The sequence below is a fragment of the Ruegeria sp. YTSC002 genome (assembly GCF_059609845.1).
Window position 1 is genome coordinate 57,296 of sequence record NZ_JBXWML010000006.1, and the last position, 57,671, is coordinate 114,966.

Sequence of the window (57,671 nt, forward strand, 5' to 3'; positions counted from 1 at the left end):
TACAACCCCGGCTATCAGAATATCCTGAAAACCCTCAAACCCTCGACCCGGCAGCGGTTCATCTCGTTGGAGTTCGACTTTCCCTCGCCTCAGATGGAAGCCGAGGTGGTCGCGCAGGAAAGCGGCCTGCCGCTGGAACGCTGCAAGCCGCTGGTGCGGCTGGCGGGCAAGCTGCGCGGGCTCAAGGGTCAGGACCTCGAGGAAGGCGTGTCCACCCGGCTGGTCGTCTATGCTGCGACGCTGATCGCGCAGGGCATGTCCACCGACCGCGCCATCCTTGCCGCCATGATCGAACCTCTGACCGATGACGAGGATATCAAACGCGGGCTCCTCGATCTTGTCACCGCCGTCTTTGGGTGAGGCCGGTGATGGTCAGGATCGACTTTGAGCCATGGGAACCCGAAGAAACGATCGGGAAACTGTGGCACACCCTTGCCAGCCGCCTCGATGCACCCCAGGTGCATGTTGGAGCCGCGGTCGACCTTTCCGAGGTCGCGGGGCGGCTGGCAGTCCTCTTTCGGGGGCTTGGGGGTAGTCCGGGCGTTGAATTGCGCCCGGTCTCACCCGAGGTTTCGCGTCACCGCCTGAGTTGGCGCCGCAAACTTGCAACCGAAGTGGAATTGATGCCGCGCGCCTCGTTCGATGGCGAGGTTTTGCGCCTGCCCGACCGTCTGGCTGTATTCCCGGCGCGCGAAGCTAATGGCGCGCTCTATGTCTGGTTGGCCGCCGCCGCTGCCCATGCCGGAACCCGAATTGACGAAGACGATCCACTGCGTGCCGACCTGCGTGCCTTGATCGCTGCCCGGCGCATGGTCGAGGCGACTCTGGACGACGCGCCTGGCTTGCGTCCGCTTTACACCGAACTTTGCAAGGGCGTGCTGTATCAGCGCGATATCCCCAGTCTGCCGCCTGCCGAGGCTGCGGTCGAAGAACTGATCCGTCATATGCTGGGCGATCCCAAACCCTTGTCGGATCAGGCCGAGCAACTTCTGGCACTTGACGACGACCTGATCGCTCCGCGCGGCTATCAGCCGATGCGCCCGGTTCCCCTGTGGCCGGAATTGCGGGCCGTCGGGTTCTCGGAACACAACGAGGTTGAAAACCCCGATACTGAAGGCCCGCCAGAGGAATCCGGCGAAAAGACACACCGCGCCCGACGCCGCAAATCGGATCAGGCCGAGCGCAGCGACAGTTTCATTCTGCACAAATTCGAAGCCATCCTCAGCTGGGCCGAATTCCTGAATATCAACCGTCGCATCGATGACGACGATCCCGACAACGCCAAGAAGGCGGCTGACGATCAGGAAGAGATCGGTCTTGGCCAGATCTCAAAAGCGCCGCCTACCAAGTTGAAGCTTCACCTTGACCTGGCGCCCGAAGACGTTAACCGCGAACGCCTGTCAGGCCGTATTCTATATCCCGAATGGGATGTGCGGACGGGTCAGTACCTGCCGGATCATGTGAACGTTCTGCTTTCGGATGCCGATATCCGCGACGATGCCGCCGAGTTCGGCAAAGATCCGGCCACTGCGCGGCGCATTCGCGCCGTCAAGCGCCAATTCGAGGCGTTGCGCCCGGGGCGTGTGATGACCCGGGGCCATCTGGACGGAGACCAGCTGGATGTGGAAGCCGCCGTTCGGGCGCAGGTTGACCGCTGCGCAAATGGTGAAGGGACGGAACGCGTCTGGATGCAATCCCGCCCCGAGGCCCGCGATCTGGCGGTCTCGATCCTGCTGGATGTCAGCCGCTCGACTGAAAGCGCCGTTACTGGTCGCGCCGTGATCGATATCGAACGCGAGGCGCTGGCGGCCTTGGCCTGGGGCCTGAACGCTTGTGGCGACGATTTCGCCATTCATGCATTCAGCTCCCTCAAGCGTCAGCGCGTCTATGTGCAACGTTGCAAACGGTTTGACGAACCGATGGGAACCAAAGTTGAACAGCGCATCGCGTCGCTGCGCCCCGGACATTACACAAGGTTGGGCGCGGCAATCCGGCACTGTTCCGCAGATCTGGCAAGCCAGTCCCGCAAGCGCCGATTACTGCTGGTCATAACGGACGGCAAACCAAACGATCTGGATCACTACGAGGGGCGCCACGGCATCGAAGATACCTGCATGGCCATACGCGAGGCGCGTCGGGCCGGACAGTCAGTGTTCGGCGTCACCATCGATAAAACCGGCAAAAGCTGGTTTCCGCGCATGTTCGGGCAGGGCGGTTTCGCCGTCATTCCAGATCCGCATCGCCTGACCCTGGCCCTGCCGCAGATCTATCGCCAGTTGGTCGGCGCATGAGTGATACCTCTCTGATAGACGAACTGCCGGGCGAGTTCCTGATGTGGGTTCTGATCATTTCGGAACTGCTGGTTTTTGGCGCGGGGATGATCGCTTTCATGGGGGTGCGCCTGACGGATCCGGCAGGTTTTGCCGAGGCGCAGTCGCATCTGCATCGCACGGGTGCGGCCTTGAACACGGCGGTTTTGGTGACATCCGGCTATCTGGCCGCACAGGCGCTGCAATGGCGGCGGAACATGCAACGTTTGCGGGCCCGTTTGGCGTTGATCCTTGCCGCGCTTCTGGGTGTCGTGTTCCTGATCATCAAGGGTGCGGAATATGCCGACAAGGCGTCTCAGGGGATAGGATATGAAACGCATCCATTCTTCCTGTTCTACTATATGCTGACCGGCTTTCATGCTGCGCATGTCCTGGCCGGGGTTGGTATTCTGTTGCTGGTGGCCTGGCGCGACGACCCCAGTAGCGTCGAAGCGGGCGCGCAGTTCTGGCACATGGTGGACCTGGTCTGGATCATGCTGTTTCCAGTGATCTATCTGCTGGGATAGTCAGATGGCCCAACCTTCATCTTTGACCAACATTTCACGTCAGAGGTCGTCGAACCCTTTGATCCAGGCGTGGCTTGCGCTCTTGGGCCTCAGCGTGGGATCCGCGCTGCTGACCCTGATTGGGGCGCCAAGCGCGATCATTGCTGGCGGTATCCTGTTGCTGGCGCTGATCAAGGCCCGCGTGATCCTGAAACACTACCTGGATTTGGAAAACAGCCAAAGCTGGCTGCGTGGGTTCACCATGGTGTTGACCGGATTTTCCGTTGTGGTTTTTGCGCTCTATCTGGTCTGAAGCAAAAAAATGCCGCCCCGAGAGGCGGCAGTATTCAAGCAAAGGGGGGTCCTGATTACTGAGCGGCCTGTGGGATCCGCGCGATCTGACAACGCTGCCAGAGCGCCGACAAGGCACCGACCAGATGATCGATATCCTCATCCGTGTGGACCGGGGACGGCGTGATCCGCAAACGCTCGGTGCCCTTGGGAACAGTGGGATAGTTGATCGGCTGGATGTAGATGCCGAATTCTTCAAGAAGCGTATCCGAGATAAACTTGCACTTCACCGGGTCGCCCACCATCACCGGAATGATATGGCTGGGGTTCGGCAGATGCGGTATCCCTTCCGCATCCAGCCGGGTGCGCACCTGTTCCACACGGGCCTTTTGCAGATCACGCTCGGCGCTTGACTGCTTCAGATGTTGGATGGATGCGGCAGCACCTGCGGCGATCGAAGGTGGCAGGGCAGTGGTGAAGATGAAGCCGCTGGCAAAGCTGCGAACGAAATCGCACAGCGCTGCCGAGGCTGCGATGTAGCCACCAACCACGCCGAAGGCCTTGCCCAACGTGCCCTCGATCACGGTCAGGCGATCCATCAGGCCCTCGCGCTCGGCAATGCCACCGCCGCGCGGGCCATAGAGGCCGACGGCGTGAACTTCGTCCAGATAGGTCATCGCGCCGTATTTGTCGGCCAGGTCGCAGATTTCCCTGATCGGCGCGATATCACCATCCATGGAATACACGGATTCAAAGGCGATCATCTTGGGCGCGTCGGGGTCGGCGGCAGCCAGCTTGGCCTCCAGATCCGCAAGGTCGTTGTGTTTCCATATCACCTTCTGCGCCCGTGAGTGGCGGATGCCTTCGATCATCGAGGCATGGTTCAGCGCATCAGAGAAAACGATCAGACCGGGGATCTTCGCAGCCAGCGTTCCCAGAGCGGCCCAGTTGGACACATAGCCCGAGGTGAACAGCAGAGCGGCCTCCTTGCCATGGAGATCTGCTAACTCTGCCTCAAGCAGAACGTGGTCATGCGTCGTGCCCGAGATGTTGCGCGTTCCGCCTGCACCGGCGCCACAACGTTCCAGCGCATCGTGCATGGCGTTGATGACCGCAGGGTGTTGCCCCATTCCCAGGTAGTCATTCGAGCACCAGATGCGAACATCCCGCTGGATTGACCCATCGGTCTGGCGTGCGTTCGGGAAAGCTCCGCAACGTCGCTGCAAGTCGATGAAAACCCGATAGTTCCCTTCCTCTTTCAAAGCGTCGAGGCTCTGGCTGAAATATCGCTCGAAATCCATCTGACATGCTCCCCGGATAACTGGCTGTGAACCGACCCTAGGGCAGCGACGGGCGCTACGACATGACAATTGTCAAGTTGATCTTCAAGAAAAAGGCTGGCCCTGACACGCCGACTTTGGCATAGCAGGGCATTGGGGATGATTACCCGGGCCATCGCCCGGACTGGATGAAGAAGGGAGTGCCTTCATGCCACACGAGGCACAAAAGGCGATTGCGCGGCAGTCTCTGCTTCTGCGCAGCCTGCCGGATCAACATGTGGATACTTTGCTGCGGCAAGCGATTTGGCGGCAATATGACCGTGGCGAGACGATCTTTCTGCAAGAGGAAGAAGCCAAGGCTGTACACGTTGTCCTGGCCGGATGGGTCAAGCTGTTCCGCATCTCTCCGACCGGGGCGGAAGCGGTGGTGAGCGTTTTCACCCGCGGAGAAAGCTTTGGTGAGGCCGTTGCGCTGCGCAACGTACCGTATCCCGTGTCCGCCGAAGCCGTTTCAGCCTGTGAAGTGATGCATATTCCCAGCCCTGTGCTGTTGTCCCTTATGAAGGAAGACCCGGAAATCGGCGTTTCAATTCTGGCTGCGACTTTCACGCATCTGCATGCTCTGGTGGCGCAGCTGGAGCAATTGAAAGCGCAAACCGGGGCGCAACGCGTTGCAGAGTTTCTGTTGAACCTGTGCGATTGTGATTCCGGTCGGTGCGAGGTGGAACTGCCCTACGACAAGATGCTGATCGCCGGACGTCTGGGGATGAAGCCCGAAAGCCTGAGCCGCGCGTTTTCGCGATTGAAACCCGTTGGCGTCAAGATCGACAGGAACCACGCGGATATCGCCGACATGGACGATTTGCGCAACTACGCCGAAAGCGACACCAGCGAGAGGTGATTGATCACCGGCGGCCGGCCCCTTCGGCGCCGGCCCGCTTCAGCAAGGGGTTCAGTCGGGCGCTTTTGCGCATGACCGGCTGTCTTCCACGCTTTCCAAAACCTCATTATCCTGATCAGCAGTGCCATCCATCGGCACGAGTCGTTTGCATGAAAATGAAGGGCACCTGGTCCATGATAGACGCAGCGCTTTCAAACTATCCCCGCGCAAGGTTGATGACATCGGTCACACCGGTCGAACGGCTAGAGCGACTTTCTGACCAATTGGGGCTGGATTTGTGGATCAAGCGCGACGACCTGACCGGTCTCAGCTTCGGCGGAAACAAGACCCGTCAGCTGGAATTTTACATGGGGGAGGCGCTGAGGCAGGGGGCGGACACCATCCTGATCACGGGTGCCGTGCAATCCAATTTCGTGCGCACTGCGGCGGCAGCGGCGGCAAAACTGGGAATGTCATCCGTTCTTCAATTGGAAGACCGCGTGGCGCATATGGGAGAATTCTACCATCGATCCGGGAATGTTCTTCTGGCCCAGCTTTTGGGGGCTGAACACATGAGCTACCCCAAGGGTGAGGACGAGGCGGGCGCCGACAACGCTCTTCACGAACGCGCCGACCAACTGGTGGCTGAGGGCCGAAAACCATACGTGATCCATCTGGGCATCGATCACCCTCCACTGGGGGCGTTGGGCTATGTGGCGGGGGCGGCCGAGTTGCATACTCAGATCAGCGATTTCGACGCGGCGGTGGTGCCGTCTGGCAGCGGGTCTACCCATGCGGGGTTTCTGGCCGGATTGCGTTTGGTCGGGCAGTCTGCGCCTGTCTACGGCATATGCGTGCGCCGCGATCAGAACCAGCAGAAAGCGCGTCTGCAAAAGGTCCTGGGGCGATTGGCAACCATGATGGGCTTCGACCCTGCCTTGGTCATGGAAGACATCTGTACCTGGGGCGGCGCCTTGGCTCCCGGATATGGGCGGATCGGTCGGGCAACCCGCGAGGCGTTGACCCTGATGGCGCGCTCCGAGGGCATCTTTCTTGACCCTGTTTATTCTGCCAAAACCTTTGCAGGTCTTCTTGGGCTGCTTGAACAAGGCGTCATCGAAAAAGGCCAGAAAGTTGTTCTGCTGCACACAGGTGGCCAACCGGCGTTGTTCGGATATCAGGACGAGTTGCAACCGAGTTGACGCAGCGAAGCATAGCGCCTGTGGTCCTACGGGGCGACGGGATGGGTGGAAGGCTGTTGCCCGCCGAACTGGCCGGGAAAGTACTCTACGACGCTTTCGAGTGATTGAGCAAAGACATGGCTTGCACGACATCGCGGGATTGCGCGCCATCAACGATCGTGGCCAGAATCTTTCCAAGATCAGGCGGCGAGGCCGGTGTGCAGCCAAGTTGGCCGCAGGTTTGCACGTAATCCACCGCTGTGCGCAGTTCGAACATTCTTGCCCGCTGTTTGCGCGCGGTTTCCAGAGCCTCCGCGAACAGATCATCTGCGGCAGTTTCCATGGACCGCGCCAACGCCTGTATCCGATCTGTTTCCGCTTGAGCCCACCCTTCATGGGTCAGTGCCTGCTGTTCACGTGCTTCATCCAGCAGGCGCTGCGCGGCCTTCGGTTCGCCCGCTTTCAGTGACGCTTCGGCAAGGGCCGTCAGGAACACCGGCTTGTAGTTTCCAGCCCCGCTGGCCCACCAGGCTTCGGACGCCTCGCGCATTGCTCGGATCGTTTCCGGGCCAGGCGTGATCTGCGCGTCTGCCCAGCATCGCCAGACATTCGCCGTCAGTATCATGAAGGGGAAAGTGTGTTTCGTCGCCACTTCTTCAAGGCGGGCGACAACGTCGTAAACCTGTTCCGGTTCACGCCGCAAAAGGTGCAGCATACACAGATACGTCAGGGTCTGGGCCAGACTATGTGCATGATTGAGTTTCCGCGCCGCCGAGATCGCCTGCTGCTGGATTTCGAGCGCGCGGTCCGGTTCTCCGCGCAACCAGGCCGTTATGCTCAGGAAACAGGATGTAATGGCGGCATGATCCGTTCCATAGACATAGGCGAGGCGGCTGTGCTGCTGTGGATCATACAAGTGCAGCGCTTGCAGCAGATGATCGTGGGCCGCGTCCAGATGTCCGATATGCAACAAGACGGCACCCATGGCCCGGAGCGCAATCATAGTGTGATGCGTTTCCCCGGTCAGATTGGCCAGCTCCAACAACTGGGCCGCGACGTCCTTGGCAAGGTCGTATTCACCGCGGACAAGATGATACGCGTAGAGCCCATTGAGCACAGGAAACAATTGTTCCGTTTCACCCAGCCGATTGCACAAGTCGCGGATCCGGGCATATACGGCCCCCGTTTCGTCGGCCGCGATGCCAGCGGTCGAACGAAGAACGCCAGCCCGCAACGTTTGAATTCTGGTTTCCTTGCGATCGCGGTCAACCGAGTCTTCCTGCCGTTCCAACAGCGCGATGGCACGCCCCAGTTGAGTGGCCGCTTCGATCCCGGCCGAGCGTTCTACGGCACGTTGTCCGGCCAGATACCATTGTTCAATCGCTTCATCCGGTAAATCCGCCATCGTGTAGTGATGAGCCAGAATTTCCGGTTCGGCGAAATTGTCATGCAATGACGAAGAGTTCAGTGCTTCGACCACACGCGCATGAAGCGTTCGCCTCTCGCGTTTCAGCAGGCTGTTGTAAGCGGTGTCACGAATGAGTGCGTGACGGTAACTGAACGTTTCCTCGGGCTCTGAAGCTGAGACAATCACGATCCCGGCATCCACCAGTGAATCCAGACCGGAACGTAACGCCCCCTCATCAAAACGGGAAACGCTTGCAATCATCGGATAAGAGAATTGCGGGCCAATGACAGCACCAATCTGTGCGACTTCCTTGGCCGAGCTCAGTCGGTCAAGACGAGCCATCAACGCGTCATGCAGTGTTTTCGGCACAGTTGGTGATGGCGTGGACCGGTCAATCGTATAGGCGTCGGCGCGTTCAGTCAGAAGATCGGATTCCAGCAGATCTTTCGTCACCTCTTCTACGAAAAGCGGGACACCGTTGGATCTGGCAGCAATCAGATGGTGAACTTCGTCCGGGACGGTTTTGCCTTTGGCAACGTCGTTCACGATCTCTTTGACCTGCGCAAAGTCCAGTTGTTGGAGTGCGACGTGCACCAGGTTGTGTGATTGTGGCCAGCCCGGATCAAAGCCTGTCCGAAAACTCGTGACCATCAGCAGGCGCGCGTCCTCTATCCGGGTCACAAGCTGATCAAGCAGAGTCTTCGTCGTTGGATCGATCCAATGTGCATCTTCAAACAGCAAGAGGGTCGGGGTTTCCTGCGCCAAGCCGATCACATGATTGACCAGCATTTCCAGCGTCTGCTTCATGATCTGCTCAGGGGTCAGATCCAGCGGGCCAAGCCTGTCTTCAAACGGGATCGACAACAGTGCCGCAGCCAGTTTCAGTGACCCTTCAGAAGGATCGCCCAGGACGCTGTGGATCTTGTCCAGTTTTTCGTTCGCACTGTCACCGGCCCGCAGGTCGGCCGCGCTTTCAAGCTGGCGAATGATCGGGTAGAGCGCACTTGCGTCATGGAAGGGTGAACACTGAAATCGAAGCTGTCGGTGTTTTGCGCCCGGCATCGTACGGCAAAGCTCTTCGATCAGCCTGGACTTTCCTATGCCCGCCTCGCCCGAGACCAGCACCACCTGACCTTGACCCTGGCGGGCCAGCCTCCACTTGTTTTGAAGGGTTTCGTGCTCCTGCGCGCGCCCGACCAATGAACTCATCCGGGCGTCGTCTGCCGCGAGGAAGCGGCTGAGAGTCTGGCGCGTGCCAGTGACCTGCCAGGCTTCGACCTCTTTGGCAAAGCCTTTCAATTGAAAAGTGCCACGGCGCACATATTCGAACGCATCACCCGCCAGTTCCCGTGTCGTCGGCGCGACGATCATAGTCCCCGGATCAGCCATCGACTGGAGCCGTGCGGCCAGGTTCGGGGTCTCGCCCATGGCGGTGCCGTCTTCGAACATCTTCTCTCCCCGCAGGTCACCGACGACAACCAAGCCGGTCGCGACCCCGATGCGGACTTCAAGATGTGCATGCGTGCGGATTTCCGGAATTTCACGAACGATCCGAAGACCTGCATGAATGGCGCGTTCCGGATCGTCCTCGTGCGCGTGCGGAAAGCCAAAAAACACCATGATGCCATCGCCATAGTAACTGGCGACATGCCCGTCAAAAGCGGCGACCGCGGCGGCGCAGGTTTCCTTGAACAGTCTCAGAACCTCGGCCAGATCTTCAGGGTCCAGCTTCTGCGATATCGCTGTCGACCCAACAAGATCGATGAACATGACCGTCAGCTGTCTGCGCTCGGCAACGATGTTGGGTTCCTGACTTGCGCGTTGTGTTGCTGCGGGCCCTTGGTTTTCTTCCCGCATGGCTTTCAGAAAGCGGCGTCTGGGTCCCAGGGGCAGGCCGATCGTGACGAGGTCATCGTCACTCAGTTCCGGAAGATCGCCCAGCTCGATCTCGTGCCGAGAAAAGGCATCGACATATTTGGACAAGCCGTGCCTGGCCAGCCAGTCCTTAATATCAGTCATTCGACTGCCATGCATGTCGGCGGTGGCGCGATGCCATGCAGCCCCCATTTCTTTTTGGCCAGTACAATTTACCCGGGAGTAGTCGGGAGAAATCAAACCCTATCAAGGACGACCCAGCAATTCGGGTCAAGTCTTCAAATTGAGAGAGAAACTGTTTACTGGCCAGAAATACCGGCGGCTATCGCCCTTATTCGTCAGCCGGAAAATCGATGTGGACATGATTGCCGTCCGGATCCCAGACATTCAACTGCACTATATCGACTGCCGTCAGATCCGCACGATGATAGCGAACATCGTTTGTTTTGAGGTGAGCTTCGAAACTGTCCAAACCGTTCGCCGAAAAGGCGAAATGCTCGAGCTTCAACTCGGTCTCCGATCCCGTGGCCTCGGCCTCGACACCGACCAGATGCACGTACGCGTGTTCACCGACATAGAGCCAGGCTCCGGGAAAGGGGAAGGGCGGGCGTGGGCCGACCTGCATCCCCAGCATGTTGCAGTACCATTCGATCATCTCATCCAAACGCGTGGTGCGCAGGTTGACATGATCCAGTGAAGCGATCCCCATGACCTAACCTCGGGTCCACTTGATCGAACATCCCATTGATGGAATCTGGTCCTGGGGGCCTTGCCCGGTCTTGGCAATTTGCAGCATCGCATTGACCAGCTCCGGTTCGCGCTCGCCTGTCTGGCCGCGGCCGAGATTGTCCAGACGGCCCCGGTACTGCAACTTTCCATCCGCATTCAACCCAAAGAAATCGGGTGTGCAAACAGCACCATAAGCCTTGCCTACGGATTGATCTTCGTCCACGAGATAGGGAAAGTTGAAGCCATTCTGCCTTGCGAATTCCAGCATGTTCTGCGGTGAATCTTCGGCGTAATCGCGATAGTCGTTCGACATGACCGCCACCACGCCGATCCCTTTGGACATCAGCAGATCCGTGTCCTGCGCAAGCCGATCCGTGATCGTTTTGACATAGGGGCAATGATTGCAGATGAAGGCGATCAGCAACCCGTTTTGCAGGTGATCGGACATCGTGAACGCCTGACCGTTCGGGTCTTTGAGCGTGAAGTCCGGGGCTTTCCAACCGAAATCGCAGACTGGAGTGTCGAGCAGCATGATTATCCTTTTTTGTGACCAATTTGCGTGTTCAGACCAGCTTAGCTGACGGGCACCGATAAGTAGAGCGTGATTTCCGGCGCCATGTCTGCGACGGAATGCGCCTGCAAACGCATCTGACTCAGATCAGCAGCGTTGACAGGCTTGGGTAATAGCTGAGCAGAAGCAACACCAAAGTTACCGCGATCAGGAAAGGCCAAAGCGATTTCAGGATTGAACCGGGCGATGTGCCGCTCATGGATGAGGCGATGTACAATCCGATCCCGACCGGGGGCGTCAGCAGCCCAAGCACAAGGTTCAGGCAGGCAACAATGCCGAACTGATAGGGGCTGATATCGTATGAACCGGTTGCAATCGGCAGCAGGATCGGCGTGATCAGGATGATCGCGGCGATGCCATCGATCACCATTCCAACCAGCAAAAGCGCAAGGTTCACGATCAGCAGGAAAACGAACGGGTCCGAAGTGACCGAGGTGATCAGCCCTGCCAGTTGCTGTGGTATTTCCTCATAGATGATGACCCAGCCGAACACGCTGGCGGCCGCGATCATGAACAGGATCATCGAGGCATTGGCCGCCGTGCGTTTGAACATCTGTGCCAGGTTGCTCGGCTTCAGATCCCCGTAGACCAACCAGCCCACCAGAAACGCGATCAGGGACGCGATTGCGGCGGATTCGGTCGGTGTGGCGATCCCGAACAGAATACCGCCTATGATCGACATCGGGATCAGCAGGGCAGGGGCGGCGCTGATCACGGCCTTGATGGTTTCGCTGCGTGTCATCCAGTTCCCCTTTGGGAACTGCTGCCGCCACCCAATCAAGGTAATGACCAAAGCAAATGAAGCAGCCAAGATAAAACCGGGCAGGATTCCTGCAATGAACATGTCACCAATCGGGATCTGAGCCAGAACACCGAAGATGACAAACATCATCGACGGCGGGATGACCGGAGCCAGCAGTCCGCCCGCGGCCGTCGTGGCAGCGGCGAAACCCTTGTCATAGCCTTCTTCCTCCATCGCGGGGACCATGGCGCGCGACATCACCGCGATCTGCGCCGTCGCAGACCCGATGATTGCCGCCATGAACATGTTTGCCAGCAAGTTGATAAAGGCCAGCCCGCCGCGAAACCCGCCGACAAACACCCGCGCCAGCGCGACAAGGCGCCGGGTCATGCCGCCTTCGTTCATCAATTCCCCGGTCAACATGAACAGAGGAATTGCCAGCAGGCCGTAATTCTCAAGACCGCCGAACATCTTCTGCGCGAAGCTGTCATAAAGAACCGTGTTGCCGCTTTCCCAGATGTACCAGATGGCCGTGATTGCCAGCACGATCGCCACGGGCACGGACAGAAGTAAAGTGGCCAGAAAGACGATGGGGCTCATGGCTGTGCCTCTTGCTCTGGGGTGCTCAGCAGATGCATGGTGGAATGCAGCGTTGCACCCAGTGCGAAAAGCCACATCACCAACCAGAACAGGTACTTCGGCAGGCCCAGGGTCAATGTCGGCTCGGCATAGATGAAATTGAATGTCTGACCTTGAAACGCCGCCACATCAAATCCGCTACTGGCGATGTCCAGCGGAAGGAACCAGCGCCAGCAGAACCACAGCATCGCAAGGGAAAAAGCAAACACGATCACGTCCACACTCTTGCGGATCAATCGTTTCGCGCGCTCCGGCACGTTGTCGGAAACGATGGAGATCGACACCGAACTGCGATGATGCAATGCGGAAGACGCGCCCAGAAAAGTCATCCAGACCATCGCGTAGATCGCCAGCTCATCGACCCAGAACAGGGCGTTTCCCGCCGTGCGCGTCACGACATTCAGCAAAATCAGAACCGTTATGCAAACCGCCAGAAAGGCAGCGCCCCACAACTCGACCCGCGCCAAGCCTGCCGACAGCCGATACAACATCGCTGTTCTCCCGCGAAAAAGGGCGCAGGATCGAGCTGCGCCCCTTTCGTCATGCCGTTTTCGTTATTTTGTTTCTGCCGCAGTCTGCCGCAAAGCGTCAAGGGAAGAGGTCTTCTGGGACCAGATCCCGTTCCATTCTTCGATTGCGTCGCCGAAGAACGAGGCGTCGACCTTTTTGTAGGCTTTGCCAGTGCCCTCGATCTGCTCCAGCCATTTGGCATCGTTTTCAACGTAGGCATCAATGGTGCTGTCGACATGCTTGGCCATAAGGTCCGCAATCATCGCGCGGTCTTCTTCGGACAAACCAGCCCAGACCTTGGCCGAAACCAGACCGACCATCGGGAACATCATGTGATCCGACTGCACGATCGTGTCGGCGTGTTCATAATATTTCAGCACCCAGATCAGTTCGGCGTCCATGTCGATGGCGTCGACCTGACCATTGGCCAGCGCATCATAGACGGCAGGCAAGGGCATGGGCGTGGGAGCTGCGCCCACCGCGTTGTAGAAATCCAGGATCGGCGTGAAGGGTGTGATCCGCAGTTTCAGGCCCGCCAAGTCTTCGGCGGATGATACCTCGCCCCGGCTGACGATCTGGCGCAATCCGGCCATCCCGTATCCCAGCCCAACGACGCCTACCTGCCCCGGCAAGGGTTCCAGCATGGATTTGGCGGTGTCAGACCGCAGAATGCGCCCTGCGTGCCCTATGTCATCTGCCAGATAGGGCGCATAAAACGCCCCCAACTCGGGCGCGCGGTTGGAGACCTCGGCCACAGTCATGAAGGCCATGTCCAACGCGCCGGTCTGCAATTGTTGCAGCATTTCGGCCTCGTTCCCCAACTGGCGGGCCGGGAAAACCGATACCGAATGCGCGCCACCACTGGCCTCATTCAACTCTGCCCCGAACGCTTTGGCGGCCTTGGTCCAGATATGCGGTGGCGGCGTGATCAGACCCAACCGAAACTCTTCGGCGTGAACGGCCACAGCCGACAGTGCCAACGCAGCCGCAGCGGCGGCGGTTTTTGTGAAATGTTTCATTACTTCCCCTGTTTGATCTTGTTTTACAACGTGACCCAACCCTCGGGCGGTTCCTTTCCCGGGTGCACAGCCTGACAATTGGGGCAGGTGCGGTCTTGTTCCGAGGCATAGAACTTCTGATAAACCGGAGGCAGGTCATCAACGATGGACTTTAGCTGCATTTCTGCACGATGCACCAGTGATCCGCATTCGAAACAATACCATTCGATGGCGTCCAGCTCTCCGGTCTGGCGCTTGGGTTCAATTACAAGCCCGATCGAGCCTTCCTGAGGGCGCTGTGGTGAATGGCGCACATGCGGAGGCAGCAGGAAAACCTCGCCTTCACGGATCGGAACATCATAGAACTCCTCTCCGTCATAGATTTTCAGCACCATGTCGCCTTCAAGCTGGTAGAAGAATTCTTCCACCGGATCATCGTGATAGTCGGTTCTCTTGTTCGGACCACCCACAACAGTGACCATCAGATCGGCGTCTTCCCAAACCTGACGATTCCCTACGGGCGGCTTGAGCAGATGGCGATGCTCGTCGATCCAGGCCTTAAAGTTGAACGCTTTCAGTTTTGACATGTCCCACTCCCTATCCCGGAAAGTTTGGCGCGTTTTTCCACAACCGCAAAGAAATTATCAGCATCTCGCTATCCGATTTCCTTATACTGCCGGGCCTCACCCGGCTCAGACGCGCAGCCCGCTTTCATCAAATGCTTTGCGAATGATCGCTTTTTCCGCGTCGGTCAGTTCCAGCATCGGCGGGCGCACACGGCCACCGACCTGACCCAGCAACTCTTGCCAGTATTTTCCGAATGCAGTGGGTTTGCCCGCGGGACGCGCGCGTTTCATCGCATCGCGGACAGGGTTCAGGCTGTCAAAGACACGCCGCGCTTCATCGGCCTGTCCCGCAAAGGCCAGGCGCGTGTATTCGTTCATCCGCTGATCGACCTTGCTTTGCAACTGATAGGGCGGGGACGAACAGAGATACAGCTTCCAGTCCAGTTCCAGTATGTTGTCCAGCCATTCATGTTCGGCCGAGGTCGAGACGTGTATCCTGTCGCCCACCATATGGGTCAGCTTCACGTACATCTCACGCGGAACCGAGTACTTAATGGCGACGATATTCGGCAAATCCGCAATGCGGGCGCATTCTTCGGGTTGCATCAAATAGCCGCTGTCAGGATGGCTCCACATGGCGATGCCGATATCCAACTCATCGCAGAAGCGCTTGTAATACTGGTACAAAACCTCTCCGCGATCCTGCACAAAGCTCAGAACCGGCGCGTGAAGTACGATGTAATCCGCACCGCAGTTCTGGGCGTGATGCGCCAGGTCCAAGGCCGTATTCATGTTCTGATCCGAAACCGAGACAATTACTCCGGCTTTGCCCGCGCATTCGTCAACGGCAATTTCGAAGTTGCGTTTGCGCTCTTCGATGCTCATTGAAAAAAACTCGCCCTGTTTGCCGGCGACGAAGAGGCCCTGAATATCCAGATCGTCGATCCAATGGCGGATGTTGGCGCGCAGTCCCGATTCATCCAGAGTCAGATCATCTTTGAACGGGTTCAGTGCCGCTGCCCATATCCCCGTCATATGTTCGCGGGCATAGGCCTTCGCGTCGTGTTTTGAGTATTTCATTTCCAACGTGGTCCCCGTGGCTTTTACGGGAACAAAACACACCAGGCGGGTCGGTCCAGTGCCATTTCAGGGAAATGGCTATCGGAAAAAAATATACCACCAAGTTACCAATTCAGATTTCTTCAATGCTGGTCTAGGGTCCAGACATGAAGATCGCAGTCATCGGAACCGGCGCAATCGCGCAATATGTGCAGCGCATGTTGCCAGAACATGGGCATGAGTTGGCAGCCATTCTGGTCAGGCCAAAGCGCGTTGATCCTAAATCGCCCAAGTCAGTTGGTTCGGTTGGTGACCTGCCGGCCGGAATCGAATTGGTTCTGGATTGCGCGGGGCACGAGGCATTGGCCGGGTTGGGTCCGGACATTCTGGCGCGAGGGCTGGATATCATCAGTGTCTCTGCCGGTGCGCTTGCGGATCAGCAGGTCAGTGACCGGCTGGACAGGGCCGCGCGAAAGGGTGGGGGGCGGCTGCATCTGGCAAGCGGCGCCATAGGCGGGCTGGACTGCCTCAGCGCTGCAGCGGTCGGTCCGCTCAAATCCGTCACATATGTGGGGCGCAAGCCGCCGGCGGGGTGGAAGGGGTCACTTGCCGAACACAGTCTTGACCTCTGCAGTATCACTGCGGCTGAAACTCATTTTCAGGGTTCCGCGCGAGAGGCGGCGCTTGCCTACCCCAAGAACGCAAATGTCGCTGCCGCCGTCGCCTTGGCGGGTGTGGGGTTCGATAACACACAGGTTCGTCTGATCGCTGATCCGACGATCCACAAGAACATTCACGAGGTCGAGGCCGAAGGCGATTTCGGCACGTTTCAGTTCCGGATCAGCGGCACCGCGCTGCCCGACAACCCAAGAAGTTCGGCGCTTGCGGCCATGAGCGTGCTGTCCAAGCTGGATCAGCTTTGCAAGCCGATTGTGCTGTAGCCATGGTGGGGCGTCATTCTCGCATCGTGGACCGCGCCTTGACCCGCCTGAAACTGCGACAGCTGCGTCTGCTGGTTGCCGTGGGTGCGCATGGAAACATTCAGAATGCCGCGCGTGAACTGGGAATATCTCAGCCAGCGGCAACCAAGATGATTCAGGATCTTGAACTGGACTTCGAAGTCAAGCTGTTCACGCGCACCAACCGAGGCGTCGTGCCAACGGTTTTTGGCGAAACTCTCATACGTCACGGGAAGCTGATATTTGCGCAGGTGTCGAATGCCGCGCAGGAACTGGACGATCTGAACGAAGGAAATTCCGGCCGCGTCGTGGTGGGAACACTGCTTGCGGCGTCAACCAGCCTGTTGCCTGCCGCCATCGAACTGCTGCTGGAAGACCGCCCGAACGTTGCAGTCAAGATCAGCGAAGGGACCAACGAGGTGCTCATGCCCCGGCTGCTGTCGGGTGAGATCGACATGGTTGTGGGACGCCTGCCGTCGCACCGGCATCGCGACAAGATACGGCAGGAAAAACTGTTCGAGGATCGGATATTGGCCATTGTCGGCCCTCGGCACCCCTTGGCGGGGCGGGACACAGTGACCTTTGCGCAAACCAAGCCGTTTGGCTGGATCCTACCCCCGCAAGAGACCACGTTGCGACGTCAGGCGGATCATTTTTTTGTCGGCCAGCAGCAATATGTGCCACCGGTCGCGATTGAATCCGTGTCCTACCTGACGAACCGGGCGCTGCTGCAATCCCGCGACCTGATCGGCCTTATGCCTGCCGAGGTCGTCGCCCAGGATATCGAAAACAACCATCTTGCCCAGCTGGCCTGGGAGGTTCCGTTCGGGCAGGGGCCAATTGGAGTGTCCTTCCGCGCCGACGACGATCTGTCGCCTGCGGGGCGCGCTTTCAAAACGGCTCTGCATCGGGCGGCACAGAGCAGACAAACCAGATATTCACCGATTTGATATCCGTATTCGCGCAATGCGCTTGAACTCATACGAGGCATCGCGCGATCAAAAAAGCAAGGCAAACGGAGGCGCCGGTTTCATGTATCCAGAACTCAAGCTGTTCATTGGTGGCACGTGGCGAAAAACCGGGCGCGATATCCCGGTTGTCAACCCGGCGACCGAGGAAGAACTCGGCCGATTGCCTTACGCATCGGTAAAAGACCTGGATGACGCTCTGCAATCGGCTGTCGAAGGCTTTCGGCTGTGGCGCCGCACATCGCCGCGGGAACGCGCGGATACGATTATGCGGGCGGCAGCCCTCATGCGCCAGCGACAGGAAGAGATCGCGCAGTCTATAACTCTCGAACATGGCAAGCCCCTGAAACAGGCCCGGCTGGAGGTCATTCGCGGCGCCGAGTTTTTTGAATGGGATGCGGGCGAGGCGATGCGGACCTATGGACGGATCATTCCGGCCGCTCAGGGTCACAAGTTTGCAGTTCATCACCAGCCCGTCGGCGTTGTTGCGGCATTTTCGCCGTGGAACTTCCCCATGAGCCAACCTGCCCGGAAAATCGCCGGTGCTTTGGCCTCTGGCTGTTCGGTGATCCTGAAAGCGGCAGAAGAAACGCCTGCCGGAGCTTTGCACATAGCAAAAGCGTTCGAAGATGCCGGTCTGCCAGCAGGGGTTCTGAATTTGGTGTTCGGTGAACCGTCCGAGATATCCGGCCACCTGATCCCGCAGGACCCCGTTCGCTTGGTGGCCTTCACGGGCTCGACAACCGTCGGGCGCCATTTGACCACTTTGGCGGCCCGGCACGACACCCGTGTGCTCATGGAGTTGGGCGGCCACGCGCCGGTCATTGTTTGCGAAGATACGGATGTGCAATCGGCGGCTGTTTCAGGCGCGGTCCGCAAAATGCGCAATGCCGGTCAGGTCTGCACGTCGCCAACCCGTTTCTTCGCGCATGAGAGTATTTTTGACGCCTATGCGGCCGGGTTTGTTGCAAGGGCCAAAGCCACGGTCGTCGGCAATGGGCTTGACGCAACCGTTGAAATGGGCCCAACGGCCAACGACCGGCGCGTGCCGGCCTTGTCAGATCTGGTTGAAGACGCGGTGGCACAGGGGGCAACGCTTGCCACAGGCGGATCGCGGCTTGGTGAACGGGGATATTTCTTTGAACCCACGGTTCTATTGAACGTTCCCGAAACGGCGCGGATCATGCGCGAAGAGCCGTTTGGACCGGTTGCGGTGATCAATTCGGTGGCTTCGCTGGATGAGGCGATCGATCTGGCGAATTCAGTTCCCTACGGGCTGGCGGGTTACGCTTTCACCAACCGGGCGGATTACATCGACCGTCTGATCGACGAGGTCGAGGTCGGCAATCTGTCGATCAACACACTTGAAGCATCCATGCCTGAAACGCCTTTTGGGGGCGTGAAATCCAGTGGTTACGGCCGGGAAGGCGGAACCGAAGGCCTTGAGAATTACATGACGGTCAAGAACGTCTGGCATTCGGCCGGGATCTGCTGAAAAAGATCCCGACATCTGCACTTGTCGACTTTTTTGCGACCAAGCCAGCCTATTTCCTTTCGAAACCGACCAAAGGGCCAGCGCAACGCTGCGGGTGTGATTTCAATTCCTGCGGAACCAACAGAGGCGGCAATGTACCCTTCCCGATGGAGCGCCCGAACAGCGGATCATGACCTATGTCAATGACAGTTAACCCGCCGTGCTGTCCATTGGCCGGGAATTTCCGGCCGGACTGTGCGACAAAAGCCATCGCTTCCTTTTGCCGGTGATGATCAGCGTTTCGGCTGACCTGCTGGGGGGGGTCCCGCCGGGCGGCCTGAACTCCGGAGGGACGGATGAACACTTGGCTGACGCTATCTGCACCAATCCCTGCCTGGGATACCGTGGGCTTCAAGAGGTCGTCGAGAGGGCCCACCGTAACGTCCACCCTTGGCATGGGCTCTGACTGCGCGCGCGTATTTGAGCTTTGCGGCCAACCCGAGCCGGATTTGTCGTCCGGAAAAGAAGGCGGTGACGGCATAGGTCGCGCCGCGCATGGTCGGCATGGCGTGGGCACGCTGCCGGCCGTTGGTGATCCCAACTCGGATTTGGAAGCGGTCAAGGCCGGCCTGCCCAATCTCGATCCGGCCGAACAGCCGGGATTCGCAGGACCCTTTATGTTTTCGGAGACTCAAAATGGCTGATGGATGCGCCTGTGACCGCCGCGCCCACATGTATCTGACTGTAGATGACGCCCTTCAGCGCGGTCTTTCCGTCGCCGATCCTGTTGCAGAAACCGAGATTTTGCCGCTGGAACAGGCGATAGGCCGGGTTCTGGCCGAGGATTGCGCCAGCAAGGTCGACATGCCTGCCTTCGACAACTCTGCCATGGATGGCTATGCCATCCGCACCGGTGATCTGGGCGATGGGCCGGTGTTCGAACTGCCCATCGCCGGGCGCGTGGCTGCGGGCGACTGCGGTGACCATGATGCCCCTGAATGCAGCGCTTTGCGCATTTTCACGGGCGCTCCGGTGCCGCCTGAATTCGATGCCGTGTTGATGCAGGAAGACTGCGATCTTCTGAACGACAGGATTCGCTTCAGCCGACGCCCGAAACCCGGCCAGCATATCCGGCGCGCGGGAGAAGATCTTTGTGCCGGGGGGCTGGTCCTGCAAGGCGGCTGTGAAATTGGACCGCGTGAGGTGGCAGCCCTGGCATCCGCCGGGTACGGCGAGGTCCTGGTGTTCCGAAAACTGAAGGTCACGATCTTTTCGACAGGCAGCGAACTGCGCCAACCGGGTGAGCCCCTTGGCCCCGGCCAAATCTACAACTCGAACCGATTTATGCTGCTGGCGCTGTTGCAAAAACCCTGGATCGAACTGACCGACCGGGGGCCGGTCGTGGATGACCCGACCCGTCTGGAACAGGTTCTGCGCGAGGCGTGCGATGCCTCGGATCTGATCGTTACAACCGGGGGGGTGTCTGTTGGGGATGAAGACCACATGCCCAGACTGTTCAGTGAGATCGGCGGCGAAACCGATGTCATGAAAGTGGCGATGAAACCGGGTAAACCGGTCATATTCGGGAGGCGCGGGCATGCTCTCTATGTTGGTCTGCCGGGCAACCCTGTTTCGGCGTATGTGACATGGCAGATAATCGGATCGCAGATGATGGCGCGCCGTGCGGGTCTGCGCCACAGGCCTCAGATACCTGTTCAGGCCGTGCTGGCTGAACCCGCGCAGCGTCACGCGGGCCGGCAGGAGTATCGTCCGGTCCAGATTGACGGCACCTCGCCCGATGGCCTTCCCAAAGTGCGTCTGATGGCACCCTCCTATAGCGGCCGTGTTGCCTTGCTGGCGCAGGCAGACGGGTTGGCGATCATACCGGCTGAGATCGAAGACCTGCCCGCCGGGCATACGCTTGAATTGTTGCGGTTCTGATCCCCGCTAGACAGGTGCGTTGCGATTTATCTTGCAACTGCAACGCCGAGGTCTTGGTGGGCAACCGGAGATCGGCCGGATGGTTGGCATCGCGTTCTTCGCGCGATGACTGTGCCGGCCCGTGATGCGTGCACCGGAAAACCGTCAGGTGGCGCGACAATCAAACCGAATACCGGCCTGAAAATTGTCGCAACCGATAAACTCCGTGACGGATTACGTCGTGACTGGGGCTTTCCCGGCGGCACATGATGCTTCGGCGCACTGAGGGTTAAGGACACAAATTCATGCGGTATTCGGCACTCGCGATCATGCGGCAGGTTTTGAACGGGCACCGGGGCTGGAAACCGGCATGGCGCGATCCCGAGCCTCAATCAAGCTATGATTTCGTCGTGATCGGCGGCGGCGGTCATGGCCTTGCGACGGCATATTATCTGGCCAAGGAACACAACGCCGCCAGGGTGGCGGTTCTGGAAAAAGGCTGGATCGGTGGCGGCAACGTCGGGCGGAACACAACGATCATTCGCGCCAATTACCTGTTGGATGGGAACCAGCCATTCTATGAGCTGTCGCTGAAGCTGTGGGAAAACCTTGAACAGGACCTGAACTACAATGCGATGGTCAGTCAGCGCGGTATTCTGAACCTCTGTCATACGGACGCGCAGCGTGACGCGTATCGTCGCCGCGGCAACGCGATGATGTTCACCGGCTCTGGGGCGGAACTGCTGGATGCAGAGGGCGTTCGCGCGATGTATCCGTTCCTGAATTTTGACGATGCGCGGTTTCCGATCAAGGGCGGTCTGTTGCATCGCCGCGGTGGTACGGCGCGTCATGACGGTGTGGCCTGGGGCTATGCCCGTGCCGCGGATCAACGGGGGGTCGACATCATCCAGAATTGCGAAGTCACCGGGTTCCGCATCGAAAACGGAAAACTGCTGGGCGTCGAAACCACACGAGGTTACATCGGCGCCAAGAAGGTGGGCGTGGCGGTTGCCGGGTCTTCCGGGCGCGTAATGGCAAAGGCAGGGATGCGCCTGCCGATCGAAAGCCATGTGCTCCAGGCCTTTGTGACCGAAGGGCTGAAACCGGTGCTTGACGGGGTGATCACTTATGGTGCCGGACATTTCTATGTCAGCCAATCGGACAAGGGCGGTCTGGTCTTTGGCGGCGATATCGATGGCTATAACACCTATGCGCAACGCGGCAACCTGCCTGTGGTCGAGGACGTGGCCGAAGGCGGTATGTCCCTTATGCCGATGATCGGTCGCGCGCGCCTGTTGCGAATGTGGGGCGGCGTGATGGATATGTCGATGGATGGCTCGCCATTCATAGATCACACCGGAATTGACGGGCTCTACTTCAATGGTGGCTGGTGCTATGGCGGGTTCAAGGCAACGCCGGCATCTGGTTTTTGTTTCGCGCATCTTATGGCCACCGACCGACCGCATGACGTTGCAACTGCCTATCGGCTGGACCGGTTCAGAACCGGCCGGATGATTGACGAAAAAGGTGTGGGCGCACAGCCCAACCTGCACTGAGGAGGCCCGCACATGATCATCAATCATCCACTGCTTGGCCCGCGAGACGCGTCCGAATTCACCTATCTGGGCGACGCGAGCCTGATCAATCGGCCCGACTGGCAATCCGACACGGCCGCCGCTGAGTTTCACGACTATCTCTACCTGCGCGACAACCCGGCAGGAACCCACCGCGAGTTGTGGTTTCACGAGCAGGGCGACCGCTCGTGGCTTGTTGTGACACGCGACACGCTGACCCATGAAATTCTGGCAACAGAACTGGCGCGGGATGTAGCCCGCAAGACGGGGCGGGGAAAATGACCCAGAACAATCGTTTGCAGGGCGGTCTGATCGACCGGTCCAAAAAGCTGCGCTTTACCTTCGATGGCAAATCCTACGAAGGCTATCAGGGTGATACGCTGGCCTCGGCTCTGCTGGCCAATGACGTGCGGTTGGTTGGCCGCTCGTTCAAGTACCACCGTCCACGCGGTGTGCTGGCCTCGGGCTCGGAAGAGCCCAACGCGCTGGTCGAGCTGCGCACGGGCAACCGTCAGGAGCCCAACACACGCGCGACCACGGTCGACTTGTTCGACGGGCTCGAGGCGACATCGCAGAACCGCTGGCCCTCGCTCGCCTTCGATGCGCTGTCGAGCAATGATCGGCTCTCACCGTTTTTGACGGCGGGTTTCTATTACAAGACCTTCATGTGGCCCAAGGCGTTCTGGGAAAAGCTCTATGAACCGATGATCCGCAAGGCGGCCGGTCTGGGCAGCCTGACGCAGGAGGCTGACCCGGATATCTACGACAGAGGCTATTTGCATTGCGATGTCCTGGTTATCGGTGCCGGTCCTTCCGGCCTGATCGCAGCATTGACGGCGGCGCGGTCTGGCGCGCGGGTCATTCTGGCCGACGAAGACAGCCGGATGGGTGGGCGTCTTTTGTCTGACTGTGACCGGTTCGAGGGCATTTCGAATGCGGATTGGGTCGCGCAGACACTGGGAGAGCTGGCGTCGATGGACAATGTGCGCCTTCTGACGCGCACCACCGTGTTCGGCGCCTATGATCACGGCATTCACGGCGCGCTTGAGCGGGTCTCGGATCACCTTGCGGTGCCCGAGGCGGGGAAACCACGCCAGATTCTGTGGCGCATTTACGCGAAACACTCGGTGCTTTGTGCCGGCTCTACCGAACGTCCGATTGCTTTCGAAAACAACGACCGACCGGGCATAATGCTGGCGGGCGCGATGCGGGCCTATGCAAACCGCTGGGCTGTGACGCCGGGCCAGCGCGTGGCAATCTTCACCAACAACGATGAAGGACACCGCGCCGCTCAGGATCTGATCAAAGCCGGGATCAAGGTTGTTGCCGTGATCGACCCGCGCCGCGATGCTCCGCGCATCGCCGAGTGTGAGTTGCTGGCCGGGGCGCATGTGACCAACGCGCAGGGTCGTCTGGGGCTGAAATCGATCACCGTGCAGATGGCCGACGGTCAGACCCGCCCCATCGAAGTCAGCGGTCTGGGCGTTTCGGGTGGGTGGAATCCGAATGTGCAACTGACATGCCACCAACGCGGTCGCCCGCAATGGTTCGAACCGCTTGCAACCTTCATCCCGCCGGCCGAACCGCCGAAGGGTATGGTTGTCGCCGGTGCCGCCGCTGGCAACCTGACCAGCCACGGGGCGGTCGCCTCGGGCACCAATGCGGCACTTGCGGCGCTTGACGGGCTGGGGATCAGGGCCTGCCCGGTCGACCTGCCGAAAGCTGAGGATGATGAGATCCGTATCACCCCGCTGTGGCACGTGCCCGGCAAAGGCCGCGCCTGGCTGGACTTCCAGAATGACGTGACCGTCAAGGACGTCAAACTGGCCGAACAGGAAGGCTTCCGCAGTGTCGAGCATCTGAAACGCTATACCACCCTTGGCATGGCGACCGATCAGGGCAAAACCGCGAATGTCGGCGCGCTGGCCGCGATGGCCGAGATCACCGGCAAGAGCATTCCCGAAACCGGCACAACCATCTTCCGGCCACCTTACACGCCGGTGGCGATGGGGGCCTGGGCCGGGCGCTCGGTCGGGAAAGAATTCAAACCGACGCGACTGACGCCCAGCCACCAATGGGCCGAAGAACAGGGCGCGGTATTCGTCGAGGTGGGCCCCTGGTTGCGTGCGCAGTGGTTCCCCAAGGCTGGTGAGACCCATTGGCGCGAATCCGTGGATCGCGAAGTTCTGGCCGTACGCAGCGGTGTCGGCGTCTGCGACGTGACCACGCTGGGCAAAATCGACGTGCAGGGCGCGGATGCGGCAGAGTTCCTCAACAAGATCTATTGCAACGGCTTTGCCAAACTGCCGGTGGGCAAGACCCGTTATGGTCTGATGCTGCGCGAAGACGGTATAGCCATGGATGACGGCACCGCCGCCCGCCTGGCCGAGGATCACTTTGTGGTAACCACGACAACCGCAAACGCGGTTGGTGTCTATCGCCACATGGAGTTCGTGCGCCAATGCCTGTTTCCGGACATGGATGTGCAAATGATCTCGACCACCGACGCCTGGGCACAATATGCCATAGCGGGCCCGAAATCCCGTGAGTTGCTGCAAAAGGTCGTTGATGACGGCTATGACATCAGCAACGAAGGTTTCCCCTTCATGGCGTGTGGCGAGGTGACCATTGCCGGGGGGATCCCGGCGCGGCTGTTCCGTATCTCGTTCTCGGGTGAACTGGCCTATGAGCTGGCCGTGCCAACCCGTTACGGTGACGCGCTGATCCGACATTTGATGGCGCTTGGGGAACCCTTTGGCGTAACGCCGTATGGCACCGAAGCGCTTGGTGTTCTGCGTATCGAAAAGGGGCACGCCACCGGAAACGAACTGAACGGAACCACCAGCGCCCACAACCTGGGCATGGGGCGCATGGTCTCGGCCAAGAAAGACAGTATCGGTGCGACGCTCAGCGCACGCGAAGCTCTGACGGATCCGGATGGCTTGGCTTTGGTCGGCATTCAGCCGGTCAACACTGCCGATACCGTGCTGGCCGGCGGCCATGTGTTCGACGAAGATGCGCCGCACGTGCCGGAAAACGATCTGGGCTATGTCACATCGGCTGCCTATTCGCCGCACCTGTCCAGCAGCATCGGCCTGGCCTTTGTAAAACGCGGGGCGCAGCGATTGGGCGACACCGTACAGATTGTCAGCCCGGTGGATGACACCAACATCAAAGCGACGCTTGTCAGCGCGCATTTCCTTGACCCCGAAGGAGAACGGCTCCGTGCGTGATTTTGTTGCCAAGACCGCCATTGGCGGCACCGAACCAAAACGGAACGTGGTCGGACCTCTGACCTTTCAGGAACGAGGGGATGTGGCACTGGCATCCGTCTCGGCCCGGCTGGGACAGGAGGAAGCCGTCAAAGCCAAACTTCAAACCGTTTGCGGAACCCCTGCGCCTGAGGCGGGGCAATGGGAAAAGGGCGAAACCAGAAACCTGCACTGGCTGGGCCCGGATCAGTATCTTTGCGAGGAAGCTTTTGCAGGCCCGTTGGAGTTGGCCAGGCGTATGGAAGCCGAGCTGGCCGGCATGGCGTCGGTGACCGATCAGTCTGACGCGTTCACACGCATCGACATGACCGGGCAGGGTGCCACAGGCTTGTTGCAACGCCTGACCGTTCTGGATGTCGAGCAGATGCAGGCCGGAGCTTTCAACCGCACTGCAATCCACCATGTGGGGTGCCTGCTGCGCTGCAATGAGGCGGGAACGGATTTCTCGGTCTACACACCACGCAGCTATGCGATTTCAGTTCACCACATGCTGATCGAGGTGGCCAGGGCCCTGTGAAGGACGGTGCCCAAAGGACAAAGCCGCGTGTCTGGCGCCGCGGCTTCGTTCCTTGCGTTCCTGAGTCGGCGGCAGACCGAATTCGCGCCGATAGTTGCTTGAAAACGAACTGGCGCTGTCATACCCGACCGAAAGCGCGATTTCCTGCAAAGACTGGTCGGTGTAAAGCAGCTTCTGCCGCGCCGCATCCAGTCGCAGCCTGCGATAGTACCCTCCGGGACTGATCCCGGTTTCCTTCTTGAAATGCCGCTCCAATTGCCGGATGGACATGCCAACGCGTTTCGAAACCTGCTCGATCGAGATCTTGTTTTCGATGTTGTTTGCAAACAACTCGATGGCCCGTCGAACCGGGCGCGGCAGGGCATTGCGGGTCTGATTTTTGCTGTAGCCCGGCAAAACCTGCAACGTATCCGCATCACGCAAAGTCGCGTATTGGAACCAGCAGGCGGTTTCGACGGCAACTGCATCGGACACCTCGTCCGATATCACGCCCAGCATGAATTCGAACACCGCTGAAGTCCCGGCAAAGGACATTCGGTTGCGATCTATCGTATAGAGCGTGTCACACAGGTTCACCCTGTCGAATTGTTCCTTCAAAGCAGCGGTATAGCAGAAATGTGCGCTACAGCTGTAACCATCGAAGAACTTTTCTTCCGCCAGCGCAAAAAGTGAGCCGCTGACCGAACCGATCCGCGCGCCACGGGACAAAAGCCGCCGCAGCGCTCCGCCCGAAGCCTTGCGATCCTTCAACCGGGCCGAGGCCCCGGCAAAGACCAGCACGACGTCGGTTTCCTCCACCTCGGACAATGCCTTGTCAGGGTTGATGCTGAGGCGTGAGCTGGACATAATCTGTTGTCCATCTTCCGATACGACAGTCCAGCCAAGACCATCGCTGCGGCTGATCTCATTGGCCACGCGCAGCGGGTCGATGGCCATGGACAGGGCAGCAAGCGGGAAATCTTCGAGGCACAGAAAGGTGAAATGGGTCATGCTTTGTCTCTTTGCCAGCACGATACCCCAACTACACCGATTTCGTCAGAACACCAAACGATGGACGCGGCCGCGTTCGTACAGTTTTCGGTTCAACTCATCCGCTTCGGGCGCACCGTATTCCAGCGCGAACACAAACGCATGTGTAAGGTAAAAACAAGCAGCGTCGAGATCCTGGTTTTGTTCGGCCCTGTCGGCTGCTTCGTGGTACAGCCGGATCAGCGCAGGCACATCATTATCCGCATGAGCCTGCAACAGTTGCTTGTCGAGTTCTCGCAGATCCAAGGTCAGCCTCTTACCGGAAACGCGAAGTGTGTTGGTTTGTACGCAATCATACGCTTTCTACCTTTTTGCGCCTGAATCCTGATTTTTTGACGCCATCAACGATGCGAACCGTCCCTTGATTAACCCATCACACGCAGCCGCATGCGTCTTTCCGCAATCGCGGAACATCGCCCGCATCTGCGATGTTCCAGATTGCAAATGACAGAGCAGGGCGCATCCGTGGCGCCCTCAGCCCATGGTCCGGCCGGAAAGCCGCTCATGCCTCGGCACGGGCTTTTTCGATCTGAGTGGCCACCCAGTGGTGGAAACAATGCGTTGGGCCATCCATCGCGGGCGAAAAGCGACCACCGTCGAATTTGACGCCATGACGGCCTTTCTGCATGCCCTCGACCACGAATACATCCTCTTCGAAAACGGTTTTCCAAAGCTGCGCGTTCTTTGCGCGCAACGCTTCGTGCTCGGGTGCGTCTTCCGGTTTTTTGGCGTAGTACAGCTCGATCCTTTCGTTCGACCGCTCATGGGTGATCGGATCGATGATGAAGGCAAAGCCATGGTCGCGTTGAACACCCAGCAAGGTGTTCGGGTACACGACGATGTATTCCGCCCCTTCATTCCACTTTTCGCTCAGGTTCTGGAAGTCATCCAGTTTCTCGCCGTTCTGACCTTCGAACTGACGATAGACGTAGGTGCCCTGACCCGAGTACTTGCCCAGTTCATTGATGTTGTAGTGGTCTTCCAGACGCGAATAGCTGTTAAGGCCCGGGTGAACCCAAGGCAGGTGATAGCTTTCGCAGAAATTTTCGACCGCCAGTTTCCAGTTCGACTCCAGCTCGAGCCGGACAGACGCGCCGGCACCGCCATGATACATCGGCTGATCGAAATCTTTCCAGCGTTCCATCAGTTCGCCATGAACCTCTTCGAAGTCCGGGGCGTTGCCATCCACATTCACGAAGACGACATCGCGCCAAACATAGGAACGAATGCGGATCAGGCCCAGTTCAGCAAAGTCCAGATCTTCATGCGTGTTCTGTCCGGGGCCACCGACATGCGGCGCAGTGCGCAGCTCGCCATTCAGGCCGTAACACCAGCTGTGATAAGGGCAACGGATCGCGCCGCGGATTTTCTGCGGCTTGTCGACCAAAATCATTCCGCGATGGCGGCAGGTGTTCTGGAAAACGCCGATCTGTCCGTCACGGTCGCGCACCATCAGAAGCGGCATGCCGAGAAAGTCGATCGGAAAGGCATCACCTGCTTCGGGAATGTCCTTGCCAAAACCGATGCCCGACCAGTTCGCGAACAGGACCGTCTCCCGTTCCTCGGCAAAGACATCGGGATCGACATAGTGCTCGTTCGGCAGGCCCTTGGCGGTGTTTACCGGGGTCAGAACAGACGAAAGCGTTGAATGCTTGTTCATCGGTTGCTCCTGAGTAATTCGGAATGGGTTGAACGTTTCCCCCATTGGCCGGTCGAGCCGGCTTCATTCAATACCAAAAAACCTAATGGCCGATTGAGGCAGACTAAACCGAACCCCCGGACAATTCATCCAGCAACCAGTTTTTCAGCGCCAGGGCACCTTCTGTCAGCTGGTCGTCCGGGCGACCGACGAGGTAAAAATTGTTCGGGGCAGGGAGGCTGAATTCTGCCAGCGCAACAAGTTTTCCTGATGCCAGCATGGGCTGGATCAAGCGTTTCCACCCCAATGCAAGCCCGGCCCCTTTCCGGGCCAACTGCAACGCCAACGCATAGCTGTTCACGCGCGACTGCACCGGTACAACTCCGGTGTATCCAAGGTCGTGAAACCAAGATGGCCAGGTGGTCCAGGTGTTGTCCTGCGTTTCAAGGTGGATCAGGCGACGTTCGACCAGGTCGTCCAGGCTTGCCCCCTTCAGTTCCAGGGCCATCTCGGGGCTACAGACCGGCGTCAGAGTATCACGGTACAGTTTGGTATGGTTCAGCTGCGAGTTCACGTCACGACCGTAGCGGATGAAAAAGTCGATATCCGGTCTGTCCGAGAATGGCTTGTCCTGTGCCATCTGGTTCACTTTTACGTGCGGGTAGTCCTGCCAGAACCGGATGACCGACGGGGAAAGCCACAAAGCCGCCACAGCGGTAGTTGACCCGACCGTCACCGGATTTTCGGAATCCCCGCTGCGAATCTTTTCAAGCATCTTCGATATCTGCCGGAACGACGAGCCGAGCACTTCGAACAGGTCCTGGCCGTCTTCGGTCAGTTCCACGCCCCTGTGTTTTCTGACGAACAGCGCTGAACCCAGTTCACTTTCCAGCGCTTTTATCTGGTGGCTGACAGCACCCGGCGTAACCGACAGTTCGCCGGCCGCTTCTTTGAAACTGAGATGCCGCGCGGCGGCCTCGAAGGCCGACAAAGTCGTAAGGGGTGGAAGATTATAGTGGCGTCGTGACATGGCTGCTGCGTGGCTCAAGAGACAGAGGTGAGCTACATTCATCCGAATGTGAGAAATTTTGCAATTGAAATCTATGTTTTTTTCCTGCTGTTTGCGATCGGGTACAGGACCAAAGTCGACCGAGAACGAACAGGATGTGTGATGGATACACAAGTTGCCCGCCTCGTGCGCAAAACACAGCTGAGCCCGGACACGTCCGATTTTTGCTTTGAAATCGAAAACGGCCGCTTCACAAGTCTTCAACCTGGCGCACATGTCGATATCCATCTGGCCGACGATCTGGTGCGGCAGTATTCACTGTGGAGCTGGAGCCAGGACGGCCGCGTACTCAATGTCGCCGTCAAACGCGAAGATGAAGGGCGTGGCGGCTCGGTGGCGATGCACGCGCTGCAAGATGGGTCGATGGTCGAAATCGGTGGGCCGCGCAATCACTTCAAACTCGAAAGTCACGATCGGCACGTCACGTTGATTGCAGGCGGTATTGGGGCGACGCCGCTGGTGGCAATGGCGCGGGAACTGTTGAACCGAGGGCAGGATTTTCGGGTTTATTACCTGGTACGGTCAAGGGAATATGCCGCGATGGATGCGCAGTTTCGTTCGCTTGGATTGGATGAATGGTATCATTTGCACTGCGATGATACTGACGGTCAGTTTGATTTTGCATCGGTCATGCAATCGACGCCGATGGGTGCGGATGTGTATACCTGCGGACCTGAACCGATGCTGAATGCTGTTCTCGAAGCAAGTGCATCCTTGCGCGGCGGTGCCATCCATTTTGAACGATTTGCAGCCGCATCTGATATCGAGCACGACACAAACGCCGAATTCCGGGTCGAAATTCAGTCAACCGGCGCGGTCTACCCGGTCGGAAAGGAGGAAACCATTCTCGAAGTATTGCAAAACAACGGCGTGCAGGTCGATTTCGGGTGCTCTGAAGGGTTGTGCGGGTCATGCATTGTTGACGTAGTGTCAGGTCAGGTCGACCACCGCGACGGAATACTGACACCGCAAGAGCGGGAAAGCCACGAATTCCTGTGCACCTGCGTTTCACGGGCCAAGTCCGAGAAACTGGTCCTGAAGCTATAGACAGTATGATGGCTACCGCAATTCATAGCATTGCACTGTTCTCGCTAACATGGAAAACGAGTGAGTTTTTTAGTCGTTTCACGTAATCGAAGTGTCGGATTCTCAAATTAGAACACTTAACCCATGCTATAGGTGTTTCGAAACTGGAAGCCCAATAACCACTTACGACGCTGAGATCATGTTTAAAGACATGCTGACTTATAACTAGGACCAGGGATGTCGGCTGGCAGCGAATAACCCGGAGGAGATCTGCAGTAAGAAACGTAATGGGAGCACGCGTTGTTACTGCAAGCCCAAGTTTGGGCTGAACACAACTCACCATCGGTTTGCGCATCGTGCATGATTGTCCGCGTCGTGCAACGCGATGGTTTCCTGCACTTTTTCCAGAAGAACAAAAACGACACACTCGAGGAGGAACGCGCGATATGTCGATACCCGAACCTTTCACGGACGTTGAAATAGAAACGGCTGATTCCGGATTCTATGAAAACTACAGCGTCCCAATTGCCCTGATCAGCAAGGCCATCATGGTCGGGCTGGTCCTGTGGGCCCTGGTTTTCCCTGCGAATGCAAACAGCACGTTGGGCAGCCTGAACAGCCAGTTGCTGGAAGTCTTCAACAGCTTCTACATCGTCATTGTCGGTTTTTTCTTCTTTTTCCTGGCCGTTGTTGCGATCATTCCGTCCACGGGTCGCCGGATCATGGGAACGCCGGGGGAAAAGCCCGAGTTTTCGAACTTCTCGTGGTTTTCCATGATGTTCGGTGCCGGTCTTGGTGTCGGTCTCATGGTCTTTGCGACAGCAGAACCGCTGGGTCTCTGGGGATCTAACCCGGTTGTCGTTTCTGGTGAGGTCGAAGGTAACACGCCTGAGGCACTGCAATCGGCCTACCGTTTCACTTTCCTGCACTATGGTTTCCACGCCTGGGCGATCTACGTGGTGACCGGTCTGTCGTTGGCGTATTACGCTTATACACGCGACATGCCTCTGACGATCCGCTCGGCGCTGACTCCGCTGTTTGGCCGTTTCGTCAATGGTTTTTTCGGCCACGTGGTCGACGTTTTGGGCGTTGTCGCAACGATCCTCGGCGTGTCCGTAACCATCGGTTTTGGCGTCAGCCAGTTCATCGACGGCCTCTATGCCATCACCGGCATGCAGTGGATCATGGATCTGGGCGGCGAGGTGCCGACCCCCAGCAAGGTTGGTCTGATTGCAGGCTTGGTCGTCATCATGGGTCTGTCGATCATTTCGGCGGTTTCCGGTGTTGGCCGAGGTGTAAAGTACCTGTCCAACCTGAACCTGGTGTTGTCGATCATCTTGCTGGGCACTTTCGTGGTCTTCGGTTCGTTTGTCTTTGCCATGACCACTTATGGCACTGCGATGATCGACTACATTTTGCACTTCGTGTCGCTCAGCTTTAACGCCTATGGCCCGCTGTCGGCCGAAGCATTCGCAGCGGCCCTGCCGGCCGAGGCGCAAGCACATGCCGCAGACCTGATGGCAGGCGCGACCAATGCCTGGGGCAGCTTCGACGGCTTCAAAAGCGGTCTGGAAGGTGCAGCAGCCGAGTTGGACGAAGCAACCTTGGCTGCGGCCTATGCTGCGGGTGAGCAAGGTCGTCAGTTCGGCTGGCAATCAGGCTGGACTACCTTCTACTGGGCATGGTGGATCGCATTCTCGCCCTTCGTGGGTCTGTTCCTGGCGCGTATCTCCAAGGGGCGCAGCGTTCGTGAGTTCATTCTGGGCTGCGTGTTCGCACCTGCGCTGGTATGCTTTGCCTGGATGACCGTTCTGGGCGGCACAGCGATCGATCTGGAACTGGCAGGCGCGGCGGAAGGTGCGATCATTGGAGCATCGAACACCAACAAGCTGTTCGTAACCCTGTCCTACATGATCGACAGTGGGCTTCTGTCCATGCTGAACATCATGTGCGTGATCCTGATCATGACCTTCCTGGTGACCTCGGCTGACTCGGGTATTCTGGTGATGAACACCATCATGTCGGGTGGTAGCCAGGAAACCGGTATCAAGCACCGCATCATCTGGGGTGTGATCCTGACGGCGGTAATCGGCGCGCTGATCCTGGCGGCCGGTGAAAACAACCCGATGGACGCGCTGCGCAATGCCATGATCATCGGTGCGCTTCCGTTCACCGTGGTGATGGGTCTGATGTGCGTATCGCTGGCCAAGGCGCTGTTCCGCGACAGTCAGCGTGACAAGCACTCTGCCAGCAGCACGCAGGCTGCTGAATAAGGCATAAGCTCAAAAAAAACAGGTCAGGCCGCCCCTACTGGGCGGCCTGTTCTTTTTTCAGACCGTAGCCTTTGAAATGAAAAACCCCAATATTACCCCGGGGTCGATGCCGTACTGAACGGAGAACCAAGTCTGTCTCCTATCGACTGCCCGCATACCCCGTACTTCCGCCACCTCTGGCTGCTGTGGTGACAGTTTGCTCACCGGACCGGCGAGGGCCGCATCACCCGCCAGGGTCAATTTCCTTGCTGTTGCAACCTTGGATAAAAGGCTGTCACAGGGCCGCGGCAGGAACTTAGGACTTTCATCGAATGTTCCAGCGAAGGGCAGAAAGCTAGTCTTTCGAACATGCGCGTACTCGCAGGCATTCTGATGCTGCTTTTCAGTGGCCTGGCGGCTTTGGCCGAACCTTTGTCGCGCGAAGATATCGAATCCCATATTCGCGCGCCTTTCTCTTTGGGGCCGGCGTTGAACGAGAACGGCGTCTACAGTCTGCTGAACTCCGGCGGGGCCGATGCAGGCTATGTCTTTGAATCGGAGCCCCTGGCGCCATTGCCCGGTTTTTCCGGCGCACCGATCAACATGTTGATCGTGCTGGATCTTGAAGGGCGTTTTCTTGACGTGCAGTTGATCGAACATAACGAACCGATTTTTGTTTCAGGGCTGGGAAAGGCCCCCTTCCACAAATTCCTCGAGCAATACAGGGGCCTTTCGTTCTCGGATTCCATCGTTGTCGGAACCCCGTACGGCGATACAGCAAGCGGGTCGTCATTGGTGTATTTGGACGGGGTTACAAAGGCGACGGCAATGGTGCGGATCGCGCATGAATCCGTCATGGGTGCTGCTTTGGCAGTCGCGCGTGAGAAAATGCAGGGATTGGAACCGCACCGCTCAGGGTTTTGCTACTGATCTGGTCGTTCGCGCCTTGCGCAAGGCCGGGTGGGAAAAGGTTCTGGTCAATATCGGAGAGTATTATGCAAGTGGCCGTCAGTGGCTGCTGGGTGTCTCGGATCCAGTGCACGGGCTTGACGAAGCCACGCATTTGAAAGACCGCGCCATCGCTACGTCCAGCCCCGGCGTCATGCGCCTGCGGTCCGGCGGTGCTCACATCATCGACCCGATGGGCGAAAACGCACCGCTTCGGTCAACGGTCAGTGTCCAGGCCCCGGATGCTGCGACAGCAGGCGCGCTTTCAACGGCATTCTGTCATGCTTCCGAGACTGAAATAGCAGCGGCCCTTGCGCGGGCAGCCGGCGATTGCATCGCAATCTGTGTTCGCCCCAATGGGAAAGTGGTCGTGCTTCAGGGTCAAAAAGCCCCGGATCACACCGAGGCTTTTCGAGTTCTCTAAGACGGCCTATTGGCAGTCTGCAACCGCGCGTTTGGTCATGACGGAAACAAGATGGGCTCGATACTCCTTGCTGCCATGTAGATCAGCGATCATGTTCACCGGGTTCACGCGCAGGTCCATGAGGGCATCAGGGCGAAATTCTTTGTTCAGCGCCTGTTCAGCCTCTGACCACCGGAAAACGCCGTCCTCGCTCGCGCCGGTTACAGCGACACGTACTCCGTCTGCGAAGCGGGCCAGATAGACCCCGACAAGCGCAAATCGCGACGCTGGCTGAAGGAACTTTTGGTAGCTCGCCGCTTGCGGTACCGGGAAACGGACCGATGTGATGATTTCACCCTCATCCAGCGCCGTCGTGAACATTCCCTGGAAAAAGTCATCGGCGGCAATCCGGCGGGTATTGGTCACCACTGTCGCCCCTGATCCCAATACCCCTGCCGGATAACAGGCCGCAGGGTCATTGTTGGCAACCGAACCGCCAATCGTCCCGCGGTTGCGGACTGCCGGATCGCCGATCTGACCGGCCAGCGCTGCAAGCGCTGGATACGATCCCGCGGCCTCGCGGGCCACCACTGCGTGGGGCGTCGCGCCACCGATCGAAACCGATCCGTCATCCTCGACGCAAACGCCTTGCATCTCGGGAATTCCGCTGACCGACACCAACTTGGACGGGGCCGCCAACCGTTGCTTCAATGTTGGGATCAGCGTCTGTCCGCCCCCCAACGCCTGCGCATCCTCGGCGGCCAGTGCTGCAACCGCGTCAGCAATGGTCGAGGGTTTCTCAAACTCGAAACTGTACATTTCGTTCTTCCTTTCCGAAAGGCGCTGATCCGCCCTTCATCTGGCTATAAATATCCCGGGGAGCGCGAGGGGCTGGCCCCTCGCACTCTAACCTCTCAACCTTGCATCGCCGTCCAAACGCGTGACGGGCTCATCGGCATGTCGATATGATCAATAGCCCTTCCACCCGAGTTCAACGCATCCAGCACCGCGTTGACCACCGCAGGCGGTGAGCCGATCGCGCCGGCTTCGCCGCAGCCTTTCACGCCCAAGGGGTTGTGGGTACACGGCGTCTGGCTGGAATGGTCGACACCGTAGAATGGCACGTCATCCGCACGCGGCATCGCGTAGTCCATGAAGGACGCGCTCAGCAGCTGGCCGTTTTCGTCATAGGCACAGTTCTCAAGCAGCGCCTGCCCGATGCCCTGACCGATACCACCGTGCACCTGACCATCCACGATCATCGGGTTAACGATGTTGCCGAAGTCATCCGCCGCAGTGAATTTCTCGATGCTGACCTGACCGGTTTCCGGATCAACCTCGACTTCGCAGGCATAGGCGCCTGCCGGGAAGGTAAAGTTGGCCGGATCATAGAACGCGGTTTCCTCCAACCCGGGCTCCACTTCCAGTGGATAGTTGTGCGGGACATAGGCCGTCAGGGTCACATCGCCCCAGGCCACTGACTTATCAGTACCCGCAACGCTGAACTGACCGTCCTTCAGCTCGATATCGGCCTCGGACGCTTCCAGCAGGTGGGCGGCGATCTTCTTGGCCTTGTCGATCACCTTTTCGGTCGCCTTGACCATGGCCGAGCCACAGACCGCCAGCGAACGCGAACCATATGTGCCCATGCCGAACGGGATTTTCGATGTATCGCCATGCACGATCTCGACCATCGACTCGTCGATGCCGATCATGTCGGCCACCACTTGCGGAAAGGCCGTCTCGTGCCCTTGCCCGTGGCTGTGCGCGCCGACCATGACGCTGATCGAACCGGTGGCGTTCACCCGAACCGTTGCTGCATCATAAAGGCCCGCCCGGGCCCCAAGCATGCCGACAATGTTGGAAGGTGCGATGCCACAGGCCTCGATATAGCAGTTGATGCCCAAGCCCCGAAGCTTGCCGTTGGCTTCGCTTTGCGCGCGCCGCGCTGCAAAACCTGCCAGATCGGCGGCGGTCTCAAGCTTGTCCATAGTTCCGTTGTAATCCCCGGTATCATAGGTCAGTGCCACCGGCGTGTCGTAGGGGAACTGCGTGATGAAGTTCTGCCGACGCAGCGCGATCGGATCCACGCCCAGTTCGCGCGCGGCCTTGTCGATCACGCGCTCCAGCTGGTACGTCGCTTCGGGGCGGCCTGCGCCGCGATAGGCGTCCACCGGCACTGTATTGGTGAACATCGCCTTCACGTTCACCTGAATGACCGGCGTCTTGTAGTTGCCTGCCATCAGCGTACCGTGCAGCCAGGTCGGGACCGAGCTGGAGAAGGTGGACAGATAGGCACCCAGATTGGCGTATGTGTTGGTGCGCAGCCCGACGAAATTGTTGTCGGCATCCAGCGCCAGCTCGATCTTGCTGACATGGTCACGGCCCTGTGCATCCGACATGAACGCCTCGGACCGGCTGGCCGTCCACTTGACCGGACGGTTGCAGGCCTTGGCGGCAAAGGTACAGAACGCCTCTTCCGCATAGTGGAAAATCTTGGTGCCGAAACCGCCGCCCACATCCGGCGCCACGACGCGGACCTTGTGCTCGGGCAGGCCCAGCACGAAGGCGCACATCAGCAGCCGGATCACATGCGGGTTCTGCGACGTGGTATAGAGCGTGTATTCATCCGTGCCCCGGCTGTATTGCGCCACGGCCACGCGCGGTTCCATCGGGTTGGCAACCAGACGGTTGTTCACCAGTTCCAGCGTGGTGACATGCGCCGCGTTGGCAAACACCTCGTTCACCTTGGCGTCGTCCGCCTCGCCCAGCTGCCAGTCATAGCAGATGTTGTTCTTCAGATCGTCATGGACCAGGGTCGCGCCATCCTGCGCGGCGGCTTTCATGTCGATCACCGCGGGCAGTTCCTCGATATCCACCTCGATGGCCTCGGCCGCGTCGCGGGCCTGCTCAAGGCTGTCGGCCACAACGGCCGCGATCGGGTCGCCCACATGGCGCACTTTGCCCTGCGCCAGAATGGGGTGAGGGGGCTCTTGCATCGGCGCGCCGTGCTTGTCGGTGACTTCCCAGCCGCAGGGCATGCCGCCCACGCCTTCGAAATCCTTGCCGGTAAAAACCTTGACCACGCCCGGCATGCCTTCGGCCGCCGAAGTGTCCAGGGATTTGATCCGGCCATGCGCGATATCAGACCGCAGAAAATGGACATAGGCCTGACCATGTACGTTGATATCGTCGGTGTAATTGCCTGCTCCGGTCAGAAAGCGTACGTCTTCACGCCGCTTGGAACTGGCTCCGATGCCACTGTCTTTGGGCATTGCTTGTTCTCCTCCCATAAACGGATGCTGTTGCATCCCTTACTCATCCCACGGGCGTTAAGATCACGCCCGCAGCGGCATCATTCGGCAGCGATGCTGCCCACGTCCTGGCCGGATGCGGCCATGATCGCTTTGACGATGTTGTGGTACCCGGTACAGCGGCACAGGTTGCCCTCCAGATATTTCCGGATCTCCGCCTCTGACGGCCGCGGGTTCTCTTTCAGCAGCGCTGCGGCACTCATCACCATGCCCGGAGTGCAGAAACCACACTGAAGACCGTGGTGATCCTGAAACGCCTGCTGGATCACGTTCAGCGAACCATCTGGCGATGCCTGACCTTCAATCGTGCCGACATCAGCGCCGTCTGCTTCGGCGGCAAGCATGTTGCACGATTTCACCGCTTCGCCATTCACATGCACCACGCAAGCACCGCATTGCGCTGTGTCGCACCCCACATGCGTGCCCGTCAAAGACAGATGATCGCGCAGAAAACCGGACAACAATGTCCGGCCCTCGACGTCTCCGCTTACGGCTTTGCCGTTCACGGTCATGGAAATTTTCATGACTTTCTCCTCCCTGAATTCCTAAGGATCAACCGCCTAACACGCGCTTGATCCAACCTTTCTTTTCTTCCCCGGTCTCGCCTTCTTCCGAGGTTTCGGGTTCGACCGCATTCTGGAAGTTCTCAAAGAACTGGTCGGCCATTTTTCTGGCAACCCCATCAATCACGCGCCCCCCCAACTGAGCCAGCTTGCCACCGACGCGCGCATCAACCTTGTAGGTCAGCAGCGTACCTTCGGGGGCGTCCGACAAGGTGACATCGGCCGCACCCTTGGCAAATCCGGCGGCTCCTCCCTTACCTTCACCCGATAACTTTACGCTTTCAAGCTTCACGAGATCAGAAAGGGTCACAGAGCCTTTGAAAGTCGCTTTGACCGGGCCTACTTTCTGCACGACGGTGGCCTCGAACCCGTCTTCGATCGAACCTGTCATCTCCTGACATCCCGGCACGCATTCTTTCAGAACCTCTGCCGACAAGAGCGCGGCCCAGACTTTGGATCGCGGCGCGGCGATGACGCGGCTGTCATTGAGTTCCATTTCACTTCTCCAAGTATATTTTTTGTTACGCTACGCGGTGTTTGCCGCCTTGCCTATAAGACCTTGGGTGTAGTCACCGCAGCGCGGGCGGCGAATGTGTAAGGCCGTGACGATTGAAGATTTCGGTGATGCGCCCGTCCCGCAACGCCGCATAAATGGCATCGCCCACAGCATAGCCGAGGCCGCGATAGGCGAAATGAACGGCCACGCCAGTGGTCCATGAACTGACGGCAAAACCGGGCAGGGGTGGGGTATGGATGTCCAGCTCTGGCGCCAGCCTGGCCTCAAGTTGGGCACGCGGTCCCATGGCCGCCATCGTCTCACCACCGGCAAGCGCCTGCATTGCCTTGGCGACAGTGGGATATCTGCGCATGTTTCGTGCCAATTGACCGCCGGGAAATGCCGACAAATAGAAATCGGCAATAGAATCGTTCTCGACGGCGACAGTGTCGATCCGGAAATACGCAGGAACTGGCGGGTCATCGGGATAGGTATCGCGGCCATACGCGATGGCGATTTCCTCGTCATGGTATTGCCCGGTGAAGACCACCTGTTCGACCCGGCAGGCGAATTCGCTGTCATAGGGAACGTGCAACATCACATTTGCGACCCGCCCATTGATCAGGGGTCCCTTCCAGATCCAGTTGCGCAGGTCGGCCTCAAGGTTTTCTCCGGCAGCCACCAGATTGAAACGCGCTTCAACATCCAGCTCCTCGGCAATCAACCTGCCTATGTCGATGTCCACGCCAAGTATCTTGCCGTCCCTCTCATAGGACCACGGTGGGAAATCGTCATAGGCGGCGAATTCGATATAGCCACGCTCGACAATGGTATCGAGATCGGCGCCAACGATATCCCGACCAGCGTTTTGTGGTTTGGGTTGAGGCACATGATCCTCGCATCGGGCCATCGCCATTCCGGTGGAAAGGGTGGCAGCCAACAGGAGGAGAAAAAGTGAGCGTCCGATCATGTGCCTCAGTCTGCCGTCCTTGTGCGCGGCAGACAATCCAAATGTCAGTTGTTCTGCGGCTTCCGCGAAATCAGGACTGTCGTCCGAGATCAGAACAGCGGCGCGGAAGGCCACGCTGTCAGCCACTGGGGCGCCCGATCCTGTTTCCACGGTGCTTGCAATCTCGCTGAGTTCCGACCGAAGCGCCGCGGCATCGCCTTCCCCACCGTCGGCCATCGAGGCCAGAAGGTCACGGATTTCTTTCAGCCGATCCGTATGATCGTCCAGCGCTCCATCGTCGCGGCGCGTTTCGATATAGGTGCGAATGGCCCAGGCGGCCTTTTGGCCCAACAGCTCTCCGAAGGCCGGCATCTTGGTGATCCCGTTCTGGGTATAGCCTTCGCGGAACCGTTCCACGTAGCATTCGTCGCCATATTCTTCAGCCTCGAGGTAGCGCAGGTCAGGCGCCAAACCGCCGGAAACCACGCCCAACCCATGGCAGCGCGCACAGTTTTGATTGTAACCGGAATCGCCAATTTCGATGGCGGCTTGCCAAACCTCATCACCCTGATCGCGATAGGGGTTTTCGATCAACCATTCCTCACCCACATCCGGCAGGGCATCTGTATTCACCGGTTGCGGGGCGACATCTCCGTGCGCAAACGCCATGCCGCCTGCGGTCAGGCCAGCCAGCGCTGTGTGCAAAAAAATACAAGACGCATCGTTTCCTCCTTCTGATGCTTGCCCCGGTCATAGCTCAGGGAAAACCATCGTGAAATTCGACCTTGGTTGCAGATGACCCGCTGCGTGCGACTAAGGTCGAATGGCATGCCACCCAAGGACTCATTTTAGTGGAGGCGCATCGGAGGAGGAGCAAACACGGCCATGTTTTTCGCGTCTTAGCAACCCTTGTTCTGTTGCCAATGGTTGCTGCGGCTGAGGTCTCTGTATCTGTTGTTTACCTTCAGCAACAGGTCAGGTGACCACCGGTTTTGTCGAACCTTGACCCATTGCCCGAAGACCTTGGTGCGGCGGGTGCGAAACTGGCACAGACAGACAATCTGACAACGGCCAAATTTCTGGGTCACAAGTACGAACTGACAGTTGCGACAGCCCCGCAAGACGGGGATTGGCTTCAAACGGCGCGCCGGGCCCTGTCCCAGACAAGCTTCCTGATATTGGACGCACCTGCGCAGGCGCAACTGGCGGTCGCTGATCTTCCCGAGGCCGCCGACGCCATCTTGTTCAACGCGTCTGCACCCGAACGCGACATAAGAGATACCACCGGCCGCGCCAACCTGCTGCACACTATGCCATCAGACGCGATGCGCACGGACGTATTGGCACAGTTTCTGGTCAAAAGACGCTGGGACGATCTGGTTCTGATCACCGGAGAGCACGTGTCGGACGTGGCCTTTGCAGACGCCTTGAGACAGCCGCTGACCAAGTTCGGACTGGAGTTTCGTGCAGAAAAGATCTGGCGTTTTGATGCTGACCTGAGACGTAATGCGGCCCAGGAAGTTCCAGTTTTCACTCAGGATTTCGGAGATTACGATGTCTTGCTGGTTGCTGATGAACTGAACGACTTTGCCCGGTCCATACCGTTCAACACATGGGAACCCAGACCGGTTGCAGGTTCGGAAGGGTTGCGACCGGTGGCGTGGTCGCCCGTGGTCGAGCAATGGGGGGCGGTTCAGTTGCAGAGCCGGTTCGCCGATCAAGCAGGACGGTCGATGAGGTCAATCGACTATGCGGCATGGGCTGCGTTTCGGTCATTGGGCGAGGCTGTGACCCGAACGCAATCTGGCGATCCTTCTGTTCTGCCGGACTACATTCTGTCGGACAGATTTGAACTGGCAGGCTTCAAGGGCCGGGCGATGAGTTTCCGCGCCTGGAACGGCCAGTTGCGCCAACCAATCCCTTTGGTGACGGGACGGGCTGTCGTGGCCCTCGCACCGCTTCAGGGTTTCCTGCACCAACGAACGGAACTGGATACGCTTGGCATTGATGAGCCCGAAAGCCAGTGCACGGCCTTCAAGGAGGAATGAAGATGAAGGTAGCCACCCTTTTGGCTGCGACGGCACTTTGCGCCCCGGCGGCCGCAGATGAAATCTGGGTAAGCAACGAAAAAGACGACACGCTCAGTGTGATCGACATCGAAACGTTTGAAGTGATCCGCACCCTTGAAACCGGTGAACGACCACGCGGGATTACTTTTACCAAGGACTTCTCGGTTCTCTACATCTGCGCTTCAGACAATGACTCGGTGCAGGTCATGGATCCCGAAACCGGAGAAATCCTTTTTGATCTGCCGTCCGGCGAAGACTCCGAACAGTTCGTTTTGCACCCGAATGATCGGCATCTCTACATCGCCAACGAAGATGACGCGATCACAACTGTCGTCGATACGGTGTCGCGGAGGGTGATTGCCCAGATTGACGTGGGTATCGAACCGGAAGGAATGGCGGTTTCACCCGATGGAAAGATCGCTGTCACCACATCCGAGACCACCAACATGGCTCATTAGCTCGATACCGAAACACAGGAGTTGTTCGCCAACACCCTAGTGGATTCGCGCCCGCGCCACGCGGAATTCATGAAGGGCGGAACCGAACTTTGGGTCAGCTCTGAAATCGACGCCGAAAACTGAATCAAGCTCCTGAATTTCAGCGGCAATGGTGGTCGGCAGATTTTTGGGCGGCCTGAAAGGTCAAGGAAACATATCCCTGCATTCTGGGCGGGACGTCGCGGGACAAACCCGTTCCGAACGACGCGCGCAGGGCCAAATGGCGCAACCGTATCAAGATCATGTTCGTCCGGGAGAAGGATCCGCGCCGCGTCGCAATCCGTTGCGACAGATGCCCGAAAGTGGTCCGATAAGTCACCGCTGGTGCCGCCGAAACCATGAGTGTGGAGCCCGGATGAAATGCGCGAATTGCCCCCACGACCATTGTGCAGTTTCGCCGACAGACCCGCCTGCGAATAGTTGCCATGCCAACAGCTCCGACCTGTCGGGGATTCGGCGTGGAGGGAAGACTCAAGTCTAGAGAGGACACCGATGAACCGGTTCACAATGACGGTGGTCGCAAGCGTGATTGCAGTGGGCACGGCCCATGCAGAAGTTACCGAGGACGATCTGGCCAACGACCAGTCAATTACGACCCAGGTCATGACAAACGGGATGGGACGCCACTTGCAGCGCTACAGCCCGTTGGACATGCTGAACAAGGACAACGTCAAGAACCTGTTGCCGGCCTGGGCGTTCAGCCTTGGTGGCGAAAAACAGCGCGGGCAGGAAACCCAGGCGCTGATCTATGACGGCATGATGTACATCACCGGATCGTATTCGCGCCTGTATGCGATTGATCTGGAGACCGGCAAAGAGGTCTGGCAATACGATGCGCGCCTGCCCGAGGGCATCCTGCCTTGCTGTGACGTGTTGAATCGGGGTGCCGCCATCTACGGTGACAAGGTGATTTTCGGGACACTTGATGCCCGGATCGTGGCCCTGAACAAAGCCACCTGTGACGTTGTGTGGCGTGACAAGATCGCGGATTACAAGGCGGGGTACTCTTACACCTACACTGCGGCTCCGCTGATCGTCGACGGGCTGGTGATCACCGGAAATCCCGGCGGGTATTTCTATGTTCTGAACCGCGAAGACGGCGCCTTTGTGTCGGCCAATCCGTTTGTCAAAGACATAACGTGGACGTCCGGCGTGGATGAGACCGGCCGCCCGATCTTTGTCGAAGACAACCGCCCTGGCGATCCGGCGTCAGCGGCTGATGGCAAGAAGGGTGAAGTGATCTTTGCATCGCCTTCTTTCCTTGGCGGCAAGAACTGGATGCCGATGGCCTTCTCGCAGCGTACCGGTAACTTCTATGTGCCATCGAACGAATGGGGCATGGATATCTGGAACGAGCCGATCTCGTACAAAAAGGGTGCCGCCTATCAGGGCGCAGGCTTTACGATCAAACCAAACTAAGAAGATCACATCGGCTCGCTCAAGGCCATCGACCCGGATACCGGCGAATGGAAATGGGAATACAAGAACGACGCGCCGCTGTGGTCAGGCGTGATGACGACGGCTGGCGGGCTGGTGTCCTTCGGCACGCCCGAAGGTGAGTTTATCGCGCTGGATGACGAAACCGGCGAGAAACTGCGGTCGTTCCAGACCGGCTGGGGCATCGTCGGGCAGCCTGTGACCTGGGAACAGGACGGCGAACAATATGTCTCGATCGTTTCGGGCTGGGGCGGCGCGGTTCCTCTGTGGGGTGATAAGGTGGCCAAGAAGGTCAACTACCTGAACCAGGGCGGCACCTTGTGGACTTTCCGCCTGCCGAAGGAACTGGCTTCGGCTAACTGCCCTAGGACGTAACAAAATCCTGACGCGTGCCCCTGATCCGGGGTGCGCGTTGCTATACGACTTTCCGCCAGTATGCGTGGATTTCATTCGTTGCTAGGATTGGTTAGGCTGGAGACTATTTGAATGCAAAAGGCTATACCAGATGCTTGCTGAATCCGCCGCACGCAATGATTTCGAAAACGTGCTGATCGTTGATGACCATCCATTGTTTTGCGACGCCTTGTCGATGACCCTGCAAAGTGTGGCTCAGATTCGGGAAATCCATACGGCAGACCGGCTGGAAGACGCATTGGATCTGCTGGCAAGTGGGCTGAAACCTGATGCTGTCATGCTGGATCTCAATTTACCGGATGTGGACGGGCTGGATGGCCTTGTCCGCTTGAAGGCTGCCGCAAACGCACCGGTAATCGTGGTGTCGTCGCTGACCGACAACCGCGTCGTCAGCCAGGTGATACAGGCCGGCGCATCGGGCTATGTCCCCAAGCACAGTCAGCGCGACGTGTTCCGTACTGCATTCGAGACCGTGCATGCCGGTGACGTCTTCGTGCCGGAAGGCTGCGTTTTGATCGACACAGAGGAAGACGACGAACACGGCGAAGCGGTCAAACGACTGGCGACACTGACAAACCAGCAGGCGCGTATCCTGCAACTGATCTGCGAAGGTAAACTGAACAAGCAAATCGCCTATGACCTGTCGATTGCGGAAACGACCGTCAAAGCGCATGTGACCGCAATAATGCGAAAACTGGGTGTCCAAAGCCGCACGCAGGCGGTTCTGATCGCCAAGAAAGCGTCCTTTGCCAGTGTCTTGCAAGATCAAGGCTAGGCGTCATACTCTCACGTCATCGTCGCGCTTTTAGGGAGGAGGCACGATGGACCAAGCAGTCGGGCGGGCAACAGCCCGGGCCCGTACGCCAGGCATCGTCAAAACGGCTTTTGCACGCCACGACACCGGGCAGTCGATCGAGAAACTCAGACGCCAGTTGGGTGATGACCCACTTGCGCTTGTCATTCTTTTTGTCAGCCCGAACGCTGATGCACCCGTGGTGATCGCGGATGCCGCGCGCGCCTTTGCGCCGACCCCGATTGTTGGATGCACCACCGCCGGAGAGCTGGCGGATAGTGGGTATTGCGAAGATCAGATCGTCGCGATCGGCCTGCCGCAATCCCATTTCGAAACACGCACGGTTCTTGTTCCGGACCTGAACGAATTCGATTCCGACAGCATCATCAAAGAGATGATCCACAACAGGAACGCGATGATGGCAAGCGCGCCCGAATGGAGCCACGAATTCACGTTCCTGATGATTGACGGGCTGTCGACAAAAGAAGATGAACTGACGTCGGAATTGGCTGTGGGGCTTGGGCCGGTACCATTGTTCGGTGGATCGGCGGGGGATGGAACCAAATTCGGGCGCACATATGTTCTGTATCAGGGACAGGCAAGAAGCAATGCCGCCATACTGACCCAGGTTCGCACGCGGTGTCCGATCAAGGTGTTCAAGACCGATCACCTTCTGCCCACCGCTCGCCGCATGGTGGTGACCAAGGCGGACCCGGCCAAACGCATCGTTCAGGAAATCAATGCCGAACCCGCTGCCCGCGAATACGCCCGCATTCTCGGCAAAGACCCGGAACAGCTCACTACATTCACATTCGCAGCCCATCCGGTCGTTGTGCAAATAGGCGGGCAACACCATGTCCGTGCGATCCAGCAGGTGGCGGGAAACGGCGATCTTGTCTTTTTTTCGGCGATTGACGAAGGCTTGGTCCTGACGCTGGCCGAACCTCGGGACATGGTTGAACACCTACAGGAAGAAATCAGCCTGTTGACCGAGAAGCAGCAACCCGACACCATTTTGGGTTGTGACTGCATTCTTCGCCGGCTGGAGGCCCAGCAAAAGCAGAAGACGCGCGCGATCTCGAACATTCTGTCTCGCAATCACGTGGTCGGTTTCTCGACCTATGGAGAGCAATTCAATTCGATCCATGTGAACCAGACCCTGACCGGTGTGGCGATATACCCGCCCGAGAAAGAGTAAGGCATGATCGAGCATCTCACAGATCCCTCGGACTCACTTGATCGTCAGAACGAGAAGCTCAGGAAAATCGTCGAAGCCCTGATGCGGCGCGTGGAAGAATCCACCAATGCCTCTGGCGCGGCTTATGCTCAGTTCCAACGGGCGGCGGTGCTTGAACAAGAGGTCCGCGCCCGAACGGATGATCTTGAGCGCGCGCTTGAGCTTCTGAATGACTCCAACGCCAGGTTGGCGCAGGCCAACAAGGAAACCGAAGCAGCGCGCGCAGATTTGGCAAATGCGATCGAAACGGTGCAGGAAGGATTCGCCCTGTTCAATCGTGACGAAGAACTGGTGCTGTGCAACAGCCGGTTCGGGATGCATATGCCCGACATTCAGGAACAGCTGAACCCCGGCTTGCGCTTTGCCGACTACGTGGAACTGGTCAGCCAATCCGGGTTCCTGTCCCTGCCAGAGACAATGACCCCGGGGGACTGGGCCAAAAGCCGCCTGGATCGTCACGCAGATGACCACGTGGTGTTCAATGTTCGTCTTTCTGGCAATCGGTGGTCGCAAGTTTCCGAACACCGCACGCCAGACGGGGGCACCGTGATCTTGCAAACCGACGTGACAGACATCATGCGGATCGAACGGCAAGAAAGGGATCGCATTCTGGATGACAAGGCGCGGTTGATCCGCGCCACGCTTGAACATATCGATCAGGGCGTCTGCATCTTTGACAACAAGCACCGCATGATCGGGTGGAACACCCGCGCAAGCGAGCTTTTGGCCATTCCGATCACGCAGTTTCAGATGGGCACGCGGTTTGAAACCCTGTCCAATCGCCTGGGCGACAACATCAGCTTTCAGAAAGGCATAACCGAGGCGGATCTGCTGGATTGGGTCAGCCGACCAACCTATCGCCGCCCCCTTCAGTTCCAGATGCATCGGGGGCGATCGAAAATCCTGTCGGTCTTTGCCCAGGAAATGCCTGACCGGGGCTTTGTGATTTCCTTTACCGATGTAACTGCAGAGCGGAAGTCTGCCGAGGCTTTGTACGAAGCCAAGGAAATGCTGGAACAACGTGTGGCGTCTCGCACAATGGAACTTGCGGATGCGCTGAACGAGGCTGAACGGGCGAACGCGTCAAAATCGCGTTTTGTGGCTGCCGCCAGCCATGACCTGTTGCAACCTCTGTCTGCGGCAAAACTCTATGTTGCGTCACTGGGCAGCGGTTTGGACAAAGACACAGCGCAGACCGTCGCAGCAAAAGCAGAAAGCGCCCTGAACAGTGTCGAACACATTCTCGAAGCCCTGCTGGACATCTCAAAGCTGGATTCCGGGCGGGCCAAGGCGCATCTGTCCACGGTGTCGGTGGGCGAGCTTTTCTTGCAGATGGAAGACGCGTTCAAGCCCGTCGCCCAGGCCAAAGGTCTGAAATTGCGTTTTGTCGACACAAAGGCTCTGGTCACAAGCGATGCCAGTTACCTTCGGCGGATATTGCAGAATCTGCTGTCAAACGCGATCCGGTACACCGAGACCGGCAAAGTTCTTGTTGGTGTCAGGCATCGCAAGAACGCAATTGCCTTGGAAGTCTGGGACACGGGTATCGGTATAGCATCCGACCAAAGAGATATCGTGTTTCAGGAATTTCAGCGCCTGCATTCGGATGCCAGCGCCGCCGAAGGCATGGGGTTGGGTCTTGCGATTGTCGAGCGGGCCTGCGGGTTGCTTCAACATCCCATCCAGCTGTTTTCCGAAGTTGGAAAGGGAACGGGGTTTTCGGTCGAAATACCTTTGGCCCGGGCAAAACCAGAGGTTTCTCTCTGCTCTTCAGTGGTACAAAAACCGAACTCGAATGTGCTGGGCAACACCGTCGCCCTGTTGATCGAAAACGATGAAAACCTGCGCGGCGCCTTGACCATGACCATCGAATCCTGGGGCGTCGAAGTTCTTGAATGCGAAAGCGAAAGCGAAGCGATTGGCCTTCTGCGCGAAATAGGTATCCTGCCAGATTTTGTTGTCGCAGACTATCAATTGAATAACGGGAAAACAGGGACGGACGCCATGCGTGCGCTGACGGATGAATTCGGGCATTTGCCCGGCTGCATTATTTCAGCCAATCGATCACAAGAGCTTGTCCAGCAGTGCAAACAAGCAAAGCTGCCGCTGTTCTACAAACCGATAGATGCGCAACAGCTCAAATCGACGCTGGAGGCCTCTGTTGCGCGCAGCATCTGAGTTCTTCCGGTTGTCGCCTGCGTCACAGTGCCGTCCTGTGTCTTTCAGAAATCTTCCGTCCGCGGGTTCGCGTTGGTCTGATCCAGCATCGATACAACTTCCGCCTTCCACCCCGCTTTTATTTTCAGCGCCAATTGCGACGGAGGGCGGTGATCCGGCGACAGGATGGCGTATTCGTATCTGAGGGGGTCCTTGAAAGGCAGGAATACCACACGGCCATGCGAGATGTTCAGTTTCCGTTCCGTCGCAACGGTCAAAGGATCGACAATCGAGCAGCACTGCCCCGATCCAACAAACGGAATGAGCGGAAGAAAATACTGGCACGTCACACTTGGTTTGTAAGTGGCTGAAACCATCTGAAAAGCGCGCTGAACTTTTTTCTGGAAAGGGTGGGTGTCGTACAGTCCACCCATTGGCACATCATCGAGATCCGAAATCGTCAAAGCCTTTTCTTGCGCCAACGGATTGTCCCGATCCATTGCGCAAAAGCAATCTCCGCTGATGATCTCTGCCGTGAATTGCGGCTTCTTTCCGACCGGGTGTTCGAAATCAGCAAACCCGAAATCAATGTTCTGAGTGCCAGCAAGTTCCATTATCTGGGGCGAGCTGCGGGTTGACAGCGTAACCCGAATGTCCGGATTTCCGCCAACCGAGCGGCTGATGAAATTCGGAAAGGCAAAAATGGACGGTCCCGGCATGGCGGCAATGTTCAGGTTGCCTGAACTTCCTTTAAGAAGCCCGTGCATCGTGCTGGAAACCGTTGATAATCTGTCCAGTATCCCAGTGGTTTCCGCCAACAGGTAATGCGCCTCGGGCACCGGGATCAAACGCCGGCCTTTTCGTTCGAACAGGGTCAGTCCAAGACTTCTTTCCAGGTTCTTGATTGCCAGGCTGATCGCCGGTTGTGTCCGGTTCAGCTTCTTTGCGGTCTGAGAGATGGACCCGGTTTCCATCACCTCACGAAAAACAGTCAATTGAGCAAGGTTCATGTCCAAAGCATAAGCTAAACTTTCGTTTTGTTAAATATAACAAATTTGTTTTTATGTTAAAATTGCATAGGCTGAACGGATCAGAATTCGGACAAACCGAATCCAATAATCCACAACTGGGAGCTTACGATGAGATTGATGAAATGCCTGACGGGTTTGGCTTTGGCGGGTGCATTGGCTGCACCGGCGCTTGCACAGGACCCAACCTTTTTCCGCATCGGCACCGGCGGTGCGGGCGGCACTTATTTCCCGATCGGCGGGACCATCGCCAACGGAATTTCGGCCCCTCCGGGCTCACGCCCCTGCGAAGAGGGCGGCCAATGCGGTGTGCCCGGGCTGATCGCGATCGCGCAGTCGACAACTGCGTCGGTCTTCAACAATGCCGCCGTGCAAAACGGCGAGCTTGAGGCCGGTCTGGCCGCGGCTGATGTAACCCGTTCGATGTATCTGGGTGAGGGCAAGTTTGAAGGCAAACCCCACCCGAAGCTGCGCATCGTCGCAAACCTGTTCCCCGAAGACCTGCACCTGGTTCTTCCCGCAGGCCAGACGATCAACGATCTGAGTGACCTCAAAGGCAAGCGCGTTGGTATCGCGCAGGCCGGTTCGGGCACGCAGGTGGCCGTGTTGCAAATGCTGGAAGCATGGGGCGTCAACCGTGACAATATGGATGAGGCCGAATTGAACAACAGTCAGAGCGCCGAACGTCTGGCCGATGGCCAACTTGACGCCTATTTCTACGCGGCGGGCTGGCCGGTTGCCGCAATGGTGCAGCTGTCTTCGACCAAGGGCATGAACCTGCATTCCTTCAGCGATGAAGACTTGGCAAAGATCAACGAGATCATTCCTGCCTATATCCCGTCCGCTATCCCGGGGGGTGTATATGAAGGCATCGATTCCGAAACCAAGACCCCCGCGGTAAGCGCGATGCTGGTCGTGTCATCGGATCTGTCCGAAGACCTGGTCTATCAGCTGACCAAGGCCCTGTGGAACGACAACACGCGCAAACTGCTGGACAACGGCCACGCAAAGGGCAAGCAGATCACGCCTGATACCGCCCTCGACGGTGTCGAGGCGCTGGGTGTTCCGCTGCATCCGGGTGCCGAGAAATTCTATAAAGAAGCCGGTCTTCTTCAATAACCACACCTGACTGAAACCTGTCGTCGGTGCCCCGGTCGGGGCACCGCACTCTGGAATCATGCGAAATCGGGGGGCCATCATGTCCGAGACCCAGAAACTTGATGACCACGAACTGACGGCCGAGGAACTTGCGGCCATCGAAGAACAGTTCGACGAAGGCGCCGCTGTCCGGCAGGTCACGCCCACGGCAGGCAAGGTGTTGCGTGTCGTCGCCCTGATCTTTGCATTCTACGAATTCTTCACGGCTGGTTTCGGCCTACCTGCCGACCACTGGCATATGGGCATCTATCTGGCTCTGCTGTTCATTCTGGTCTACGCCACGATCCCGATTGTCGGAGCCAAAAGCCTCTATGCTCTCAAAGTCAGTCGTTTCCGCGTTGGCAACGTCCCTCTCTATGATCTGGTCTTCATGGCGCTTGGCATCATCGCCGCGCTTTACGTGGGTTTCGCCTGGCGCGGCATACCGTTCCTGGGGATCGAGGAACAAACCTTCCGCATGGGCAACCCAAACAGCTATGATGTAATCCTCGGCGTCATCATCATCCTTCTGGTACTGGACATCGCGCGCCGCACGCTGGGTTGGGTGCTGCCGCTGATTATCTGCGTATTCATTTCATACGCGCTGCTGGGCCCCTATTTTCCCGGGTTGCTTCAACATCCGGGCGTGAACTTCAAAACCTTCGTATCGTCAATGTACTTCCCGCAGGAAGGAATCTATGGCGTGACGCTTTGGGTCGTTTCGACCATCGTGTTCCATTTTGTCCTGTTCGGCGTGATCGCTCAGCGAACGGGGCTTGGGCAACTGTTCATTGACAACGCAACCATTTTGGCGGGCCGCTATACGGGCGGCCCGGCCAAAGTGTCGGTGGTATCCTCGGCCTTCTTCGGCACGATCTCGGGCTCTTCGGTGGCCAACACCGTTTCGACCGGCGCGCTGACAATTCCCAACATGAAGCGCCTTGGATACCCCGGTCACTTTGCGGGCGGGGTCGAGGCCGCGTCTTCGGCTGGCGGCCAGATCACACCGCCCATCATGGGCGCTGCGGCCTTCATCATGGCCGAGTTCCTCGAGGTGCCTTATACCACCATCGTGATCGCTGCGATCTTCCCAGCGCTCCTGCATTATGTCGGCGTCTTTGCCGTGGTGCATCTGATGGCGCGCAAGCTGAACCTGCAAGGTCTGGCGAAAGAGCAATTGCCGCAACTCAAGGCCGTCTGGGCCGAAGGCTGGGCCAATATCGTGCCGCTGATCGGTCTGCTGGTAGTTTTGTTCACTGGATACACGCCCTTCATGTCGGCCTTCTGTGGCATATCGCTGGCGGTGATCGCGGGCATGTCGCGGATCAAACAGCCGCCAACTCTGATCTACGCAGCGGCGTTTCTTGCGTTCGTGCTTTGGAAGTTCTCCGACGGTGGGTTCGACCTGTCCATGACCGCGATTCTGTGCGGATTGTCGGTTATCGCCACGCTGAACCCGCAGAAACGGGTCGAAGTACCCGAGATGCTGGCCGCGGTCGAACTTGGGGTAAAGTACTCGCTGGCCGTGGGGGCCGCTGCCGCCGCGGTGGGTATCGTGGTGGGTGTGATCAACACCACCGGTATCGGTTTCCGCATCGGATTCATGGTGACACAGGGTGCGGGCAATCTGGCATCCGATCTCTACAACATGATCTCGTTCGGCAGTTTCCAACTGTTTGCAATGGAAGACCTGCAACTGTTTATCTCGCTGGTTTTCATTGCCATCGTCTGCATTCTGATGGGGGCCGGCATTCCGACCACCGCACTGTACATCATGCTCGTTTCGGTCGCGCAGCCTGCGCTGGCGCAGTTGGGGGTTCCACCCATCGCCAGCCATCTGTTCGTGCTGTATTACGGCGTGGTCTCCGAGATCACACCTCCGGTCTGCACGTCGGCCTATGCCGCCGCAGCGATTGCGAATTCCAACCCGTTCCGCACCGGTCTGTCCGCCTTTACGCTGGGACTGGGCAAGGTGATCGCGCCGATGGCGTTCGTCTATGCGCCGGTTTTGCTGTTCGTGTCTTCCACAGGGTTCGATCTTTGGGAATTCACCTATACCGCCGCTAGCTGTATTGCCGGTGTCATCGCGCTTTCGGCGGCGGTCGTGGGGTATTGGTTGCAGCCACTCAACCTCGTGTCGCGCATCCTGATGGTCGTTGCCGGGATTATCTTCGTGGCGCCCACGCTGACGGCTGACCTGATCGCTTTGGCGGTGGCGTCTCCTGTCATTGTCACACAGTTGATCGCCCGCAGCCGAATTCAAGCAACGGTCTGACATGCCTGAACAAGTGACCATCATCGGCGCCGGGATCGTCGGTCTGTGCTGTGCGCTCTCGTTGCAGGAGCGCGGTATTGCCGTGCGTCTGATCGACCGTGGAGATCCGGGGCAGGAGACTTCGTTCGGCAATGCCGGTGTCGTCTCGCCCTGGTCGGTCATTCCACAGGCCACGCCGGGTATCTGGAAAACGATTCCTCGGATGCTGTTGGACCCGAAAAGCGCGTTGACCGTCAGGCCTGCGTTCTGGCCCAGGATGATACCCTGGGGCCTGAGGTTCCTGAAGACTTCGAGCGAGAAATCCGTACGCAATATCTCGGACGCAATGGAGTTATTGTGCCGCCCATCGGTAGATCTGTACCGAAGGCATCTGCAAAATACCGGGCACGAAGACCTTGTTGTTGATTCCAATTATATCCACGCGTTTCGCAACCCGGATCAGGCTGACCTGAAAGAACTGGGATATCTGATCCGGCAGGAAAAAGGCGGACGGCTTGAGCGGATCGGCGGGCCAGAGCTGCGCCGGATCGAACCCGCTTTATCCAGGGATTTCAAAGCAGCGATCCTGATCAAAGGGCAGGCGCGGGTTACCTCACCCGGCCGGGTTGGCGAGGTTTTGGCCGACAAGGCCCGTCGACAAGGCGCTGAATTCGTGCGGACAGAAGTCAATGAAATAAAGCGCACCGAAGACGGACAATGGCATTTGACCTCGCCGGCCGGTGCGCTTCACGCCGATACTGTCGTGTTGGCCGCCGGGGTTTGGTCTGCCGGGTTGCTGAAACCCTTGGGTTTGCCCGTGCCACTGGTGGCCGAGCGTGGATACCATGTCCAATTCCCGACCCCCTCTGCCAGCCTGGAAAACTCGGTGATGGACGTGGACGCCAAGGTGGTGGCCAGTTCGATGCAGGACGGTTTGCGTGTGGCGGGCACGGCCGAATTCGGCAGCATCGACGCGCCGCCAGATCCACGCAAACAGTCGCTTCTGACCGCACAGGCCCGCGCAATGATGCCGGATCTGAACACCTCGGATACGCAGTTCTGGATGGGTCGACGCCCGTCTTTTCCCGACAGTTTGCCGGCGATTGGTCCGGTTGAGGGGCACAAGGGCCTGTTCACCGCCTTTGGTCATTCCCATTACGGTTTGATGATGGCCCCCAAAACAGGTGAGCTGGTGGCTGATTTGGTGTCAGGGCAACGCCTCAACATCTCATTGGATTCATTCGCCTTGTCGCGATTTTGACGCGCAACAACCACCGTTTCGAAGAAGGATAGCCCCATTATGCCGATCTACCAGGGTGGACAGAATATCTGCGGAGCCTCTATCGGCGTTTTGTGTCTGGAAAGCTATTTCCCCAAACCGCCCGGTCATATCAAGAACCCTTCCAGCCTTCCGTTCCCCGTGCTGTACGAGATGATAGATGGCGTCACGGTGCCAACGCTGCTGAACAACCCGACACCTGATCTGCTGAACCCATTCATACAAGGCGCGCAACGGCTTGAGGCTGAAGGCGTTCGCGCCATTACTGGAAGTTGCGGGTTTCTCGCCCTGTTCCAAAAAGAGTTGGCCTCGGCCGTATCGGTGCCAGTCTTCGCTTCGAGCCTGATACAGGTGCCATTGGCTTTTCACATGACCGGGGCCAGCGCACCGGTCGGGGTGATTACAGCGGATTCATCAGCGCTGACACAACGTCATTTCGAAGGCGTTGGGGCGGGGGGCGTTCCGGTGGCCGTGCAGGGTCTGGAACACACCAGCGAGTTTGCCGAAGTCATCCTGCGCAACACGCGCACCCGTATGGATACTGATCTTATCGAGGCCGAAGTGCTGGACGCTGCGCGCAGGCTGAAGCGCGATACGCCTGAAATACGCTCGGTGGTATTGGAATGCACGGATCTTCCGCCTTATGCAAACCGCATTCAGGAAGACCTGAAACTGCCGGTCTTTGACCTGACGACGCTGGCGCAAATGGCGCATAACGCAAGCGCGCGCACCGGGTATTGCGGGTTGATGCCGTGGAGTTGAGGCCGTCGCACGCTGGTAGTGTCCAAGAAATGCCAAATAGCCGCAAAAACAGTGGCTACCTGCTGATGCCTTTCGACGGACCGGTACAAGGGACTTCCCCTTGCTGAAACGGCTGGTTAAGAAGCCCTTCCACTGCCGTTTCAGGAGGCCCCCTTGGACCGTATCGCCCGCACCATAGCCACCGAGATCAACGCACGTTCCGATCAGGTCGGTGCTGCGATCAATCTTTTGGATGACGGAGCGACGGTTCCCTTTGTCGCCCGCTATCGGAAGGAAGCAACCGGTGGGTTGGACGACACCCAATTGCGCCTTCTGTCCGAGCGATTGACCTATCTGCGTGAGCTTGAGGCACGGCGGGAAACCATCCTGAAGTCGATAAAAGAACAGGGTAAGCTGACCGAAGATCTGAGCAATTCGATAGCTCGGGCCGAAACCAAGGCACAGCTGGAAGACATCTATCTGCCTTACAAGCCCAAGCGGCGCACCAAGGCGATGATCGCGCGTGAAAACGGGCTGGAACCCCTGATCGAAGCCATTCTGGCCGATCGCGATGCGGACCCGGAAACACTGGCCGGGGCATATCTGAGCGAAACCGTTGCCACCCCTCGTGACGCGCTGAACGGCGCGCGCGACATTCTGACCGAACGATTGACGGAAAACGCGACATTGCTGGGTGAATTGCGGGCCTTCATGCAGCGCGAGGCGCTGCTCAGCGCCAGGGTTATCGACGGGAAGGAAAAGGAAGGCGCCAAGTTCAGCGATTACTTTGACCATTCCGAGCGTTGGGCGGATGTTCCATCGCACAGGGCATTGGCAATGCTGCGGGCGTCAAAAGAGGGCATTGTTTCACTTGATATCGCGCCGGAACCGGAGTTCGGGGCAGCCCGGGCCGAGACCATCGTGGCCGTACATTTGCAGACACGCGGCAATGGGCCGGGTGATGCCTGGTTGCGCAAAGTTGCCGGGTGGACTTGGCGGGTCAAGCTTTCGCTGTCCATGATGGTCGAATTGATGGCCGATCTGCGCAGCCGTGCGCAGGACGAGGCAATTCAGGTCTTTTCACGGAACCTCAAGGACTTGCTGTTTGCTGCTCCGGCAGGTGCCAAGGCCACTTTGGGCCTTGATCCCGGCATCCGCACCGGCGTGAAAGCGGCGGTGGTTGACGCAACGGGCAAGGTCGTGGCCACTGATACGCTCTATCCCTTTCAACCCAAAAACGATTTGCGCGGGGCGCAGGCGACCATCCTCAATCTGATCTCGGCCCACCAGATCGAGCTGATCGCCATCGGAAACGGAACCGCGAGCCGAGAAACCGAACGGTTGGTTGCAGATACGCTGGCTCTGCTGCCCAAGACGGCAAAAGCGCCAACCAAGGTGGTTGTGTCCGAAGCCGGTGCCTCGGTCTATTCCGCGTCTGAACTGGCAGCGCGAGAATTTCCCGATCTGGATGTCTCGCTGCGCGGGGCGGTGTCCATCGCCCGGCGATTGCAGGACCCATTGGCGGAACTGGTCAAAATCGAACCGAAATCCATTGGCGTCGGTCAATACCAGCATGACGTTGACCAGCACCGCCTGTCGCAATCCCTGGATTCCGCGATCGAGGATGTCGTGAACGCGGTCGGGGTTGACCTGAACACAGCCTCTGCACCTTTGCTTGCGCGTGTGTCTGGGCTGGGCCCGGCGCAAGCCGAAGCCATCGTCGCCCATCGCGATCTGAACGGACCGTTCCAATCGCGCAAGGACCTGTTGTCCGTCGCAGGCTTGGGTCCGCGTGCCTTCGAACAATGCGCCGGGTTTCTTCGCATAAGGGACGGCGCCGAACCGCTTGATGCGTCGTCGGTGCACCCCGAAGCCTATGAAGTCGCCCGCCGCGTCGTGTCCGCCTGCGGGCGGGATATCAGGCACATCATGGGCCATGAAGAGTCCTTGAAAGGGTTGCGGGCACAACAATTCGTAACCGAAGATTTCGGCCTGCCCACGGTTCTGGATATCTTTGCCGAGCTCGAGAAACCCGGACGGGACCCCCGGCCCAGCTTTGTCACGGCCAGTTTCGCGGATGGCATCGAAGAGATAACCGATCTGAAGCCCGGAATGGTTCTTGAGGGCACCGTGACAAACGTGGCGGCCTTTGGGGCATTTGTGGATGTGGGCGTTCATCAGGACGGTCTGGTTCATGTCAGCCAGCTGGCGGACCGCTTCGTCAAGGATCCGCATGAGGTCGTCAAGGCCGGGCAAGTCGTGAAAGTGCGCGTGGTCGAGGTGGATGTGCCCAGAAAGCGGATCGGTCTTTCGATGCGCAAACAGGGCGGCGGCGGAAAGCGGCGCGCCTGATCTGCGATCTGCACATTATCCGGGCGTCACGACATGAAGGCGTTACCCACCGGAAATAGCGTGCAGACCGATACGGGCAGCCAGCATGCGTTGTTTTCATTGTGCGCTGAACTCGGTATCAGCAAGAGAGTTCACAGCGTCGCCAAACCGATCAAAACAGAAACGAAAGCTCATGCAGTACCACAACAAGCCATACAACAAGCTTCAGGTCGGTGATACCGCCGAGTTGGTCCGCACGTGCTCGGTCGATGATTTCTATGTGTTCGCCAACAACTCGGGCAATCACAATCCTCTCCATCTGGCCAGCGAAGACGGCGACGGCGACCACATCAACGAAGCGGTTGCCCCTGCCATGTTCGT

At 58.3% G+C, this 57,671-nt stretch carries 48 protein-coding genes and 3 pseudogenes (2 of these 51 running past the window's edge); 31 read left to right on the top strand and 20 right to left on the bottom strand.

Annotation, left to right across the window (positions count from 1 at the left end):
* The 4 genes in view from AC2FFD_RS13080 to AC2FFD_RS13095 are tightly spaced (at most 8 nt apart) and all read left to right on the top strand, a layout consistent with a single transcriptional unit that may run on beyond the window.
* Nucleotides 1–360 carry the final stretch of a CbbQ/NirQ/NorQ/GpvN family protein gene (locus AC2FFD_RS13080; RefSeq protein ID WP_374041635.1) on the top strand. Its footprint begins 450 nt before the window's first position, so only the last 360 of its 810 coding nucleotides appear in the window; its start codon lies beyond the left edge, outside the window; it ends in the stop codon at nucleotides 358–360.
* An 8-nt stretch (nucleotides 361–368) separates the two neighbouring features.
* A complete protein-coding gene (locus tag AC2FFD_RS13085; RefSeq protein WP_496873272.1) occupies nucleotides 369–2,291 on the top strand; it encodes a nitric oxide reductase activation protein NorD in 1,923 nt (640 codons plus the stop codon).
* Nucleotides 2,288–2,836: a cytochrome c oxidase subunit 3 gene (locus tag AC2FFD_RS13090; RefSeq protein WP_170345471.1), complete on the top strand. Its 549-nt coding sequence runs from the start codon at nucleotides 2,288–2,290 to the stop codon at nucleotides 2,834–2,836. Before AC2FFD_RS13085 ends, AC2FFD_RS13090 begins: the two co-directional genes overlap by 4 nt.
* A gap of 4 nt (nucleotides 2,837–2,840) precedes the next feature.
* Complete coding sequence (locus AC2FFD_RS13095) at nucleotides 2,841–3,128, top strand: cytochrome C oxidase subunit IV family protein (RefSeq protein WP_170345470.1); 288 nt, start codon at nucleotides 2,841–2,843, stop codon at nucleotides 3,126–3,128.
* A gap of 55 nt (nucleotides 3,129–3,183) precedes the next feature.
* On the opposite strand, the gene hemA is transcribed toward AC2FFD_RS13095, so the two are convergent.
* A complete protein-coding gene (hemA, locus tag AC2FFD_RS13100) occupies nucleotides 3,184–4,407 on the bottom strand; it encodes a 5-aminolevulinate synthase (RefSeq protein ID WP_425079545.1) in 1,224 nt (407 codons plus the stop codon).
* A gap of 187 nt (nucleotides 4,408–4,594) precedes the next feature.
* On the opposite strand from hemA, the gene AC2FFD_RS13105 reads away from it, so the two are divergent.
* Together AC2FFD_RS13105 and AC2FFD_RS13110 are read left to right on the top strand one after the other, a co-directional pair.
* Nucleotides 4,595–5,287 (top strand): Crp/Fnr family transcriptional regulator, encoded by a 693-nt coding sequence (locus tag AC2FFD_RS13105; protein ID WP_170345468.1) that lies wholly within the window; start codon nucleotides 4,595–4,597, stop codon nucleotides 5,285–5,287.
* A 149-nt stretch (nucleotides 5,288–5,436) separates the two neighbouring features.
* Entirely contained in the window at nucleotides 5,437–6,468 is a 1,032-nt protein-coding gene (locus AC2FFD_RS13110) for a D-cysteine desulfhydrase family protein (protein WP_496873273.1), read from the top strand.
* 85 nt (nucleotides 6,469–6,553) lie between these two features.
* On the opposite strand, the gene AC2FFD_RS13115 is transcribed toward AC2FFD_RS13110, so the two are convergent.
* From AC2FFD_RS13115 to AC2FFD_RS13150, 8 genes are all read right to left on the bottom strand, one after another.
* Nucleotides 6,554–9,874, bottom strand: a complete 3,321-nt coding sequence (locus AC2FFD_RS13115) for an ATP-binding protein (RefSeq protein ID WP_496873274.1) — start codon at nucleotides 9,872–9,874, stop codon at nucleotides 6,554–6,556.
* A 187-nt stretch (nucleotides 9,875–10,061) separates the two neighbouring features.
* Nucleotides 10,062–10,439, bottom strand: coding sequence for a VOC family protein (locus AC2FFD_RS13120; protein ID WP_496873275.1), 378 nt, complete (start codon nucleotides 10,437–10,439; stop codon nucleotides 10,062–10,064).
* A 3-nt stretch (nucleotides 10,440–10,442) separates the two neighbouring features.
* Complete coding sequence (locus tag AC2FFD_RS13125; RefSeq protein ID WP_480684830.1) at nucleotides 10,443–10,991, bottom strand: thioredoxin family protein; 549 nt, start codon at nucleotides 10,989–10,991, stop codon at nucleotides 10,443–10,445.
* Between the two features lie 121 nt (nucleotides 10,992–11,112).
* Nucleotides 11,113–12,372, bottom strand: coding sequence for a TRAP transporter large permease (locus tag AC2FFD_RS13130; protein WP_480684831.1), 1,260 nt, complete (start codon nucleotides 12,370–12,372; stop codon nucleotides 11,113–11,115).
* On the bottom strand, nucleotides 12,369–12,902 hold the full coding sequence (locus AC2FFD_RS13135; RefSeq protein WP_496873276.1) for a TRAP transporter small permease: 534 nt from the start codon (nucleotides 12,900–12,902) through the stop codon (nucleotides 12,369–12,371). Before AC2FFD_RS13135 ends, AC2FFD_RS13130 begins: the two co-directional genes overlap by 4 nt.
* A gap of 63 nt (nucleotides 12,903–12,965) precedes the next feature.
* Entirely contained in the window at nucleotides 12,966–13,940 is a 975-nt protein-coding gene (locus AC2FFD_RS13140) for a TRAP transporter substrate-binding protein (protein WP_496873277.1), read from the bottom strand.
* Nucleotides 13,941–13,963: 23 nt separating this feature from the next.
* Nucleotides 13,964–14,506, bottom strand: coding sequence for a 3-hydroxyanthranilate 3,4-dioxygenase (locus AC2FFD_RS13145; RefSeq protein WP_152460347.1), 543 nt, complete (start codon nucleotides 14,504–14,506; stop codon nucleotides 13,964–13,966).
* Between the two features lie 105 nt (nucleotides 14,507–14,611).
* A complete protein-coding gene (locus AC2FFD_RS13150) occupies nucleotides 14,612–15,565 on the bottom strand; it encodes a dihydrodipicolinate synthase family protein (RefSeq protein ID WP_496873278.1) in 954 nt (317 codons plus the stop codon).
* Between the two features lie 146 nt (nucleotides 15,566–15,711).
* Here AC2FFD_RS13150 and AC2FFD_RS13155 point away from each other — a divergent pair, with 146 nt between their 5' ends.
* From AC2FFD_RS13155 to AC2FFD_RS13195, 9 genes are all read left to right on the top strand, one after another.
* Nucleotides 15,712–16,485, top strand: a complete 774-nt coding sequence (locus AC2FFD_RS13155) for an aspartate dehydrogenase (protein ID WP_496873279.1) — start codon at nucleotides 15,712–15,714, stop codon at nucleotides 16,483–16,485.
* Nucleotides 16,486–16,487: 2 nt separating this feature from the next.
* A complete protein-coding gene (locus AC2FFD_RS13160) occupies nucleotides 16,488–17,453 on the top strand; it encodes a LysR substrate-binding domain-containing protein (protein WP_480684834.1) in 966 nt (321 codons plus the stop codon).
* Between the two features lie 82 nt (nucleotides 17,454–17,535).
* Nucleotides 17,536–18,966, top strand: a complete 1,431-nt coding sequence (locus AC2FFD_RS13165) for an NAD-dependent succinate-semialdehyde dehydrogenase (protein WP_496873280.1) — start codon at nucleotides 17,536–17,538, stop codon at nucleotides 18,964–18,966.
* Between the two features lie 335 nt (nucleotides 18,967–19,301).
* Nucleotides 19,302–19,649: a hypothetical protein gene (locus tag AC2FFD_RS13170; protein ID WP_496873281.1), complete on the top strand. Its 348-nt coding sequence runs from the start codon at nucleotides 19,302–19,304 to the stop codon at nucleotides 19,647–19,649.
* Nucleotides 19,642–20,886 (top strand): molybdopterin molybdotransferase MoeA, encoded by a 1,245-nt coding sequence (locus tag AC2FFD_RS13175; protein WP_496873282.1) that lies wholly within the window; start codon nucleotides 19,642–19,644, stop codon nucleotides 20,884–20,886. Before AC2FFD_RS13170 ends, AC2FFD_RS13175 begins: the two co-directional genes overlap by 8 nt.
* 284 nt (nucleotides 20,887–21,170) lie before the next feature.
* Nucleotides 21,171–22,421 carry a sarcosine oxidase subunit beta family protein gene (locus AC2FFD_RS13180; RefSeq protein ID WP_496873283.1) on the top strand — a complete coding sequence of 417 codons (1,251 nt, stop codon included), beginning with the start codon at nucleotides 21,171–21,173 and terminating at the stop codon, nucleotides 22,419–22,421.
* Between the two features lie 12 nt (nucleotides 22,422–22,433).
* Entirely contained in the window at nucleotides 22,434–22,721 is a 288-nt protein-coding gene (locus AC2FFD_RS13185) for a sarcosine oxidase subunit delta (protein ID WP_171119335.1), read from the top strand.
* Complete coding sequence (locus AC2FFD_RS13190) at nucleotides 22,718–25,672, top strand: sarcosine oxidase subunit alpha family protein (RefSeq protein WP_496873284.1); 2,955 nt, start codon at nucleotides 22,718–22,720, stop codon at nucleotides 25,670–25,672. Before AC2FFD_RS13185 ends, AC2FFD_RS13190 begins: the two co-directional genes overlap by 4 nt.
* The gene (locus AC2FFD_RS13195; RefSeq protein ID WP_496873285.1) at nucleotides 25,665–26,228 is read left to right on the top strand and encodes a sarcosine oxidase subunit gamma; all 564 of its coding nucleotides are present in this window, start codon (nucleotides 25,665–25,667) and stop codon (nucleotides 26,226–26,228) included. Before AC2FFD_RS13190 ends, AC2FFD_RS13195 begins: the two co-directional genes overlap by 8 nt.
* Here AC2FFD_RS13195 and AC2FFD_RS13200 read toward each other — a convergent pair.
* From AC2FFD_RS13200 to AC2FFD_RS13215, 4 genes are all read right to left on the bottom strand, one after another.
* Complete coding sequence (locus AC2FFD_RS13200) at nucleotides 26,187–27,218, bottom strand: GlxA family transcriptional regulator (RefSeq protein ID WP_496873286.1); 1,032 nt, start codon at nucleotides 27,216–27,218, stop codon at nucleotides 26,187–26,189. The two genes, AC2FFD_RS13195 and AC2FFD_RS13200, sit on opposite strands and share 42 nt — an antisense overlap.
* 45 nt (nucleotides 27,219–27,263) lie before the next feature.
* Nucleotides 27,264–27,503, bottom strand: coding sequence for a hypothetical protein (locus AC2FFD_RS13205; protein WP_257601386.1), 240 nt, complete (start codon nucleotides 27,501–27,503; stop codon nucleotides 27,264–27,266).
* Between the two features lie 256 nt (nucleotides 27,504–27,759).
* Complete coding sequence (locus AC2FFD_RS13210) at nucleotides 27,760–28,917, bottom strand: aromatic ring-hydroxylating oxygenase subunit alpha (RefSeq protein ID WP_496873287.1); 1,158 nt, start codon at nucleotides 28,915–28,917, stop codon at nucleotides 27,760–27,762.
* A gap of 103 nt (nucleotides 28,918–29,020) precedes the next feature.
* Complete coding sequence (locus AC2FFD_RS13215; protein WP_496873288.1) at nucleotides 29,021–29,926, bottom strand: LysR substrate-binding domain-containing protein; 906 nt, start codon at nucleotides 29,924–29,926, stop codon at nucleotides 29,021–29,023.
* Nucleotides 29,927–30,067: 141 nt separating this feature from the next.
* Between AC2FFD_RS13215 and AC2FFD_RS13220 the strand changes: the two genes are divergently transcribed.
* The 4 genes from AC2FFD_RS13220 to AC2FFD_RS13235 all read left to right on the top strand — a co-directional run bounded on the left by AC2FFD_RS13220 (nucleotide 30,068) and on the right by AC2FFD_RS13235 (nucleotide 34,615).
* A complete protein-coding gene (locus AC2FFD_RS13220) occupies nucleotides 30,068–31,012 on the top strand; it encodes a PDR/VanB family oxidoreductase (protein WP_170345449.1) in 945 nt (314 codons plus the stop codon).
* Between the two features lie 425 nt (nucleotides 31,013–31,437).
* The gene (locus tag AC2FFD_RS13225) at nucleotides 31,438–33,264 is read left to right on the top strand and encodes a BCCT family transporter (RefSeq protein WP_425079566.1); all 1,827 of its coding nucleotides are present in this window, start codon (nucleotides 31,438–31,440) and stop codon (nucleotides 33,262–33,264) included.
* Between the two features lie 348 nt (nucleotides 33,265–33,612).
* Entirely contained in the window at nucleotides 33,613–34,173 is a 561-nt protein-coding gene (locus AC2FFD_RS13230) for a hypothetical protein (RefSeq protein ID WP_425079567.1), read from the top strand.
* Complete coding sequence (locus AC2FFD_RS13235; RefSeq protein ID WP_496873289.1) at nucleotides 34,124–34,615, top strand: FAD:protein FMN transferase; 492 nt, start codon at nucleotides 34,124–34,126, stop codon at nucleotides 34,613–34,615. The genes AC2FFD_RS13230 and AC2FFD_RS13235 overlap by 50 nt, the downstream gene beginning before the upstream one ends.
* 6 nt (nucleotides 34,616–34,621) lie before the next feature.
* On the opposite strand, the gene AC2FFD_RS13240 is transcribed toward AC2FFD_RS13235, so the two are convergent.
* From AC2FFD_RS13240 to pedF, 6 genes and pseudogenes are all read right to left on the bottom strand, one after another.
* Nucleotides 34,622–35,413: an FAD binding domain-containing protein gene (locus AC2FFD_RS13240; RefSeq protein ID WP_496873290.1), complete on the bottom strand. Its 792-nt coding sequence runs from the start codon at nucleotides 35,411–35,413 to the stop codon at nucleotides 34,622–34,624.
* Between the two features lie 95 nt (nucleotides 35,414–35,508).
* A complete protein-coding gene (locus AC2FFD_RS13245; protein ID WP_496873291.1) occupies nucleotides 35,509–37,869 on the bottom strand; it encodes a xanthine dehydrogenase family protein molybdopterin-binding subunit in 2,361 nt (786 codons plus the stop codon).
* An 80-nt stretch (nucleotides 37,870–37,949) separates the two neighbouring features.
* Nucleotides 37,950–38,432, bottom strand: coding sequence for a (2Fe-2S)-binding protein (locus AC2FFD_RS13250; RefSeq protein ID WP_496873292.1), 483 nt, complete (start codon nucleotides 38,430–38,432; stop codon nucleotides 37,950–37,952).
* A gap of 28 nt (nucleotides 38,433–38,460) precedes the next feature.
* On the bottom strand, nucleotides 38,461–38,967 hold the full coding sequence (locus AC2FFD_RS13255; RefSeq protein WP_496873293.1) for an SRPBCC family protein: 507 nt from the start codon (nucleotides 38,965–38,967) through the stop codon (nucleotides 38,461–38,463).
* Nucleotides 38,968–39,040: 73 nt separating this feature from the next.
* Nucleotides 39,041–39,937 (bottom strand): substrate-binding periplasmic protein, encoded by an 897-nt coding sequence (locus tag AC2FFD_RS13260; protein ID WP_496873374.1) that lies wholly within the window; start codon nucleotides 39,935–39,937, stop codon nucleotides 39,041–39,043.
* 21 nt (nucleotides 39,938–39,958) lie between these two features.
* Nucleotides 39,959–40,627 (bottom strand): annotated as a pseudogene (pedF, locus tag AC2FFD_RS13265) (cytochrome c-550 PedF); the annotation flags it as partial.
* A gap of 281 nt (nucleotides 40,628–40,908) precedes the next feature.
* Here pedF and AC2FFD_RS13270 point away from each other — a divergent pair.
* From AC2FFD_RS13270 to AC2FFD_RS13295, 6 genes and pseudogenes are all read left to right on the top strand, one after another.
* Nucleotides 40,909–41,964 carry an ABC transporter substrate-binding protein gene (locus AC2FFD_RS13270; RefSeq protein ID WP_496873294.1) on the top strand — a complete coding sequence of 352 codons (1,056 nt, stop codon included), beginning with the start codon at nucleotides 40,909–40,911 and terminating at the stop codon, nucleotides 41,962–41,964.
* Nucleotides 41,965–41,966: 2 nt separating this feature from the next.
* Nucleotides 41,967–42,551 (top strand): annotated as a pseudogene (locus AC2FFD_RS13275) (PQQ-dependent catabolism-associated beta-propeller protein); the annotation flags it as partial.
* A gap of 501 nt (nucleotides 42,552–43,052) precedes the next feature.
* Nucleotides 43,053–44,294: pseudogene (locus AC2FFD_RS13280) on the top strand (outer membrane protein assembly factor BamB family protein); the annotation flags it as partial.
* A 130-nt stretch (nucleotides 44,295–44,424) separates the two neighbouring features.
* On the top strand, nucleotides 44,425–45,108 hold the full coding sequence (locus tag AC2FFD_RS13285) for a response regulator (RefSeq protein ID WP_425079575.1): 684 nt from the start codon (nucleotides 44,425–44,427) through the stop codon (nucleotides 45,106–45,108).
* 46 nt (nucleotides 45,109–45,154) lie between these two features.
* Nucleotides 45,155–46,324 (top strand): FIST N-terminal domain-containing protein, encoded by a 1,170-nt coding sequence (locus AC2FFD_RS13290; protein WP_480684853.1) that lies wholly within the window; start codon nucleotides 45,155–45,157, stop codon nucleotides 46,322–46,324.
* A gap of 3 nt (nucleotides 46,325–46,327) precedes the next feature.
* Nucleotides 46,328–48,541 carry a hybrid sensor histidine kinase/response regulator gene (locus AC2FFD_RS13295; protein ID WP_496873295.1) on the top strand — a complete coding sequence of 738 codons (2,214 nt, stop codon included), beginning with the start codon at nucleotides 46,328–46,330 and terminating at the stop codon, nucleotides 48,539–48,541.
* A gap of 44 nt (nucleotides 48,542–48,585) precedes the next feature.
* On the opposite strand, the gene AC2FFD_RS13300 is transcribed toward AC2FFD_RS13295, so the two are convergent.
* Nucleotides 48,586–49,515 carry a LysR family transcriptional regulator gene (locus AC2FFD_RS13300; RefSeq protein ID WP_496873296.1) on the bottom strand — a complete coding sequence of 310 codons (930 nt, stop codon included), beginning with the start codon at nucleotides 49,513–49,515 and terminating at the stop codon, nucleotides 48,586–48,588.
* 144 nt (nucleotides 49,516–49,659) lie between these two features.
* On the opposite strand from AC2FFD_RS13300, the gene AC2FFD_RS13305 reads away from it, so the two are divergent.
* The 6 genes from AC2FFD_RS13305 to AC2FFD_RS13330 form a co-directional block, all read left to right on the top strand.
* Nucleotides 49,660–50,667 (top strand): TAXI family TRAP transporter solute-binding subunit, encoded by a 1,008-nt coding sequence (locus tag AC2FFD_RS13305; RefSeq protein WP_171119318.1) that lies wholly within the window; start codon nucleotides 49,660–49,662, stop codon nucleotides 50,665–50,667.
* Between the two features lie 79 nt (nucleotides 50,668–50,746).
* Complete coding sequence (locus AC2FFD_RS13310; RefSeq protein ID WP_496873297.1) at nucleotides 50,747–52,960, top strand: TRAP transporter permease; 2,214 nt, start codon at nucleotides 50,747–50,749, stop codon at nucleotides 52,958–52,960.
* A 1-nt stretch (nucleotide 52,961) separates the two neighbouring features.
* Nucleotides 52,962–54,200, top strand: a complete 1,239-nt coding sequence (locus AC2FFD_RS13315) for an NAD(P)/FAD-dependent oxidoreductase (RefSeq protein ID WP_496873298.1) — start codon at nucleotides 52,962–52,964, stop codon at nucleotides 54,198–54,200.
* A gap of 39 nt (nucleotides 54,201–54,239) precedes the next feature.
* Nucleotides 54,240–54,980, top strand: coding sequence for an aspartate/glutamate racemase family protein (locus AC2FFD_RS13320; protein WP_425079579.1), 741 nt, complete (start codon nucleotides 54,240–54,242; stop codon nucleotides 54,978–54,980).
* 153 nt (nucleotides 54,981–55,133) lie between these two features.
* Nucleotides 55,134–57,311, top strand: a complete 2,178-nt coding sequence (locus AC2FFD_RS13325) for a Tex family protein (RefSeq protein ID WP_496873299.1) — start codon at nucleotides 55,134–55,136, stop codon at nucleotides 57,309–57,311.
* Nucleotides 57,312–57,483: 172 nt separating this feature from the next.
* A protein-coding gene (locus AC2FFD_RS13330) for a bifunctional enoyl-CoA hydratase/phosphate acetyltransferase (protein ID WP_480684858.1) crosses the window boundary here: on the top strand, nucleotides 57,484–57,671 show its start. Its footprint extends 1,210 nt past the window's final position; the window shows 188 of its 1,398 coding nt (coding positions 1–188); it begins with the start codon at nucleotides 57,484–57,486; its stop codon lies beyond the right edge, outside the window.

What these genes read in the sequence shown, in the direction of transcription:
- AC2FFD_RS13190 (WP_496873284.1), top strand. Translation starts at nt 22,718, where the DNA reads ATGACCCAGAACAATCGTTTGCAGGGCGGTCTGATCGACCGGTCCAAA.
- AC2FFD_RS13210 (WP_496873287.1), bottom strand. Translation starts at nt 28,917, where the DNA reads ATGAACAAGCATTCAACGCTTTCGTCTGTTCTGACCCCGGTAAACACC.
- AC2FFD_RS13240 (WP_496873290.1), bottom strand. Translation starts at nt 35,413, where the DNA reads ATGTACAGTTTCGAGTTTGAGAAACCCTCGACCATTGCTGACGCGGTT.
- AC2FFD_RS13200 (WP_496873286.1), bottom strand. Translation starts at nt 27,218, where the DNA reads ATGACCCATTTCACCTTTCTGTGCCTCGAAGATTTCCCGCTTGCTGCC.
- AC2FFD_RS13250 (WP_496873292.1), bottom strand. Translation starts at nt 38,432, where the DNA reads ATGAAAATTTCCATGACCGTGAACGGCAAAGCCGTAAGCGGAGACGTC.
- AC2FFD_RS13315 (WP_496873298.1), top strand. Translation starts at nt 52,962, where the DNA reads ATGCCTGAACAAGTGACCATCATCGGCGCCGGGATCGTCGGTCTGTGC.
- AC2FFD_RS13310 (WP_496873297.1), top strand. Translation starts at nt 50,747, where the DNA reads ATGTCCGAGACCCAGAAACTTGATGACCACGAACTGACGGCCGAGGAA.
- AC2FFD_RS13130 (WP_480684831.1), bottom strand. Translation starts at nt 12,372, where the DNA reads ATGAGCCCCATCGTCTTTCTGGCCACTTTACTTCTGTCCGTGCCCGTG.
- AC2FFD_RS13245 (WP_496873291.1), bottom strand. Translation starts at nt 37,869, where the DNA reads ATGCCCAAAGACAGTGGCATCGGAGCCAGTTCCAAGCGGCGTGAAGAC.
- AC2FFD_RS13185 (WP_171119335.1), top strand. Translation starts at nt 22,434, where the DNA reads ATGATCATCAATCATCCACTGCTTGGCCCGCGAGACGCGTCCGAATTC.
- AC2FFD_RS13150 (WP_496873278.1), bottom strand. Translation starts at nt 15,565, where the DNA reads ATGAAATACTCAAAACACGACGCGAAGGCCTATGCCCGCGAACATATG.
- AC2FFD_RS13085 (WP_496873272.1), top strand. Translation starts at nt 369, where the DNA reads ATGGTCAGGATCGACTTTGAGCCATGGGAACCCGAAGAAACGATCGGG.
- AC2FFD_RS13135 (WP_496873276.1), bottom strand. Translation starts at nt 12,902, where the DNA reads ATGTTGTATCGGCTGTCGGCAGGCTTGGCGCGGGTCGAGTTGTGGGGC.
- AC2FFD_RS13095 (WP_170345470.1), top strand. Translation starts at nt 2,841, where the DNA reads ATGGCCCAACCTTCATCTTTGACCAACATTTCACGTCAGAGGTCGTCG.
- AC2FFD_RS13175 (WP_496873282.1), top strand. Translation starts at nt 19,642, where the DNA reads ATGGCTGATGGATGCGCCTGTGACCGCCGCGCCCACATGTATCTGACT.
- AC2FFD_RS13305 (WP_171119318.1), top strand. Translation starts at nt 49,660, where the DNA reads ATGAGATTGATGAAATGCCTGACGGGTTTGGCTTTGGCGGGTGCATTG.
- AC2FFD_RS13160 (WP_480684834.1), top strand. Translation starts at nt 16,488, where the DNA reads ATGGTGGGGCGTCATTCTCGCATCGTGGACCGCGCCTTGACCCGCCTG.
- AC2FFD_RS13225 (WP_425079566.1), top strand. Translation starts at nt 31,438, where the DNA reads ATGTCGATACCCGAACCTTTCACGGACGTTGAAATAGAAACGGCTGAT.
- AC2FFD_RS13255 (WP_496873293.1), bottom strand. Translation starts at nt 38,967, where the DNA reads ATGGAACTCAATGACAGCCGCGTCATCGCCGCGCCGCGATCCAAAGTC.
- hemA (WP_425079545.1), bottom strand. Translation starts at nt 4,407, where the DNA reads ATGGATTTCGAGCGATATTTCAGCCAGAGCCTCGACGCTTTGAAAGAG.
- AC2FFD_RS13165 (WP_496873280.1), top strand. Translation starts at nt 17,536, where the DNA reads ATGTATCCAGAACTCAAGCTGTTCATTGGTGGCACGTGGCGAAAAACC.
- AC2FFD_RS13170 (WP_496873281.1), top strand. Translation starts at nt 19,302, where the DNA reads ATGAACACTTGGCTGACGCTATCTGCACCAATCCCTGCCTGGGATACC.
- AC2FFD_RS13285 (WP_425079575.1), top strand. Translation starts at nt 44,425, where the DNA reads ATGCTTGCTGAATCCGCCGCACGCAATGATTTCGAAAACGTGCTGATC.
- AC2FFD_RS13115 (WP_496873274.1), bottom strand. Translation starts at nt 9,874, where the DNA reads ATGACTGATATTAAGGACTGGCTGGCCAGGCACGGCTTGTCCAAATAT.
- AC2FFD_RS13155 (WP_496873279.1), top strand. Translation starts at nt 15,712, where the DNA reads ATGAAGATCGCAGTCATCGGAACCGGCGCAATCGCGCAATATGTGCAG.
- AC2FFD_RS13290 (WP_480684853.1), top strand. Translation starts at nt 45,155, where the DNA reads ATGGACCAAGCAGTCGGGCGGGCAACAGCCCGGGCCCGTACGCCAGGC.
- AC2FFD_RS13120 (WP_496873275.1), bottom strand. Translation starts at nt 10,439, where the DNA reads ATGGGGATCGCTTCACTGGATCATGTCAACCTGCGCACCACGCGTTTG.
- AC2FFD_RS13180 (WP_496873283.1), top strand. Translation starts at nt 21,171, where the DNA reads ATGCGGTATTCGGCACTCGCGATCATGCGGCAGGTTTTGAACGGGCAC.
- AC2FFD_RS13090 (WP_170345471.1), top strand. Translation starts at nt 2,288, where the DNA reads ATGAGTGATACCTCTCTGATAGACGAACTGCCGGGCGAGTTCCTGATG.
- AC2FFD_RS13320 (WP_425079579.1), top strand. Translation starts at nt 54,240, where the DNA reads ATGCCGATCTACCAGGGTGGACAGAATATCTGCGGAGCCTCTATCGGC.
- AC2FFD_RS13215 (WP_496873288.1), bottom strand. Translation starts at nt 29,926, where the DNA reads ATGTCACGACGCCACTATAATCTTCCACCCCTTACGACTTTGTCGGCC.
- AC2FFD_RS13125 (WP_480684830.1), bottom strand. Translation starts at nt 10,991, where the DNA reads ATGCTGCTCGACACTCCAGTCTGCGATTTCGGTTGGAAAGCCCCGGAC.
- AC2FFD_RS13140 (WP_496873277.1), bottom strand. Translation starts at nt 13,940, where the DNA reads ATGAAACATTTCACAAAAACCGCCGCCGCTGCGGCTGCGTTGGCACTG.
- AC2FFD_RS13260 (WP_496873374.1), bottom strand. Translation starts at nt 39,937, where the DNA reads ATGATCGGACGCTCACTTTTTCTCCTCCTGTTGGCTGCCACCCTTTCC.
- AC2FFD_RS13145 (WP_152460347.1), bottom strand. Translation starts at nt 14,506, where the DNA reads ATGTCAAAACTGAAAGCGTTCAACTTTAAGGCCTGGATCGACGAGCAT.
- AC2FFD_RS13110 (WP_496873273.1), top strand. Translation starts at nt 5,437, where the DNA reads ATGAAAATGAAGGGCACCTGGTCCATGATAGACGCAGCGCTTTCAAAC.
- AC2FFD_RS13230 (WP_425079567.1), top strand. Translation starts at nt 33,613, where the DNA reads ATGCGCGTACTCGCAGGCATTCTGATGCTGCTTTTCAGTGGCCTGGCG.
- AC2FFD_RS13105 (WP_170345468.1), top strand. Translation starts at nt 4,595, where the DNA reads ATGCCACACGAGGCACAAAAGGCGATTGCGCGGCAGTCTCTGCTTCTG.
- AC2FFD_RS13295 (WP_496873295.1), top strand. Translation starts at nt 46,328, where the DNA reads ATGATCGAGCATCTCACAGATCCCTCGGACTCACTTGATCGTCAGAAC.
- AC2FFD_RS13220 (WP_170345449.1), top strand. Translation starts at nt 30,068, where the DNA reads ATGGATACACAAGTTGCCCGCCTCGTGCGCAAAACACAGCTGAGCCCG.